Source organism: Chthonomonas sp., assembly GCF_035294505.1.
In the GTDB taxonomy this organism is placed as follows: Bacteria; Armatimonadota; Chthonomonadetes; order Chthonomonadales; family Chthonomonadaceae; genus Chthonomonas.
Window position 1 is genome coordinate 1 of record NZ_DATGKU010000038.1, and the last position, 57,671, is coordinate 57,671.

The 57,671-nt window shown below is 57.4% G+C and carries 37 protein-coding genes (1 of these 37 running past the window's edge); 23 read left to right on the forward strand and 14 right to left on the reverse strand.

The window, feature by feature from the left end:
• Positions 1 to 305 precede the first annotated feature (305 nt).
• Both VKV18_RS01425 and VKV18_RS01430 read right to left on the reverse strand, forming a co-directional pair.
• On the reverse strand, positions 306 to 2,783 hold the full coding sequence (locus tag VKV18_RS01425) for a choice-of-anchor tandem repeat GloVer-containing protein (RefSeq protein ID WP_324202444.1): 2,478 nt from the start codon (positions 2,781 to 2,783) through the stop codon (positions 306 to 308).
• A 1,369-nt stretch (positions 2,784 to 4,152) separates the two neighbouring features.
• Positions 4,153 to 5,805 (reverse strand): GNAT family N-acetyltransferase, encoded by a 1,653-nt coding sequence (locus VKV18_RS01430; RefSeq protein WP_324202445.1) that lies wholly within the window; start codon positions 5,803 to 5,805, stop codon positions 4,153 to 4,155.
• A 714-nt stretch (positions 5,806 to 6,519) separates the two neighbouring features.
• Between VKV18_RS01430 and VKV18_RS01435 the strand changes: the two genes are divergently transcribed.
• The 5 genes from VKV18_RS01435 (at position 6,520) to VKV18_RS01455 (ending at position 20,897) form a co-directional block, all read left to right on the forward strand.
• A complete protein-coding gene (locus VKV18_RS01435; protein WP_324202446.1) occupies positions 6,520 to 7,437 on the forward strand; it encodes an aldo/keto reductase in 918 nt (305 codons plus the stop codon).
• A gap of 12 nt (positions 7,438 to 7,449) precedes the next feature.
• Entirely contained in the window at positions 7,450 to 7,881 is a 432-nt protein-coding gene (locus VKV18_RS01440) for a gluconate 2-dehydrogenase subunit 3 family protein (RefSeq protein ID WP_324202447.1), read from the forward strand.
• Positions 7,882 to 7,981: 100 nt separating this feature from the next.
• Positions 7,982 to 13,075 (forward strand): DEAD/DEAH box helicase, encoded by a 5,094-nt coding sequence (locus tag VKV18_RS01445; protein WP_324202448.1) that lies wholly within the window; start codon positions 7,982 to 7,984, stop codon positions 13,073 to 13,075.
• Positions 13,076 to 13,111: 36 nt separating this feature from the next.
• Complete coding sequence (locus VKV18_RS01450) at positions 13,112 to 16,021, forward strand: helicase-related protein (protein WP_324202449.1); 2,910 nt, start codon at positions 13,112 to 13,114, stop codon at positions 16,019 to 16,021.
• 838 nt (positions 16,022 to 16,859) lie between these two features.
• Positions 16,860 to 20,897 (forward strand): Eco57I restriction-modification methylase domain-containing protein, encoded by a 4,038-nt coding sequence (locus VKV18_RS01455; RefSeq protein ID WP_324202450.1) that lies wholly within the window; start codon positions 16,860 to 16,862, stop codon positions 20,895 to 20,897.
• Positions 20,898 to 21,407: 510 nt separating this feature from the next.
• Here the strand turns inward: VKV18_RS01455 and VKV18_RS01460 are convergent.
• Positions 21,408 to 21,812, reverse strand: a complete 405-nt coding sequence (locus VKV18_RS01460; RefSeq protein ID WP_324202451.1) for an endonuclease domain-containing protein — start codon at positions 21,810 to 21,812, stop codon at positions 21,408 to 21,410.
• A gap of 956 nt (positions 21,813 to 22,768) precedes the next feature.
• Here VKV18_RS01460 and VKV18_RS01465 point away from each other — a divergent pair.
• The 3 genes from VKV18_RS01465 to VKV18_RS01475 are packed head-to-tail and all read left to right on the forward strand — an operon-like array spanning position 22,769 to position 26,080.
• A complete protein-coding gene (locus VKV18_RS01465) occupies positions 22,769 to 23,818 on the forward strand; it encodes a substrate-binding domain-containing protein (protein ID WP_324202452.1) in 1,050 nt (349 codons plus the stop codon).
• A 9-nt stretch (positions 23,819 to 23,827) separates the two neighbouring features.
• Complete coding sequence (locus tag VKV18_RS01470) at positions 23,828 to 24,889, forward strand: ABC transporter permease (RefSeq protein ID WP_324202453.1); 1,062 nt, start codon at positions 23,828 to 23,830, stop codon at positions 24,887 to 24,889.
• Between the two features lie 24 nt (positions 24,890 to 24,913).
• The gene (locus VKV18_RS01475; protein ID WP_324202454.1) at positions 24,914 to 26,080 is read left to right on the forward strand and encodes a Gfo/Idh/MocA family protein; all 1,167 of its coding nucleotides are present in this window, start codon (positions 24,914 to 24,916) and stop codon (positions 26,078 to 26,080) included.
• Between the two features lie 124 nt (positions 26,081 to 26,204).
• Here the strand turns inward: VKV18_RS01475 and VKV18_RS01480 are convergent, their stop codons facing one another.
• Positions 26,205 to 26,453, reverse strand: a complete 249-nt coding sequence (locus VKV18_RS01480; RefSeq protein WP_324202455.1) for a hypothetical protein — start codon at positions 26,451 to 26,453, stop codon at positions 26,205 to 26,207.
• Positions 26,454 to 27,474: 1,021 nt separating this feature from the next.
• On the opposite strand from VKV18_RS01480, the gene lspA reads away from it, so the two are divergent.
• From lspA to VKV18_RS01495, 3 genes are read left to right on the forward strand one after another with little or no spacing between them, the layout of a single operon-like run.
• On the forward strand, positions 27,475 to 28,083 hold the full coding sequence (lspA, locus tag VKV18_RS01485) for a signal peptidase II (protein ID WP_324202520.1): 609 nt from the start codon (positions 27,475 to 27,477) through the stop codon (positions 28,081 to 28,083).
• Positions 28,084 to 28,088: 5 nt separating this feature from the next.
• Positions 28,089 to 29,051: a prolipoprotein diacylglyceryl transferase gene (gene lgt, locus VKV18_RS01490; RefSeq protein ID WP_324202456.1), complete on the forward strand. Its 963-nt coding sequence runs from the start codon at positions 28,089 to 28,091 to the stop codon at positions 29,049 to 29,051.
• Positions 29,048 to 29,788, forward strand: a complete 741-nt coding sequence (locus tag VKV18_RS01495) for a gamma-glutamyl-gamma-aminobutyrate hydrolase family protein (protein ID WP_324202457.1) — start codon at positions 29,048 to 29,050, stop codon at positions 29,786 to 29,788. The genes lgt and VKV18_RS01495 overlap by 4 nt, the downstream gene beginning before the upstream one ends.
• A 666-nt stretch (positions 29,789 to 30,454) precedes the next feature.
• On the opposite strand, the gene VKV18_RS01500 is transcribed toward VKV18_RS01495, so the two are convergent.
• Positions 30,455 to 31,630, reverse strand: coding sequence for a Spy/CpxP family protein refolding chaperone (locus VKV18_RS01500; RefSeq protein ID WP_324202458.1), 1,176 nt, complete (start codon positions 31,628 to 31,630; stop codon positions 30,455 to 30,457).
• A 1,009-nt stretch (positions 31,631 to 32,639) separates the two neighbouring features.
• Here VKV18_RS01500 and VKV18_RS01505 point away from each other — a divergent pair.
• Together VKV18_RS01505 and VKV18_RS01510 are read left to right on the forward strand one after the other, a co-directional pair.
• Complete coding sequence (locus VKV18_RS01505; protein ID WP_324202459.1) at positions 32,640 to 33,845, forward strand: amidohydrolase; 1,206 nt, start codon at positions 32,640 to 32,642, stop codon at positions 33,843 to 33,845.
• Between the two features lie 16 nt (positions 33,846 to 33,861).
• Complete coding sequence (locus tag VKV18_RS01510; RefSeq protein ID WP_324202460.1) at positions 33,862 to 34,617, forward strand: RibD family protein; 756 nt, start codon at positions 33,862 to 33,864, stop codon at positions 34,615 to 34,617.
• 35 nt (positions 34,618 to 34,652) lie between these two features.
• Here the strand turns inward: VKV18_RS01510 and VKV18_RS01515 are convergent, their stop codons facing one another.
• Entirely contained in the window at positions 34,653 to 35,417 is a 765-nt protein-coding gene (locus tag VKV18_RS01515; protein ID WP_324202461.1) for a M55 family metallopeptidase, read from the reverse strand.
• A gap of 161 nt (positions 35,418 to 35,578) precedes the next feature.
• Here VKV18_RS01515 and VKV18_RS01520 point away from each other — a divergent pair, with 161 nt between their 5' ends.
• From VKV18_RS01520 to VKV18_RS01535, 4 genes are read left to right on the forward strand one after another with little or no spacing between them, the layout of a single operon-like run.
• Positions 35,579 to 35,875 (forward strand): Dabb family protein, encoded by a 297-nt coding sequence (locus VKV18_RS01520; protein ID WP_324202462.1) that lies wholly within the window; start codon positions 35,579 to 35,581, stop codon positions 35,873 to 35,875.
• Positions 35,876 to 35,903: 28 nt separating this feature from the next.
• Complete coding sequence (locus tag VKV18_RS01525; RefSeq protein WP_324202463.1) at positions 35,904 to 36,728, forward strand: class II aldolase/adducin family protein; 825 nt, start codon at positions 35,904 to 35,906, stop codon at positions 36,726 to 36,728.
• A 15-nt stretch (positions 36,729 to 36,743) separates the two neighbouring features.
• Positions 36,744 to 37,880, forward strand: a complete 1,137-nt coding sequence (locus VKV18_RS01530) for an LptF/LptG family permease (RefSeq protein WP_324202464.1) — start codon at positions 36,744 to 36,746, stop codon at positions 37,878 to 37,880.
• A 17-nt stretch (positions 37,881 to 37,897) separates the two neighbouring features.
• On the forward strand, positions 37,898 to 40,321 hold the full coding sequence (locus VKV18_RS01535) for an alpha-L-rhamnosidase C-terminal domain-containing protein (RefSeq protein WP_324202465.1): 2,424 nt from the start codon (positions 37,898 to 37,900) through the stop codon (positions 40,319 to 40,321).
• 14 nt (positions 40,322 to 40,335) lie between these two features.
• On the opposite strand, the gene VKV18_RS01540 is transcribed toward VKV18_RS01535, so the two are convergent.
• From VKV18_RS01540 to VKV18_RS01570, 7 genes are all read right to left on the reverse strand, one after another.
• Positions 40,336 to 41,193 carry an NAD(P)-dependent oxidoreductase gene (locus VKV18_RS01540; protein WP_324202521.1) on the reverse strand — a complete coding sequence of 286 codons (858 nt, stop codon included), beginning with the start codon at positions 41,191 to 41,193 and terminating at the stop codon, positions 40,336 to 40,338.
• Between the two features lie 264 nt (positions 41,194 to 41,457).
• Complete coding sequence (locus tag VKV18_RS01545; RefSeq protein WP_324202466.1) at positions 41,458 to 42,930, reverse strand: hypothetical protein; 1,473 nt, start codon at positions 42,928 to 42,930, stop codon at positions 41,458 to 41,460.
• Between the two features lie 15 nt (positions 42,931 to 42,945).
• Positions 42,946 to 43,557, reverse strand: coding sequence for a hypothetical protein (locus VKV18_RS01550; RefSeq protein ID WP_324202467.1), 612 nt, complete (start codon positions 43,555 to 43,557; stop codon positions 42,946 to 42,948).
• A gap of 16 nt (positions 43,558 to 43,573) precedes the next feature.
• Positions 43,574 to 45,022 (reverse strand): PrsW family glutamic-type intramembrane protease, encoded by a 1,449-nt coding sequence (locus VKV18_RS01555; protein WP_324202468.1) that lies wholly within the window; start codon positions 45,020 to 45,022, stop codon positions 43,574 to 43,576.
• Between the two features lie 4 nt (positions 45,023 to 45,026).
• Complete coding sequence (locus tag VKV18_RS01560; protein ID WP_324202469.1) at positions 45,027 to 46,142, reverse strand: PP2C family serine/threonine-protein phosphatase; 1,116 nt, start codon at positions 46,140 to 46,142, stop codon at positions 45,027 to 45,029.
• A 6-nt stretch (positions 46,143 to 46,148) separates the two neighbouring features.
• Positions 46,149 to 46,862, reverse strand: coding sequence for a hypothetical protein (locus VKV18_RS01565; protein ID WP_324202470.1), 714 nt, complete (start codon positions 46,860 to 46,862; stop codon positions 46,149 to 46,151).
• 15 nt (positions 46,863 to 46,877) lie between these two features.
• A complete protein-coding gene (locus VKV18_RS01570; protein ID WP_324202471.1) occupies positions 46,878 to 48,185 on the reverse strand; it encodes a protein kinase domain-containing protein in 1,308 nt (435 codons plus the stop codon).
• A gap of 424 nt (positions 48,186 to 48,609) precedes the next feature.
• Between VKV18_RS01570 and VKV18_RS01575 the strand changes: the two genes are divergently transcribed.
• Genes VKV18_RS01575 through VKV18_RS01595 form a run of 5 tightly spaced genes read left to right on the forward strand, consistent with a single transcriptional unit; the run spans position 48,610 to position 54,329 of the window.
• Complete coding sequence (locus VKV18_RS01575; RefSeq protein ID WP_324202472.1) at positions 48,610 to 50,682, forward strand: DUF5693 family protein; 2,073 nt, start codon at positions 48,610 to 48,612, stop codon at positions 50,680 to 50,682.
• Between the two features lie 5 nt (positions 50,683 to 50,687).
• On the forward strand, positions 50,688 to 51,797 hold the full coding sequence (gene csaB / locus VKV18_RS01580) for a polysaccharide pyruvyl transferase CsaB (RefSeq protein WP_324202473.1): 1,110 nt from the start codon (positions 50,688 to 50,690) through the stop codon (positions 51,795 to 51,797).
• 52 nt (positions 51,798 to 51,849) lie between these two features.
• A complete protein-coding gene (locus VKV18_RS01585; RefSeq protein WP_324202474.1) occupies positions 51,850 to 53,277 on the forward strand; it encodes a sulfatase in 1,428 nt (475 codons plus the stop codon).
• A 16-nt stretch (positions 53,278 to 53,293) separates the two neighbouring features.
• Positions 53,294 to 53,668 carry a hypothetical protein gene (locus tag VKV18_RS01590; RefSeq protein ID WP_324202475.1) on the forward strand — a complete coding sequence of 125 codons (375 nt, stop codon included), beginning with the start codon at positions 53,294 to 53,296 and terminating at the stop codon, positions 53,666 to 53,668.
• Positions 53,646 to 54,329 (forward strand): hypothetical protein, encoded by a 684-nt coding sequence (locus tag VKV18_RS01595; protein WP_324202476.1) that lies wholly within the window; start codon positions 53,646 to 53,648, stop codon positions 54,327 to 54,329. Before VKV18_RS01590 ends, VKV18_RS01595 begins: the two co-directional genes overlap by 23 nt.
• 18 nt (positions 54,330 to 54,347) lie before the next feature.
• On the opposite strand, the gene VKV18_RS01600 is transcribed toward VKV18_RS01595, so the two are convergent.
• Positions 54,348 to 56,423 carry an ATP-dependent DNA helicase gene (locus VKV18_RS01600; RefSeq protein WP_324202477.1) on the reverse strand — a complete coding sequence of 692 codons (2,076 nt, stop codon included), beginning with the start codon at positions 56,421 to 56,423 and terminating at the stop codon, positions 54,348 to 54,350.
• Between the two features lie 557 nt (positions 56,424 to 56,980).
• Between VKV18_RS01600 and VKV18_RS01605 the strand changes: the two genes are divergently transcribed.
• A protein-coding gene (locus VKV18_RS01605) for a hypothetical protein (protein WP_324202478.1) crosses the window boundary here: on the forward strand, positions 56,981 to 57,671 show its 5' end (the start). Its footprint extends 1,205 nt past the window's final position; 691 of the gene's 1,896 nt are visible here — the first part of the coding sequence; it begins with the start codon at positions 56,981 to 56,983; its stop codon lies off the right edge, out of view.

Genomic DNA, 57,671 nt, shown 5'->3' on the forward strand with positions numbered 1-57,671 from the left:
GGGGGTGGGGCTGTAGGGGTAATCACAAGGGTTACCCACTCATCACGGGACTCGGTTCTAGAGCCAGTCTGCAAAGCAAGCCAACCTCGTTCGCTCCCTATCCCGACCTTTCCCCCGATTCGGGAGGTGCTAGCGCACGGCACAGCAGCGGCCAGAGAAAGAGGCAAGTAAGTCAATCTTTCTGGCCGCAAAGGCGCCGTCCGCGAGGACGCCCACCGCGAGGTGCCCCTCCCACAAAAAAACTGCCTCCCTTCATCTTGGATGAAGGAAGGCAGCATAGACACAACTACACACCAAACATCAAACTACGGTACGGTTACACGGAAACTTCCCCCAAAACTACCCCCGCCATAGCTCCCGTGCACCTGCAACAAACCCAAACCGGAGACTGCCGTAGACGGAAACACCAGCGTCGCCGATACACTCCCCCCGGCAGAGAGCGTGCCTAATGACATCGGCAACGAACTGCTCGTGTTGAACTTCTGCCTCGTGCTGTCCGTTAGAACCGAGGAACTCACCGTCAAGTTGGTAGCCGTCGCCCCTCCGGTGTTGGTTATTGTGAAGGTAACCACCACGTTGTTGTTGCTGTCTCGAGCGATGGAACTGACTTGCAGGTGGATTTGCACCGTCCCGATGAGCAAGACAAGGGGTGGGGTGGTGTTGTGGATGTTGGGGTCTTGTACCTGCACGGTGGCAACTCCCGGTGTGGTGAGGAGGTTAGGGGGGATAGTGGCCTGGATTTGGGTGCCATCGGAGGAGACGGAGGTAGGAGTGAGGGAGGTGGTACCGTTCCAGAGGAGGGTATCGTTTTGTGCGAAGCCGTTTCCGAGGAGGGTGAGGGTGAGGTTGTTGGAGCCTGCGGGTGCGTTGTTTGGGTTGAGGAAGAGGGCTTGTGGGCCGATACGAAAGACGACGCCATTCCCATTGGCGCCTCCTCCTGCAGCTGTCCCATACAAATCTCCATCGCTACCCTGAATGATATTGTTGAAACCGGCGCCGTCGGAGTTGTCTCCATTGTTGTCCTTTGCCGAAAAGGTATGGAGCACCTGGAAGTTGGAGCCGTCGGGGTTGACCCTAAACAGCACGCCCTGTCCATTGGCGCCTCCTCCATTGGTCGTCCCATACAAAGCGCCATCCATGCCCTGACTGACACCGGCAAAGGGTAAGGCGCCGTCGGAGTTGTCTCTATGATTGTCTAGTGCCGAGAAGTTATGGAGCACCTGAAAGTTGGAGCCGTTTATGTTGAGCTTGAATACGACGCCATTCCCATTGGCACCTCCGAGTTCGGTCGTCCCATACAAAGCGCCATCCATGCCCTGACTGACACCGGCAAAGGGTAAGGCGCCGTCGGAGTTGGCGAAATTGCTGTCTACTGCCGAGAAGGTATGGATCACCTGGTAGTTGGAGCCATCGGGGTTGACCTTGAACACTACGCCAGTCGCATTGGCGCCTCCACCTACAGTCGTCCCATAGAACGCTCCATCCCTGCCTTGAATGATTTCGTTGGCCAGGGCGCCGTCGGAGTTTTCGCCACGGTTGTTTTCTGCCGAGAACGCATGGAGCACCTGGAAGTTGGAGCCATCTGTGTTGACCTTGAACACCATGCCACTATTACTGGCGTCTCCATGTCTAGTCCCATACAAATCTCCGTCACTGCCCTGAATGATATTATTGAAACCGACGCCTCCACTGCTATTATTGAAGTCATGGAGCACCTGGAAGTTGGAGCCGTCGGGGTTGACCTTGTACACCACGCCAAACCCATTGGCGCCTCCTATTCCAGTTATCCCGTACAGAGCGCCATCCCTGCCCTGAGTAACACTACCGGGTTCGGCGCCATCGGAGTTTATGCTGGGAAAGACTACTGCCGAGAAGTTATGGATCACCTGGAAGTTGGAGCCATCAGGGTTGACCCTAAACACCACGCCTAACCCATTGGCGCCTCCTCTTTCGGCCGTCCCATACAACGCTCCATCCCTGCCTTGAATGACATTGGCACTGGGCTGGACGCCGTCCGAGTTGATTAGAAAGGCGTGTAATGCCGAGAAGGTATGCACCAACACGACCGGTTCTACATCCTGGGCCTGTGCCCCCACAAAACCGCTTCCATACACCATCACGCCACACAACAAACCTACACGCCACACAGAACCGAGACCTCCGCGTAACCGCAGACGCCATAACATCCCTATCCCGCCCAACAACAACAAAATCCACATACTCCCTGCCTCCGGAGTCGTCGCATGACCCCCTACCGTCACACTGAACGGCTGGCTCACCGAACCCGCAACCCCACCATCCATGAAGTCTAGCTCGTATGTCCCCGTATACATCGTCCCAGAAACCGCGTTGGAGGGCACCGTCACATCAAACAAGTCCCCCGTCCAACTCGAACCAACCGTGCCGGCAGGGGTCAACGACGGTGGGGCGTTGAGGAAGTTATCGGTGAAGTCGTTGGCATTGGGGTCGGAGTAGGTGGTGTTGTCTCCGGTGAGGTCAATGGAGTTGTTGGGGTCGGTGTTGGTGAGGGTAGCAAAGAAGGAGAAGTTGCTCCCCGGTGCCACCGTAGGGTTGGGGGTTTGGAGGGTGAAGTTGAGTTGGGCGCTGGCCGTTTGCAGGCCGGCAAGCAAGCACCCTCCTACCAACAAGACGAGCAGCCTGAGCAAGAGAGTGCTCCCGAAGGTGGAGGGAGCAGACTTTGTATGCCGGCATCGGGGAGGGATGCTGTTTTCTCTCCGCTTGATCGGCAGGTTCTGTAGCCTTACACTGTGTTGGTGCTTCATGAGGAAGCCTCCTTTTTGGAAGTTGTAGAAAGGCGGAAAGTGCCTTTCCAGTTCCCATTATAACCGCCGATCATTAGCCCATCATTAGCTCAATCATTAGCTCAAGTTGGAAAATGAGATTAGATGGGAGTTTATTTGTGGGAAGTGTGTTTAAATCGGTCATAATTTTTTTGCGGGGAAGGGTCTCGGCGCTCATGTCACCTCGAAGCGAAGCGGAGAGGTCTTCTTATTTCATTCGCACTGGAGGGGAAAGGCGTAGGCCTTGAAGGGCTGGTGACACGACTGTCGTTTGTCGTTTCGAGCCGAAGGCGAGATAAACACCTGTCATTTCGAGCCGATACTACAACTGTCATTTCGAGCCGAAGGCGAGAAATCTTGCGTTTCCATCCCCACCCGTTCTAAGGGAAAGGGGTGGGCTGCAGAATGCCGATGCCCAAGCCCCCTTCTCATCCCCCCGCACGCGGGGGGAAGCTAACCCTCCCTCCCCCTGTAGGGGGAGGGGGAGGGCGTCGGCCTTGAGGGTTGGGGAGGGGCTGTAGAAACTGCCGGCTTCACGGTTCTAGAGGCAATTTGTGAAGTAAGCTGGCCTCGTTCGCCCCCTATCCCCGCCTTTCCCCCGATTCGGGAGAAAGGGGGCGGTTATGGTTAGTTTCCGAAGGGAAAGTTATCAAAGGAAACCGCGAGTAAGCTTATTGGTCTCCCCTCTCCCTGATAAGGGGCAGGGGTAGGGGGTAGGGGCTTGAAGAGCTGGCGATACGACTGTCGTTTGTCGTTTCGAGCCGAAGACGAGATAAACACCTGTCATTTCGAGCCGATACTACAACTGTCATTTCGAGCCGAAGGCGAGAAATCTTGCGTTTCCATCCCCAGCGGTGCTAAGGGATAGGAGTGGGGCTGTAGAGACTGCCAATTGCTTCGGTTCTAGAGATAGTTTGTACAGCAAGTCTGTCTTGCTCGCCCCCTATCCCCTCCTTTCCCCCGATTCGGGAGGTGCTAGCGCACGGCGATGCAGCGGCCAGGAAGATAAGCGATTAAGACAACCTTCCAGGCCGCTGAGTTGCCCACCGCGAGGTGCCCCTCTCCCAAATTGGGGGAGGGGCGGGGGGGTGGGGGCTGGAGAAGCAGACAGCAACGCAGCGGCCAGAGAGACAGACAGTGAAGAAAGCGCTTCTGGCCGCTGTGACGCCCACCGCGAGGTGCCCCTCTCCCCAATGGGGAGAGGGGGAGGGCGCCCTGCCCCAGAAAATCGCAAGATTTGCTGGGGACCCCAGTGTCGGCCTTGAGGGGCGGGGGGTGTCGGCCTTGAGCGCAGCACCGTCGCTCTTAAAGAAGCCGGTTAGCCCGGAAACCATCGTGTCTGAGGCGGAGATCAACCAACCTCCAGGCTGGGACGTCGCACGCCCGTCGTGTGGAAAGCCACATACTTGAGCACGTTGATCAGAGGAATGATCTTTTCCCAGTCGCACTCGCCCATGAGAGCGATCTGAATCCAGTTACGACGCTGGAGATATTCGCTGTTGTAGTTAAGTAGAAAGCCTTTTTCTTCCACACGACAACCTAGCTCCACAGACGAAATGTCCGGTGGCAGTACCACCGTTACCACCGCAGGAGCAGCCACGGAATCGGGGGCGAGGAGCTGAAACCCTGCTTCGCGTAGACGCCGGCGCAATTCGGCCCCCATTTTGGCTATCTGGGCAAACCGCCGTTCCCACTCGGCGTCCCAAATGGCCGCGCGCAGGGCGTATAGGAGGTTCGAGTTGAAAGTAAATGGGACGCCGTTTTGTACGGCGTAGTAACCAAGGTCGAGATATCGCGGCAGACTATCGGGTGCAGGGCGTAATTCGTGGTGATGGAACACCATGCACAAGCCTGGGTAGCTGCCCATGCCCTTGCCACTGGTTCCTGTAGCGAGGTACACCCCGTTCAAGTCTACATACACCGTACCTAAGGAGCTGATGCAGTCCATGCACAGTTTCAGACCTAGCTTGGCACACAAAGCTTTCAAAGCCTCCAAGTCGTTGAGAACGCCTGTGGAGGTCTCACAATGGACAGCCCAGACCCATATTAGGCTGGAGGTGTTTTCGATTCGGTGCCGAACCGCGCTGAGATTGAAGGGTGCGCCCCAGGGCGCCTCGTATACCTCGAAATCGAGCCCCCATCGCCGGGCATGGTCTACCAAGCGGGTTCCAAATTCGCCATTGTTCAACACGAGGCCGCGGCCACCTTCCAGAAACAGTTGCCCGCCGACGGCGTCATTGGCTAACGTGCCGGAGCCCATCAGAATCTGGCATTCCGCTGCTCTGGTTAATCCACACAGACGCTCCTTCGTGGTGTAAAAATCGTTTATGAAAACCGGGCTGCGATGTGACGTGGGTAACTGCTCAAAAGCACGGCGCACCTCGGGACGAACCGCCACCGGACCCGGCAGGAAATTCACCGGTGGAGTATGGAACGAGCGGGTCGGAGCACCACGCAGAAACTCGCCGGCCCGCGCCTCGAATGTTTCCAGAGAAATATACATGGGCTGGAACAAAGCCTCGCCCGAGCCTACCAACGGCCCGAAAGGGACGAAACCGAGGTGCTGATAGAGCTTCTGCTGTCGGGTAGTGCCGGAGATGATGGCCAGATCGTAGCTCTTTTCGATGCCATGCTGCCAGAGGAGCGCCAGCAAACCGGTCAGGATTTGGCCACCGCGCATCCCGCGATATTTCTTCTCGATGGCTAGCAGGCGCACCTCGCAGATATGCCTGCCCGGAGGCAGGTAACTGTCCAGATTGGGCAGCTTCTGGTCAAGGGAGAACGGGCGTTTGCCCCGCACTGCCAGCATCCCAACGAGTTCCCGATCACACAGGCAAATGAGATAGGTGTTCTCGCTGTGAAACTTATCCACCAATCTTTGGGAGGGCGAACGCTCGTGTTGAGGAATCTCCTCAACGAAAGTCTTGTAGTTGAGCCTATGAATGGCTTCGAACTCCCAATCCTCAGAAGCGAATTTGAAAACCAGAGACTGGCGTTCTTTCATAGACACACCTCGTGCTTGTCGAAATTACTAAATCAGCTACTGTGTGCTGAAGTAGCTGATCTCTATCTGCCTAGGAGACACCCGTGTAAGACACTATAAGTTGATGGCTAAGCCCTAGCCCGAATACAGCAGGCTAGATTCGCGTCAAGGCCAATGCCCTTCCCCTCAGCAAAAGCGCTGCCTACCAACAAGACGCATAGAGGAAAAACCGACTGAGAACAACGATTCGCCTTCTCTACACAATCACGAACAAGCCCGATGCAACCGGCGTTTGCTGGGCTACCACAAGTACAGCACACCCAACAGACTGGCCATACTGCCGACGGCGTTGGCTGCCTGAAGCATCTTAAGTAAGAGGGCTTATTTTGCCGAAGGCATAAGCTTCCCATGTATCGTAAGCCTCATACAAACAGTATAGCCCATAAGAACAAATTAAAAAATGAGGTGCTTCCGGCGACTAAAGCTGGCGGTTTCCACGCACACATTTTGCAAGTTACGGCGGAAAGACCTTGCCCTTTGTGGCTATGGATGAGGGCCGCGTTCCACCTGCGTAAAGTTTGTCTCAGGAAGTATGGAGAGCCTAAACGCCGGAAGAGGGACAGAGAAGGAGGGATGCAAGCCCCTATATTAATAGGCCTCTTAGATACGCAAGCAGGGAAATGCGTGGCGACGGCGAATAGTATCAAAAAAACACCCCCGTTTGGAGATGAACCTATGTCCCTGGCAAAAAGAACGTTGGGCCGTACCGGCCTACAGGTTACGGTGTTGGGCTATGGAGCCATGGAGATACGCGGCCCGCGCATCTGGGGCGGGCGCCCCGTGACCGAACAGCAGGCCGAGACCATCTTAAATGCCGTCCTCGATGAGGGCATCAACTTCATTGATACCGCAAACGACTACGGGCGCAGTGAGGAGTTCATCGGCAAATACCTCTCTAAACGGCGCAGCGAGTTCTACATCGCCACCAAGTGCGGCTGTAAAGTAACTTATCGCGATGAGAACACCGACGATACGCCCCATGAGTGGACCCGTGAAAACCTGTTTCGAGGCCTACACGAAAGCCTTCAACGCCTTAAAACCGACTACATAGACATCATGCAGCTGCATAACCCCACCGTGGAGCAGTGCCAGCAGGGCGACCTTGTCAGCGTTTTAAAAGAGATGCAGCAGCAGGGCAAAGTGCGCTGGATCGGGTGCTCCTCCACGTTGCCCCACATTCTCACCTACATGGAGTGGAACGTTTTTGACGTTTTTCAGATTCCCTACTCGGCTTTAGAGCGTGCCCATGAGAATGTCATTACGGAGGCCGCGCAAAAGGGGGCCGGCATCATCGATCGCGGGGGGGTGGCGCGCGGAGAGCCTGGCGCCGGTTTGGGCAACCCCGACCGATGGAAAATCTTCGAGGCCGCCAAACTCGACGAGCTGCGCGCGGAAGGCGAATCGCGAACGGCCTTTCTGCTTCGGTTTCTGCTGGCGCACCCCCATATCCACACCACCATCGTCGGAACCCTCAACCCAGACCATCTGCGAGAGAACGTGGCCGTTGCCGAAAAAGGCCCCCTGCCGCCCGATGTCTACGAGGAGGCCAAACGGCGCCTCGACGCCGTGGGCGAGCGGCCCAAGTGGCCGTAGGAGGGAAGAGCGATGACAAACGATGCAGCGCCCCTCTTTAACGCGCTTCAGTGGCAAACCCTCTGCGCCTTGGCCGATACGGTTATTCCTGCCGACGACTACCCAAGCGCCACCGAGGCCGGGGTGGATCACTACCTAAGAAGAATCTTCTCCACCGATCTCAAGGGGCAGCTGGCCACCTATCGGCTCTGCCTCGATCTGCTGAATGAGGAGGCCGACATGCTTCATGGGGCCTCCTTCCCCAACCTTTCAGCCGAACAACGCGAGGATGTCCTCACGCGCCTCGAAAGGGGCCGGCACGCTCTCACCTGGCCCCTTCACCCCGCCCATTTCCTTCATCGCCTCTATCACCTCGTGGCCGAAGGCTACTACAGCGACCCAGGCAACGGAGGCAACCGCGAGGCCATCTCCTGGAAAATGATCGGCTTTGAAGTGACGGCCTAGTTCTCCCAACCGCTTGGAAGGAATCGTTCAAAAAAAGAAGGATTTTCGGCAAACAGGCACAAATTTATACAACACTTTTTTTCGTAGCACGAGGGCGCCGATGAACATCTTTGAACTGCACCAACAGGTTATCGAAGACTACCGCAGCTTTATCCACTCCTACGTCAACATCGCGGATCAGCGTATTCGGGATTTCGTGGATAAGCAACTTCTGGAAGAGAACCACCTGTGGCCCGACTACCTCCTGCAGTTGAGTCCCTCCTATGCGCGCGGGCACTCGGTAAAAGAGTTGGTGCAACAAGGCATCCTCCATCCAGAGATGGCCGCCATCTTTTGCCGCTCGGATGGTCAACCCTTCTCTCTCTACCGGCACCAAGAGGAGGCCGTTCGTAAAGCCCTCAACCGGGAAAGCTTTGTGGTTACTAGTGGCACCGGTTCCGGTAAAAGCCTTACCTACTTCCTGCCCATCTTTCACCATCTCCTCACAAACCCCACGTCGGAGGGGGTTGTCGCCCTCGTGGTCTACCCGATGAACGCCCTGGTCAACTCGCAGTACAACGCCCTTAAAGAGTTTGAAGAGCAGTATCAGAAGCGCTACGGAACCCGCTTTCCCGTTCACTTCGCGAAATACACCGGAGAAACCGGCGCCGCCGAGCGCGACAAACTACGCCACGAACCACCCCAAATTCTTCTCACAAACTATGTAATGGCCGAACTGATGCTGCTGCGTCCCGAAGACGAAAAGTTTTTCAACAGAGACCGCAAAGCCCTCAAGTTTCTCGTGTTTGATGAACTGCACACCTATCGAGGACGACGCGGTGCCGACGTAGCCCTGCTCATCCGCCGCCTTCGGGAACGCGGTGCCGAAAACGATCTGCTCTACATCGGGACTTCTGCAACGATGGTCGCCCATCCCGACGTCTCCCGGCAGGAACGCCGTCAAACGGTGGCCGACTTCGCTACCCGATTCTTCGGCTACCCCTTCACGGCCGAACAGGTCATCGAAGAGACGCTGGAGCGAATCACCCTCGGCGACCAGCCTACCGCCGACGAGCTAAAGCAAGCGGTACAGAACCCACTGCCTACCGACATCGAGGCCCTGCGTCGCCACCCCCTTGCCCGTTGGGCCGAGTTCTTCTTTGGAGTCGCGCCGGAAGAGCCTGATCCGGATAGGCCGGAAGAGACAACGACCGGCTACCGATTGCGGCGTCAAACGCCGCGCACCCTCACCGAAGGTGCCAAGCAGCTTGCCGAGTGCACCGGAGAGACCGAGGCCATTTGCCGCGAAAAGCTTCAGGAGCTGTTTGTTCTCGGCAGCTCACACCAATCGCCGGCATCGAGGCTCTTCGCCTTTAAACTGCATCAGTTCATCAGCCAAAGCAGCCCCGTTTTGGCCACCATCGGGCCGCCCGACAAGCGCGCCCTCTCTCTCGTGGGCATCTATCAGGATAGGCTAAAACGCCTCTACTTTCCCCTGCGCTTCTGCCGTCACTGCGGCCAAGAGTACTATCAGGTCTATCGAATCGACAATCGGGTTTTCCCCGACATAGATTTTGACGATACCGACCCGCAGACCGGCTATCTCATGTTAGCCCGCCCCGGTGAGGAGGACTGGAAAGTTGACTATATTCCGGAAGAGTGGTACGACGCAAACGGCAAGCTGAGACCCACTTGGAAAAAGCGTGTTCCTACCCCCGTGTGGGTGTCTGCGGACGGCTCGATCTACCCGAGCGAAGAGCCGGACACCGTGAAAATGTGGTGGCAATCCCAGCGCTTTACGCTCTGTTTGAACTGCGGTGAGTTCTATACCTATCGCGAGAAAGAGTACAGCAAGCTCGCCATTCTTTCGAGTGAGGGACGCTCCAGCGCCACCACCGTGCTCGCCACCTCCCTGTTGCGTCGTGCGCGCGCCAGCGCTCTCATGCAAGATAAGCTGTTGACCTTCACCGACAGCCGACAAGATGCCTCCCTGCAAGCAGGCCATTTTAACGATTTTGTGCACCTCGCCGTGCTGCGTGCTGCCTTGGTTCAGGCGCTTAAGCAGTACCAAACCCTCACTTTCGATACGGTGGCCTCCCGTGTTTTAGAATGTAGTGGGCTAACCCTACGCGACGTCGCCAAAAATGCCAACCTGGTCGCAACTTCCGATCAGGGCCGCGACGCCTGGCGCACCTTCCAAGACCTCACCGAATATCGTCTCTATGAAGACCTGCGCCGGGGCTGGCGCGTGCTGCAGCCAAACCTCGAACAGCTCGGCCTCTTGCAAATAAACTACAAAGGTCTCGAATCTCTTGCAAACCAAACCGATATCTGGCCTTCGCACCTGGCCATTGCCGGTAAAACCCCCGAAGAGCGCCTCGAAGTGCTTCGCATTCTCCTCGACCACTTTCGCCGTAAGCGTGCCATCTGCGTGAAGGTATTTGAGGAGAATTTTCAGCAGCAGCTACGCCGCAGGGCAGACCAGCAACTTAACGAGTTCTGGGGCCTAGACCCTGACATCAACGAGCTGCGACCGGGGACATCCCTCGTCCTCGATCCGAAAACGGCAACTGTCGCCTTTAGGAGCGGCTCGCTCTCCGCCTTCAGCCGTTTTGGCCGCTTTCTCCAACGCCAATGGAGGCTAACCCCTCAAGAGTACCAAAAGCATATCCGGGCCGTGGTAGAGGTGCTCCTCAACTACGGCTTCCTCAGAAAAAAGGATTCGGAAGCCCTTCAGCTAGATGCCAGCGCGCTGCTGTGGCAACTTGCCGATGGCACCCCGCCCCCTCCCGACCCGCTCTACTCTCGAAGAGGTACCCGCGGCTACGTCGCACGCGACCCCAAAGCAAACACCTACTTCCAACAGTTCTATAGCGAGGCCGGCTCCTTCCTGGCCGCGCTGGAGGCACGAGAACACACCGCGCAGGTGGTGCAAAAAGGAGAACGGGAGCTGCGCGAACGCCGCTTCCGATGGGACCGCGACCGCGCCGATCTCGACCCTCAACTCGGACGACGCCTGCCCTATCTGGTCTGCTCCCCTACCATGGAGCTGGGCATTGATATTGCCGACCTCGATATGGTGCACATGCGCAATGTGCCTCCCACGCCCGCCAACTACGCCCAGCGCAGCGGGCGCGCAAGCCGACAAGGCCAGCCCGGCCTCATCGTTACCTTCGCCTCCTGGAACTCCCCGCACGACCAGTACTTCTTCCATCATCGCGATCAGATGGTCTCCGGAAGCGTGCGCCCACCAACCCTCGACCTCACCAACGAAACCCTGGTGCGCGCCCATCTGCACGCCATGTGGCTCGCCCATGTGCGCCTCTCCTTAGGCGATTCCATCGAACAGGTGATTGATACCGAGCAGAGTGGGTTGCCTTTGCGAGAGAACGTTCAGGCGCAAATTCACCTCGGGCCTCAAATGCGAGGCCTGCTGCTTCGGCAAATGCAGGCCGTCCTGCAGTTCGATGAAAACCTCCTCAATCAAACCACCTGGTACAACACAGATTGGCTGGAACAGGTCATTCAGCAGGCGCCCCAAGAGTTCGATAAGGCCTTCGACCGATGGCGCGAACTCTATCAGATAGCCGACGATCAGTTGCGTAGAGCGACAGAATCCCTCTGTAAAGCGCGCAACCGCGATGACCGCAGCGAAGCGGAAAGAAAACAACAGGAGGCGCTTCGCCAACGCGACCTGTTGCTGCAGCAAGGGGTCAGTAACGAAGAGAGTGACTTCTACCCCTATCGGTACCTGGCTACCGAGGGGTTTTTGGCCGGCTATAACTTCCCAAGATTGCCCATCCGTGTTTGGGTGCCGCGCGGCGAAGGAGAGTTTATTGCACGCCCACGCGCACTGGCCATTACCGAGCTGGCACCCGGCAACATCCTCTACCATGAAGGCGGCAAATGGGAGATAACCGCCCTCCATGTGCCGCTAAACGGACTGGCCAGCCGAAGACAAACGCAGCGATTTTGTAGGCGATGCGCCTACTTCTGCGAAACCGATAAAGACCGGTGCCCCAGCTGCGACGCCCTGTTTGATGGTGGCAATAGCCGAGTTATCTCCTTCCTGGAAATGCCCAACGTGAAAAGTCGCCGTATAGACCGCATCACCTCGGAAGAAGAACAGCGCTACGGCCGAGGCTATCGCAACGATATCTATTACCAGTTCGCACCCGAATACCACGCCGACAGCCAAACCGCCTCTGATCGCACCGTGCGCTTGCAGCAGGCCGACGTGGTCGTCGCTTCCGAAGACTACTTTCAACTGCTCTACGCCCCCACGGCCGCCGTCCTTAACCTCAATCGCGGCCCCCGTAAACAGACTACCGAGGGCTTCCGCATCAATTTGAGGACGGGAGAGTTTAAGCAGGAAGACCCCGAAAGCCCCACCATATCGGAAGAAACCGATGTTCAACGCCTTCATCTGGCAGTGAAAGATACCATGAACATTCTGCTTATTCGCCCCAAAACGCCTCTTGAGCTGCCGAAAATGGTAACCCTGCTCTACGCCCTAAAGGCAGGAATAGAACAGGCCTTCCAACTGGAAGAGTCGGAGCTGGACGCTCATCTCATTGGAGGGTCACAATCCCCCCACCTGCTCTTCATCGAAACCTCTGAGGGCGGCAGCGGCGTGCTGCAAAACCTCATCACCCAAAACGACGCCTTCGCCGAAGTCGCCCGCCAGGCCAGCCTCCGATGTCACTTCTCCGAAGAACAGGAAGACCTCAAGCCCGATTGTGTTGCTGCCTGCTACGAGTGCCTCCTAAGCTTCTATAACCAACGGTATGCCAGCAGATTAGACCGCCATCTTGTTCGCGAACTGCTGCACTCTCTGAAGCAGGCCCAGGTGCTTCCGCGCTTTCATCGGCGAGACTACGCCGCCCATTTTCAATATCTCTATAACCTTACCGACTCCCGCTCCGATCTGGAAAGGCGGTTCCTAAAGGCCCTCCAAGCCGGCAACCATCGCCTACCGGATAAGGCGCAGGAGACTATTCCCGCCGTGCCGTGCACCGCCGACTTCTTCTACCAGCCCAATATCTGCATCTTTTGCGACGGCAGCGTGCACGACCAGCCCCAAAACCGCGCCAACGACCAAGCCATTCGCAATCAACTTCTTGAAATGGGCTATCGCGTTATCGTGATTCGTTACGACGAACCGCTCGAAACCCAGATAGACCGTTACCCCGACGTGTTCGGGAAACGTCGCTAAACAAACGGCTTCTCTTTCCGGAAAAGGAGGTTACTTATGCAGCCTGGCTCCATTGTTCAGTGCCGCCAACGGGAATGGGTGCTGCTTCCCGCCGATAACGAGGATGTCTATCTGCTACGTCCACTTACCGGCACGATAGACGATGCGGTGGCGGTGCATAAAGCGCTGTCGGAGCGTGTGGCCTCTCGGCTGGCGCACGAGCGTGTGAGGCCTGCGCGATTCCCCGTGCCAACAAGTAAAGACCTCAACCCAAACGCCAACGCCACCAACTCCTGGCTTCTCTATCAGGCCGCACGACTGCTTCTGCGCGAGGGTGCCACCCCCTTCCGCTCCTTAGGGCGCATCTCCGTTCGCCCCCGCAACTACCAGTTTGTTCCTCTGCTGATGGCCCTAAGGCTGAAACCGGTGCGCATGCTCATCGCCGACGACGTGGGTGTAGGAAAAACCATCGAGGCCATCCTCATCGCCCGCGAGCTGTTTGACCGCGGCGAAATTCGGCGAATTTGCGTGCTCTGCCCGCCTTATCTCTGCGATCAGTGGCAAAAAGAGTTGGAGGAAAAGTTTAACCTCGATGCTGTGGTGGTTCGCTCCGGAACGTTGGGCCGGCTCGAAAGCCGCCTCCCCACCGAACGACTTATCTACGAGTACTACCCCATTCAGGTGATCAGCATAGACTTTATTAAACAGCGGCAATATTGCGACCAGTTCGTGCAGCACAGCCCCGAATTCATTATTGTGGATGAGGCCCACGGGGCTGCCCAGTCCACCAGCACAAACCAACAGCAGCGTCACGAGCTGTTGAAAAAACTGGCGCAAAAACCCAACCAACACCTCATCCTGCTGACGGCGACCCCCCATAGCGGCATCGCCGAAGCGTTTCGCTCGCTGCTAAGCCTGCTGAACCCCGCCTTCAGCGATTACGATGTCGCCAACCTCACCGGCCCACAGCGCATTGAGTTGGCCAAACACCTTGTGCAGCGCACACGAAAAGATATAGAACAGACGTGGAACGAGACGCATAGCTTCCCCACACGCCTTCGCGAGGAGACCGCTTACCAGCTATCACCCGAATATAGAACCCTTTTTGAAAAGACCTATGCCTTCTGCAAAGAGTTGGTTCAAACCGGCGCCACCATGGCCCAACACAAACAGCGCGTGCGCTACTGGGGCGCCTTGGCCCTGCTGCGCTGCGTGATGTCCAGCCCTCAAGCGGCCATCGCTACCATCGAACAGCGCCTTAATAACCCCACCCAGCTGCCGGAAGACGATGCCCTCCTTCCCCAAGCCTATGAGGTCTATATCTACGAATCGAGCGATGATGTAACCAACGACGAACAGCCCACCCCGCCCGTTGAGGCCACCGAGCAGACCTTAGCCGATTCGGAGCGCCGAAAACTGCTGGAACTGAAACGGCTCGCCCAAGCGCTTCACCGCGACCTTAACAAAGACACCAAGCTTCATAAGTGCCTTAACATTGTGGAACAGTTGCTGAGACAGGGCTATGCCCCCATCATCTGGTGCCGATATGTGGCCACGGCGGAATATGTGGCCGAGATGTTGCAGCAAGCGCTGGCCAAAACCCTCCCCACCGCGCACGTGCTCTGCATTACCGGCCGCCAAAACGATGAGGAGCGCCGTGCCCTGATTGACGATGTGGTGGTAGAAAAACCCCACCTCCTTGTGGCAACCGATTGCCTTTCGGAAGGCATCAACCTGCAGGAAAAGTATAACGCGGTGCTGCACTACGACCTTCCCTGGAACCCAAACCGCCTCGAACAACGGGAAGGCCGCGTAGACCGTTATGGCCAGCCTTCGCAAACCGTGAAGGCCATCTCCTACTACGGCCAAGATAACCCCATTGATGGCGTGGTGCTGGAGGTGCTGCTGCGCAAGGCCGATGAAATCTACCGCACTCTCGGCACCCATGTGCCTGTGCCTATGGAGACCGAAACCGTGATGGAGGCTGTGCTTAAAGCGCTTTTCATGCGCAGCTCCCCCGCCTCCTCCCAGCTCACGCTTGACCTCGACCTTTTGGCCAGCGTGCCTCAGGTAGGTTATCTTCAAAAGGCTTGGCAGGAACGCGCCGACAACGAAAGAGTGTCGCGCACACGTTTTGCCCAACATGCGCTTCGGCCTGAGGAGGTTGAACGGGAGTTACAGGCTGCCGATGCCGTTTTGGGCGACCCCGACACCGTGCGAAAGTTTGTGCTAAATGCCGCCCAACAGCTGGGGCTGCCGATACAGCCCGTGCCCAACACAGACATCTATCGTATTCCCCTTGGCGCCGCCGAGGAAACGCATGTGCCTAAAACCGTGCGCGATGTTATTCGGGCTTTCCAGGCCAACCATGCCAAAGAGGACACCTGGCGCATCAGCTTCGTTTCGCCCACGCCTAAAGGCGCGGAGTATGTGGGGCGTAACCACCCGCTTGTGACCGAGATGGCGCGCTATCTGTTTGAACGGGCCATCTCCTCCTCAAGCGCCTCGCCGGCAGGGCGCATAGGGGTTATTCGTACTGATGCGGTAGACCGCCTCACTACCCTTCTCCTACTGCGCGTGCGCTACCTCATGAAAGTTCCCCAAGGCCCCGAACAGCTGGCCGAAGAGGTGCGGGTGATGGGCTATACCGGTGCTATCCAGCGCGAAGGCATTGGGCTGCAGTGGCTAACGACCGAACAGGCTCTGCAGTTGCTGGAACAGGCACAACCGAAGGCAAACATTTCGCTGGAGGAGAAAAAAGAGCTGGCGGACTTCGTGCTAGAGACCATACCCGCGGTTTTACAGGCGCTGCAACCCCAACTGCAGCAGCGTGCCGAGGAGCTAACGGCAGCGCACAAGCGCATTCGTCAACCGCTCGATCTGCCGGTTCGTGGGTTAGCCCTCACCCCCCAACAACCGCCCGATCTGCTAGGGCTGTTTATTCTTCAGCCCTATGTGGCGCATTAAGCCAATCTTTCAGGGAGAAAGGGGGCTAGACAGCAGGTTTTCAAAAGAAAGGTTATCACAGAAAACCACCAATGAACTTGCCGTTCTCCGCTCTCCCAAATTGGGGGAGGGGGGTGGGGGCTTGTAGGGATGGGCTTGCAGAGCTGGCGAGATAAACAACTGTCATTTCGAGCCAAAGGCGAGAAATCTTGAATTTCCATTCCCACCGGTTCTGATGGGTAGGAGTGGGTAGGGCTGACAATCTCGCGGCTCTAGAGGCAGTTAACCAAGCAAGCCTGCCTTGTTCACCCCCTATCCCGGCCTTTCCCCCGATTCGGGAGAAAGGGGGCGGTTGTGGTTAGTTTCCGAAGGGAAGGTTATCATAGAAAACTGCTAGTAAGCTTACTGGTCTCCCCTCTCCCTGTAGGGGGAGGGGTAGGGGGTGGGGCTTGAAGAGCCGGCGATACGCCTGTCCTTTCGATCCGAAGACGAGATCAACAACTGTCATTTCGAGCCGATGCTACACCTGTCCTTTCGATCCGAAGACGAGATCAACAACTGTCATTTCGAGCCGATGCTACACCTGTCATTTCGAGCCGAAGGCGAGAAATCTTAAGTTTCCATTCCTACCGGTTCTGAGAGATGGGGCTGTAGAGACTGCCGACGCCACAGCCCCCCTCTCATCCCCCCGCACGCGGGGGGAAGCTAGCCCTCCTGCGCCCTGTAGGGGGAGGGGAAGGGCGCCCTGCCCCAGAAAATCGCAAGATTTTCTGGGGACCCCAGCGTCGGCCTTGAGGGGATTGAAGGTGGGGCTGCTGACCCGCAAAACAACAACACGTAGGTAAAGGAGGTTCCAACTGTGACAATCGCACCGAAAAAAACGCATCTCGATGAGCAACAGGTAAGCGCCGGAAAACAGGTCAGTGCGGTGCGCCTCGAAGGAGGTCTCTTTAACCCAGACCTCCTCGAACAGATTCGCCAAGAGACCCTAAAGGGGCAGCAGCCCGCCGACTTCGGCCTGCCTCCAAACAGGCGCATCACCGATGAGGCCTCCCGAATCTATGCGGATGCCACGACCTATTGGAAGGTCTTTAAAAAACGTCTTGACGACCTTCCCCCCGACGACCCGGCAACTAGCCTCACCCGCAATAACTGGATGATTCCCTTCCTGCAACTGCTAGGATACGAACTTGTGTATACCCCGCAAGCCCGCCAAATAGATGGAGAGAGCTTCGCCATCTCGCACGAAACCCAGCACCACACGCCGGTGCACATTGTAGGGGCCGGCCAACCCCTCGATGCCAAGCCCTCGCGCGGAGGTCGCTCGCCCCATGCCCTCGTGCAAGAGTACCTTAACCATAGCGAGGCCTTGTGGGGCCTGGTTACCAACGGACGCCGCCTGCGCCTGCTGCGCAACATCTCCGCCGTGCAACGCCAAGCCTACCTGGAATTCGACCTCCAAGCCATCTTCGAGGAAGAGCGCTTCAGCGATTTTCTGCTGCTCTATCGCCTTATGCACTTCAGTCGCCTGCCCCAACAGTCAGATGCCCCCACCAAATGCCTTCTGGAAACCTACTACCAGACAAGCCTGGAACAGGGTGGGCGTGTGCGCGAAAAGCTGCGCACAGGCGTGGAACAGTGCCTCCTTAAGCTGACCAATGGCATGCTGAGGCAGCCGCAAAGCCAGGCCCTGCGGGCGAAACTTCAGCAGCAAAGCCTTACCCCAAACGAACTTTATCGCGACCTGCTGCGCCTCGTCTACCGATTCCTCTTTCTGCTGGTGGCCGAAGACCGAGGGCTTGTTAGCGACCTGCCGCTCTATCGTCGGCACTACGGCATGGCGCGATTTCGCCGCCTGGTGGATAGGCCCACCGCCTACACGGAAGATACCGACCTGTGGTGCTCCCTGCAAGCGCTTTGGATCGCCTTCACCGATCAGCAGCTTGCCGCCATGCTGGGCGCGCCCCCCCTGAACGGCGGCCTGTTTCAAGAGCTTGAAATCGACTCGGCCTGCATCTCCAATCGAGACCTGCTCGAGGCCCTGTGGCACCTGATCTACTATGAGGACGACCAAACACACACCGTCTACCGCGTCAACTACGGCGCCCTGGATGTGGAAGAGCTTGGCTCGGTTTACGAAAGCCTGCTCGACCTGCATCCCGAAATCTCCTCCGGCGACCCACCGGAGTTCTCTTTCAGCCAAGGGCAAGAACGCAAGTCTACCGGCTCTTACTACACCCCGCATGTGCTGGTGCAAGAGCTGGTGCGCTCCGCTCTGGAACCGGTGCTAAAAGACCGCCTCCAACGCGCCGACACGCCCCAGCAAAAAGAGCAGGCCCTGCTGAACCTGCGTGTTGTAGACCCCGCGTGCGGTTCGGGCCACTTTCTGCTGGCCGCCGCGCGCTTCCTCGGCAAAGAGCTGGCACGCATCCGAACCGGCGAGCAGGAGCCAAACCCCGAAGCCCAACACCGGGCCGTGCGCGATGTTATTGCACGCTGCATCTACGGGGTAGATAAAAACCCACTGGCCGTTGACCTGTGCCGCGTCGCCCTCTGGCTCGAATCGCTTACCGGCAAAAACCCCCTAAACTTCCTCGATCATCATATCCGCTGCGGCGATTCGCTGGTGGGCGTGTTCGACCTCGACGTGCTGAAAGAGGGCATCCCCGATGAGGCCTTCGAGCGCGCCAAGAACGACGTTCCTTCCGACGACCCCATCGTGGTGAAGTCGCTGAAAAGCCAGAACCGATCGGCCCGAAAAGGGCAGTTCACCCTGCCTTTTCATAGCGACCCCACGCCCCTAGCGGTCTCCGCCCTCGCCCAACAGGCCGGCCGGCTCACCCAGATGCAGGAAGATACGCTGGAGCAGGTTCATGCAAAGGAGGATAGCTTCCATCAGCTTCACAGCAGCGCGGCATGGCTCTACCTGCAGGAGGCCTGCAACCTCTACACCGCCGCCTTCTTCCAAACGCTTAACCGCGAAAACCCGGCCCCCATCACTACCGAAAGCCTCAATCGCCACCTCCAACACCAACCCGTTGACGGCCGTGTGGTGGGGCTGGCAAGGGAGCTGGCCCAAAAACACAGCTTTTTCCACTGGCCGCTCGAATTTCCGGACGTAATGCAGGAACATGGCGGCTTCGATGTGGTGCTGGGCAACCCGCCTTGGGAGCGCATTAAACTGCAGGATGAGGAGTTCTTTGCCGGCCGCGCCCCCGAAATCGCCAACGCCCAAAATGCCGCCCGGCGAAAGCCGATGATCCAGAGCCTGGCCACACAAAACCCCGCGCTCTATAGGGAATACGGCCAAGCCCTGCACGATGCCGATGTCTACGGCCGTTGGCTGCGCAGCTCCGGCCGTTTCCCCCTCACGGCCACCGGCGACATTAACCTCTACGCCCTCTTCGCCGAGCTGGCCACGGCGCTCGTGCACCCTCAAGGCCGCGCCGGCCTCATTGTGCCCACCAACATTGCAACTGACGCCACCTATCAAAACTTTTTCAAAACTATGGTGGGTCAACGGCAGCTCGTGAGCCTTCTGGATTTTGAGAACAAAGGCCTATTCCCCGGTGTTCACGATAGTTATAAGTTCAGCCTGCTTACCCTCGCCGGCCCCAACGTCGCCAAAAGCTCCACCTTCGCCTTCTTTTGCCACAGCGTGGAGGAGGCGCGCGACCCGGAAAAGCGCCTTCGCCTTACCCCCGCCGATATAGAAAGGCTGAACCCCAACACGCGCACCTGCCCCGTTTTGCGCACTGCCCGTGACGCCGAGCTGTTGAAGGCCCTCTACCGGCGTGTGCCGGTTCTATGGCGCGAAAAGCCCCTCGAATCCAACCCCTGGCAGCTGGATATCATGAGCATGTTTCATATGTCCAACGACTCGCATCTCTTCCTCTCCCAGGCCGAGCCGCAGGCCCTGCCGCTCTACGAGGCCAAGTTGTTCCATCAGTTCGACCATCGCTGGGCCACCTACACTGCGCAGGACGAGATGGAGAAGGACAAGAGGGATACGAGGGACGTAATGGATGCGGAAAAGGCCGACCCGGGCTTTCGCATCGTGCCGCGCTACCATGTGCCGCAGCACGAGGTGAAGGCCAAGCTGGACGCGCACGGCTGGAGCCGGCGCTGGCTGCTGGCGGTGAGAAATGTAACCAATACCACGAACGAGCGAACGGTGATCGCAGGCCTGCTTCCCTATGCGGGGGTAGGCAATAATACGCATGTTTTTCTGCTCGGCGAAACCGGCCTACAGCCCGCCGGCTTCGCCACGGCTTTGGGGCACCGTCCGTGGCCCGCGGCGCAACGCGCGGCCTGGCTGCTGGCCACGCTTAACAGCTTCGTGCTGGACTACATCGCGCGGTGCAAGGTGGGAGGAAGCAATTTAAGCCATTTTTACATTAAGCAGCTTGCCGTGCCTTCGCCCGAAACCTTTCTCGGCTCTACGCCTTTTTATGAGGGCCGTGGGCGCGAGCCGCTGAGGCGCTCTTGGGGCGACTGGGTGGCGGAGCGCGTGCTGGAGCTGGTCTATACCACCTACGATCTTGCCCCCTTTGCCGAAGACCTTTTGGGGCGTGAGCCGGAAGGGCCTTTCCCTTGGGACGAGGAGCGGCGGTTCGAGATTCGGTGCGAACTGGATGCCGCTTTCTTCCATCTCTATCTGCCCTGTGAAAGGGACGGTGGGTGGAGGTGGGCGCCGGAGGGGCAGGACGGCGCTGTTTCGGATGAAGAGGTGGAGGCGTTGCAAAAGCACTTTCCCACCCCGCGAGATGCCGTGGCCTACATTCTCGATCAGTTCCCCATCGTCCGAACAAAGGATGAGAAGCGTTACGGCCACTATCGCACCAAAGAGCGCATTCTTGACTATTACGACGCGATGCGTACGACGATGGCATGGTAGGGGCAGGCGTTGTGCCTACAGCCCCACCCCCTCTAGGGGTGGGAGGGCTGGCTTCCCCCCGCGTGCGGGGGGATGAGGGGGGCTTTGGCCGTCGGCAGTCTCATCAGCCCCTCCCCTCGACCTCAGAACCGGTGGGAATGGAAATTCAAGATTTCTCGCCTTCGGCTCGAAATGACAGTTGTTCATCTCGTCTGTGGCTCTTCAAGCCCCCACCCCCACTCCCCTCCCCCTATCAGGGAGAGGGGCACCTCGCGGTGGGCAACTCAAGGCCGACGCCCTTCCCCTCAGCGGCCAGCCCAGTTTCCGTAATCGTCTCTTTTCTCTGGCCGCTGCATCGCCGTGCGCTAGCACCTCCCGAATCGGGGGAAAGGAGGGGATAGGGGGCGAGCAAGATAAGCTTGCTATGCAATTTGCCTCTAGAACCGAAGCAATGGCAGTTTCTACAGCCTCACCCCAACCCTCTCCCTGTAGGGAGAGGGGAGACCAGTAAGCTAGCGATACAATAAAACTTTAATCTTCTTCCTCTTTTCCAAACTTGAGCCTCGCCACAGCAGCCTCGCTGATTTGGCGGATCACTTCGTGCGGATACTTTAATACAAACTCGTTTGAATAGCGTATAAGGTGATAGCCCAAGGCCTGTAGGTAGCGTGTTCGTGCGTGATCGCGCTCCCGCTGATGTGCATGAATACCTCCATCTAGCTCGATGATCAGTTTGATGCGAGGTGCACAAAAGTCAGCAATGTATCTCCCTATGGGGTGCTGACGCCGAAAATAGAGGCCTTGAACGCGACGACCACGCAACAGGTTCCAAAGTTGCCGTTCCGCAGGCGTCAACTCCTTACGTAACTGCTTGGCAACTTGTTGTATCTGTGGGCTAACTTGCCGGACTCGTTTGAAGTTAGTAGGTTTCATCATTAATTCTAATTCATAAATAGAACATGTTTCTCACATTTTCCTCCCCTCTTAGTAGGGAGAAAGGAAGGGATAGGGGGCGCACAAGGCTGGCTTGCTGGTAAGCCCCCACCCCCCGCCCCTCCCCCAATTTGGGAGAGGGGAGACCAATAAGCTTACTCGCGGTTTCCTTTGATAGGCTGTCTTTTGAAAAACTGGCAAGATAGCCCCCTTTCTCCCTAATAGGGGGAAAGGCCGGGATAGGGGGCGAGCAAAGTCGGCTTACTCCCACGAATTGGCTCTAGAACCGTGAGATTATCAGCCCTCACCCCTACAAGCCCCCACCCCCCGACCCTCCCCCAATTTGGGAGAGGGGAGACCAGTAAGTTCATTGGCGGTTTTCTGTGATAGGCTGTTTGCTGGAAACTAACCACAATCGCCCCCTTTCTCCCGAATCGGGGGAAAGGCCGGGATAGGGGGCGAGTAATGTCGGCTTGCTTTGTTAACAGCCTCTAGAACCGTGAGCTTGTCAGCCCTCACCCCACCCCTCAGAACCGGTGGGAATGGAAACTTAAGATTTCTCGCCTTCGGCTCGAAATGACAGGTGTGTATCTCGTCTTCGGCTCGAAAGGATAGGCGTATCGCCGGCTCTTCAAGCCCTCACCCCACCCCTCAGAACCGGTGGGAATGCAAACGCAAGATTTCTCGCCTTCGGCTCGAAATGACAGGTGTGTATCTCGAAATGACAGGTGTTTGTCTCACGAGAAATGACAGTGGTATCATCGGCTCTTCAAGCCCCTCCCCTCTCTAGGGGTGGGAGGGCTAGCTTCCCCCCGCGTGCGGGGGGATGAGAGGGGGGCTTTGGCATCGGCTTTCTACAGCCCCACCCCTACCCCCATAAGCAAACGAAATGGTTCCCTCTACGGGTATTATAAAGCCGTTCGGGAAGAGATTTTCTTTGCAACGAGAAGAGAGAACCTATGACGCGCTCCTCTGTTCGACGTTTTCAAGCCATCGCTTGGCTTGTGTTCGCCTTAGGGCTGGCCGGGTGCAGAAACCCCGCCGCCGTTTCTTCGCGCACCTCCGGCGCGACCAACGAGGCTTCTCCCGCCGCCTCCGCGCATTACACCCTCAACCTGCCGGAGCCGCCGGAGCCGGCCGTCGCTATTCCCTCCGGCCCCGCCAAACGCCCCTATCGCATCGCGGTCAGTCTGCTTACCCGCGATGATGACTTCTACATTACCCTTGAAAAGGGCCTCCGAGAAGAGGCGGCGAAAGAGGGTGTGCAGCTTACGGTGGAATCGGGCGATAAAGACCTGAACAAACAGATTAACCAGGTGCAGAACTTCGTAGCCCAAAAGTACGATGCCATTATCCTCTGCCCGGTGGATAGCCAAGGCGTTATCTCCGCGGTAGCCCTCGCCAACAATGCGCATATCCCCGTTTTCACGGCCGACATCACCAGCAATGGCGGCAAGATCGTCTCCTACATCGCCTCGGATAACGTGCAGGGCGGGAGGCTTGTTGGAGAGTATGCCGCGAAGAACCTGTTGCATGGCAAAGGCGAGGTGGCCATCCTCGATCTCTCTACGGTGACTTCGGTTCAAGACCGAGTAAGAGGCTTTAAACAGGCCATCGCCCAGTATCCGGGAATCAAGATTGTAGCCGACCAGGACGTCCCCGGCGCCAAACGCGAAAACGCGCTGCCGGTGGCCACCGATGTCCTCACAGCCCATCCGCATATCAATCTGATCTTCGGCATCAACGACCCGGTGGCCCTTGGCGCGCTTTCCGCCCTGCAGCAGCTTAACAACAAAACGGTGATGGTGGTGGGTTTCGACGCCGGCCCGGAAGCGCAAAACTATATCGCCTCCGGCAGCCAATTGAAAGCCGAGGCCATACAGTACCCGCACCTCATCGGCAAAACCGCCATAGATGCGGTTGTTAAAGTGCTTAACGGGGGAACGGTGCCTCCCAAAATCGCTATTCCTACCGGCCTTGTAACCCAGGCCAGCTTCATCAAAAAATAGGCCATCGCCATGCAGCCCATCTCTGTCCCTAAGTCGCGTGAAGAGCAGACCTCCTCCTCGCTAACCTGGAAGCTCGCCTTTTTTGGTGTGAACCCAGGTGTTATGCTGGGCTTTGTGCTGCTGGTTGTGGCCCTTTGGGCCACAACGCCCAGCTTTCGCCAGGTTTCTACCCTTCAAAATTTGCTGCAGCAGGTCTCCCTCAACGTCATCATCTCGGTGGGCATGACGTTTGTCATCATCACGGCGGGCATAGACCTCTCGGTAGGCTCTGTGCAGGGGCTGGTGGGCACCGTGACCGCTTTGGTGCTTATGGCCCCGCCCCTCGTCGCGCGTTTCGGCAGCGGGGTGATGGTGCTGGCCGTTTTGGCCGGAACCGTTGCCGGCATCCTCATCGGGCTGCTTAACGGCCTCCTCGTCGCCTACCTCAACATCCAGCCCTTCATCGCCACGTTGGCCACCATGTGGATATTGCGGGGCCTGGCCGAAGTGCTTACCAACGGCTCCCCGGTTGGCACGGCCATGCCCGGCACCCCGCTGGCCTCGTTGCGCAACAACATCTTGGAACATCAGTTCACCATGCTCGGCATGGGCTATGTGGGGCCGCTCCCCCTTTCCGCTTTGGTCGCGCTGATCACGGTCGTCATCGGGCATATCATTCTCAGCAAAACCCGTTTTGGACGACAGGTCTATGCGCTGGGTGGGAACCCGGAGGCCACTCGGCTCTCCGGCATCAACGTGAAACGGATCCTGCTGATCGTCTATCTGCTGTCTGGACTTCTGTCCGGCATTGCGGCCATCTTACTGATGTCCAAACTGGTAAGCGGTCAACCCACCGCCGGTTCGGGCTTTGAGCTTTACAGTATCGCGGCGGTGGTGCTGGGCGGCACAAGCCTGTTTGGCGGGCAAGGCTCCGTTATTGGAAGCGTCATCGGGGCGCTCATCATCGGCATCATCGGCATGGGCCTCGATCTTCATGGCGTCAGCTCGTTTTGGCAACAGGTCGTTATGGGGGTTCTTATTCTGCTGGCGGTGCTTCTCGACCAGGTGACGCGCAAAACGTCGTATCGCTAATCCGCCTTTAAGGGAGGGGTGCTTATGGGTTTAAGTATTGGAGTTGTAGGTTTAGGCAGTTTTGGCAGCTTATTTGCCGAACTGTTCTGCTGCCATCCGGCGGTTTCGCGGGTGGCCCTCTGCGATCGCGAACCCGACCGCATCGCTCGGCTTGCCAAACAGCCTCTTTTTCAAAAGAAGTTTCGTTCTGAGGACGGCTTCACAAGCCTGGAGGCGCTTTGTAACAGCGACGTAGATGCCGTTGCGATCTTCACGCAGCACTGGCTTCACGCCCCACAGGCCATTTTCGCTATGGAGCGGGGAAAACACGTCTACAGTGCCGTGCCGATCATCTCCCTCCCCTACGGCGATGAGATATTGGAGTGGTGCGAACGTCTTATCGCCACCTGTCGCCGAACGGGCATGAGCTACATGCTTGGGGAGACCACCTACTTTCATCCGGGCGCGATGTTCTGCAGGCGCCAGGCGGCAACGGGAGCGTTCGGCTCGTTTATCTACGCGGAAGGCGAATATCTTCACAGCTTCGATAGCCCCGGCTGCGATCTTCGGGTGGTTATGGCCCATCGCTTGGCAAGCCAGGCCGGCAAGGAGTGGCAGGGGCAGTTAGAGAAATATCGCCAACAAGGCGCCCAAGATAGCCCGATGCACTATCCCACACACTCCACCTCCGGCCCCATCAGCGTAATGCGCGCTCATGCCGTTAAAGTAAGCGCTTGGGGCACGCCCTCCGACGATCCCTACTTCCGCGACGGACTAACCCCCTTTAGCAACGTAACCGCCCTGTTTAAAATGAGCAACGGGGCCACCATGCGCATCTGCGAGCACCGTCACTGCAGCATTCTGCGTGAGACCTTCCGCATCTACGGCACCGATGGCTCCTATGAAAACGGCGTTTGGGTTGCGAAAGAGCGAGCGCGGCCTCTTACGGTGGAGGAGATGCGCGATCCTCTGCCCCCAGAAGTTTGGAACGCCTATATGGCAGGATGTTCCGTGCCCGAAGCCTATTTAGGCCATGAAGGTTCTCACGGCTACCTGGTACATGAGTTTGTATCGGCTTTGGAGGAGGGACGACGGCCTGCCATTCATGCTTGGGAGGCGGTAAGATATACCGTCCCCGGCGTGATGGCCCACAAATCCGCCTTACGCGATGGCGAGGTGCTTGCCGTTCCCGATTGGGGAGACCCGCCTTAATATCCGGCAGCGTGGGCGGCCTGCATCCCCCACCCCCCTCAAGGCCGACACAGGGGTTCCCAGAAAATCGCAAGATTTTCTGGGGCAGGGCGCCCTCCCCCTCAGAGCTTGTGGGAACTGAAACTCAAGATTTCTCGCCTTCGGCTCGAAATGACAGGCGTGGCATCGGCTCGAAATGACAGTTGTTTATCTCGCCTGTGGCACGAAAGGACAGTCGTATCACCGGCTCTTCAGGCCCCACTCCTACAAGCCCCCACCTCCACTCCCCTTCCCCACTTTGGGAGAGGGGCACCTCGCGGTGGGCGTCCTCGCGGACGGCGCCTTTGCGGCCAGCCCAGTTTCCGTAATCGTCTCTTTTCTCTGGCCGCTGCATCGCCGTGCGCTAGCACCTCCCGAATCGGGGGAAAGGACGGGATAGGGGGCGAACGAGATAGACTTGCTTATCAGCCCCCACCCCCCCGCCCCTCCCCCACTTTGGGAGAGGGGAGACCAGTAAGTTTATTGGCAGTTTTCTATGATAATCTTCCCTTCGGAAACTAACCACAATCGCCCCCTTTCTCCCTAATAGGGGGAAAGGACGGGATAGGGGGCGAACAAAGTCGGCTTACTTTGCTGACTTTCTCTGGAACCTCGAGAGTGACAGTCTCACCCATCCCACCCCGCCCCTCAGAACCGGTAAGGATTGAAACGCAAGATTTCTCGCCTTCGGCTCGAAATGACAGTTGTTTATCTCGTCTTCGGCACGAAAGGACAGTCGTATCGCCAGCTCTTCAAGCCCCACTCCTACAAGCCCCCACCCCCCCGCCCCTCAAGGCCGACGCCCTCCCCCTCCCCCTATCAGGGAGAGGGGAGACCAGCAAATGGGGCACGGTCACCGTGCCCCTACAGGCGGTTTCCTTTGATAGGCTGTTTGTTAGAAACTAACCACAATCGCCCCCTTTCTTCCTAATAGGGGGAAAGGCCGGGATAGGGGGCGAGCAAGGCAGGCTTGCTTGGTTAACTGCCTCTAGAACCGCGAGATTGTCAGCCCCTCCCCCTTCCCCTCAGAACCGTTGGGGATGGAAACGCAAGATTTCTCGCCTTCGGCTCGAAATGACAGGCGTGGTATCGGCTCGAAATGACAGTTGTTGATCTCGTCTGTGGCACGAAAGGACAGTCGTACCGCCAGCTCTTCAAGCCCCCACCCCCCGCCCCTCAAGGCCGATACAGGGGTCCCCAGAAAATCGAAAGATTTTCTGGGGTAGGGCACCCTCCCCCTCCCCCAATTTGGGAGAGGGGAGGCCGACAAGATAGGCTTACTCTTGCTCGGTAACCGGTTCGAGAACCCAATCGCTTCGGGAACCTGCCTCCCCTTCTTTACCGTAGTCCAAAAAGGACGTGGTACAATAGTGAGTATGGAAGATAGCGTGCAAAAGGGTGCAGTCGCTCCATTAAGAGAGCAAGTTCAAGAGGAATCCCATCGGGTACGTGCTTTACGACCGGTCTACTTTTACCTTATTGTCTCTGTTGTCTTTTTCAGCGATCAGCTCAGCAAACATTGGGTTCAGACGCATCTGATTCCTGAAGGCCCCTCACGCCCCATTTTCGGCAGCGCGTTTCTGCTGACCCTTACCCATAACACCGGCGGTGCCTGGGGCCTGTTGCCGCGCGGAAACCCGCTCTTCATTGTTTTTGCCGTCGTGGCGGCCATTACCTTGCTCTATGCCTACCATCGCATGCTCCATGTCGATCTGCTGGTAGGCACCTCCTTCGCACTCGCTCTGGGCGGCGCGCTTGGAAATCTCACCGATCGCCTCAGCCTGGGCTATGTTGTGGACTTCTTCGATTTGCGCATCATCCAATGGCCTATCTTCAACATCGCCGATTCGGCAATCACGTTGGGCATTACCCTGCTGATAATCCATTTCCTTGTGTCGCTCTGGAACGATAAGGCCCATCCCCACACGCCTCCTGTTGTTGAACCGGCAGAAGCCTCTTGCTCCGAGCCGATACAGACCGAGTAGACTCTATGCACCCGATACTGTTTCATATTGGCCATTACGCCGTTCACTCCTATGGCGTGCTGATTATGCTGGGGGTGTTGTTGGCCACGCGTTACGCCATGCGCCTGTGTGACTACCGCATGCGCGTTTGCCCCATCGGCTCTCCACGCCGCATTCACCCAGATGTCATCTTCGATGTCGCCTTTTTCGGCGTCATATTCTCCATCATCGGGGCTCGCCTGGTGTTTGTTTTGCTTGATTGGGGCGACTATGCCGCCCATCCATTGGATATCTTTCGCATCTGGATGGGCGGCCTTTCCATCCACGGGGCGATGCTCTTTGCCATTTTTACCCTGCTCTGGATATGCCGAAGTCGCAAGCTCTCATTTTATGCCGTAGCCGACATTGGGGCCACGGCCTGGCCGCTGGGCTATGCCATCGGGCGCATCGGCTGCTTGCTTAACGGATGCTGCTACGGTGCCCCCACCTCCTTGCCTTGGGGCGTTCGCTTTCCCGACGAAGACCACCCCGGTCAGCTTACCCCGCCAAGCCACCCCATTCAGCTCTATGCCACGATCATCAATCTGGGTTTCTTTTGGTGGCTAACCCGCTGGCAAAAGCGTCCGAGGCGTGATGGAGAGCTGTTTTGGGCCTATATTGCCATGTACGGTGCCTACCGGTTCGCCGTGGAGTTCCTTCGTGCCGGTGCCACGTCCACCTATCGCATTCCATCGTTGCACATCACCGATACCCACATCGTAAGCATCCTTATGGTTCTTATCGGGTTGTGGGGTGTGTTCGCCCTGCGACGCCGACGCCCAGCCTACAGCGACACCGAGTTGCCTCCCGATCTCGCTACGGTGCCCTCGCCCGAAGGCTTTCCGCAGGAAAGCGACGGTGCCGACCTAAAGGAGCCGGTAGCCACCGCATCGCAATCGGAAACATCTCCTCCTCTGGTGAAACCCTCTGTCAAGGAGAAGCCCTCATGAGCCGAAAAGTTGTTGGAATTACTTGTGGAGTAGCGGAGGCGACGGGGACTTCGGGTCTCCGTCATGTTCTTAACGATGCCTATGTTCGCGCTATCGAGGAGGCCGGCGGCATTCCGGTGGTGCTTCCCAGTCTCTCCTCGCCTTCACCAGAGGCGTGGATGGGCTATCTTGACGCGATAGATGGCCTGTTGCTGACCGGAGGAGCCGACATAGACCCGGCCCACTACGGGCAAGCTCGCCACGCGAAGCTCGGTGAGGTGCAACCCATGCGCGACGCCACCGAAATTCCGCTTGTTCAGCAGGCCCTAGAACGAGACCTGCCTATCTTGGGCATCTGTCGCGGCATTCAGGTTCTGAACGTGGCCTTGGGAGGAACGCTGTATCAAGACCTACCAAGTGAATCTCCCTCTGAAATTCATCACCGGCAGACCGACTTGGGCTACAAACGCAGCGATTTCAGCCACTCGATCATCATCGAGCCAGATAGCCGCCTGGCTTCCATTGTGGGCTGTAGGGAGATGAAAGTAAACTCGCTGCACCATCAGGCGGTGCGCGACGTGGCACCGGGCCTAAGGGTTGTTGCCCGTGCCCCCGATGGGGTGATTGAGGGACTTGAGTCGGATCGACACCGTTTCGTCCTGGCCGTGCAGTTCCATCCGGAAGAGACGGCCGTTCACGACCACCATTCCAAACGTCTGTTTGAAGCCTTCCTTGCCGCATTGTGCGGTTGTGGTTAGTTTCCAAGGGAAGGTTATCACAGGAAACCGCCTGTAGGGGCACGGTGACCGTGCCCCTTTTGCTCATCTCCCCTCTCCCTGATAGGGGGAGGGGAGTGGGGGTGGGGGCTTGAAGAGCTGGCGATACGCCTGTCCTTTCGTGTCAAAGACGAGATCAACAACTGTCATTTCGAGCCGAAGGCGAGAAATCTTAGGTTTCCATTCCCACCGGTTCTGAGGGGAAGTGGGAGGCGCTGACAATCTCGCGGTTCTAGAGAAAGTCAGCAAACTGAGCTTATCTCGTTCGCCCCCTATCCCCTCCTTTCCCCCGATTCGGGAGAAAGGGGGCGGTCAAGGTTGGTTTCCGAAGGAAAGGTTATCGTAGCAAACCACCGATGAGCTTACTGGTCTCCCCTCTTTCCAATGGGGGAAGGGGGGGCTTGAAGAGCGGGTGAAATAAACACCTGTCATTTCGAGATACACACCTGTCATTTCGAGCCGAAGGCGAGAAATCTTGAGTTTCACTTCCCACCCGTTCTGAGGGGGTGGGGGCTTTGAAAGAAACGGTTCTGGCCTTGAGTTGGCCACCGCGAGGACGCCCACCACAAGGTGCCCCTCTCCCATTCGGGAGAGGGGATGACGAGCCTGCACAGAAAGGACAGTAGAAAGTAAGGTCAATCGGTTAGATTACTGTGGCTGCTGCTGTTGGGCGAGGGCCACATCGTCCAGCGTGTTCGGGTTGAAGTAGAAGGGCTTGCCCAAAAGGCTTTGCCACTGCGCGCGCTGTTCGGGGGTAAGAACGGCAAGCGCCTTATTGCCGTATTCGACGCGCGCCTTATACATCTTGGCTTCGGCCTGCCGGGCCCGATCGGGCAATGTGGCCATGATCTGCTGTAGTTGAGACGGGTCAAAACGGGGCGGCCCTTGAGGGCCAGGAGCAGGCTGTTGCCCCGGCACAGCTCCGTTGGCTTCCGCTGTATTTGTACTCGTGTTTTCGGGTTGGAAGAGGCCCATCAACGTTTGCCGCTGCAGTTGTCGAAAATCGTTGGCGATCTTTTTAATGGCCGTGCGTTGGTCAGGCGTAAGGTTCAGCTTATCGGCCACCTTGTCGTCCGACAGCGCCATCGCGGTTCTCCATTGGAGGTCGAGCTGATGCAGGCGGTTCTTTTGCCAGTCGTTCAGAACGGCCTCAAGCTTGGCATCCTCCTGATCGGTTATTTTGGCTACCGTGGCCTCCATCTGTTGACCCTGCTGTTGGAAGAAGACCCTTCGCTCTTCCGGGGTCATGTCACGAAAGTTCTGCCGGTTCTGCTGGATGTTTTGTCGCCACGCGTCGGCCACCTGAGTGAACGTGTCGCGCTGCACGCCCACGATGAGCTGGTTCAACTGGTTCTGTTGATCGCCGCTGAGCAGCAGCTCATGGCGCACATCGTCACGTCGTAGCAGAAGGGCTTCATTCGAGCGTGTGGGGTCGAGGAACAGCGGCCCTTGTTGAGGCAGCCGGCTCATAACATTTTGAAACATCGCAAAGCCCGCCTGGAACTGCTGCCTGAAGTTACGCCCCTGAAAGTTTCCTCTTTGTCTGCCAAAGCCCTGATAGGGGGCGCCGCCGGCGCCTTGATAGGGGTAGCCTTGGAGGTAGTAGTTTGGATAGTTGTAGTAGCCTCCGAAAGGTACAGCCCACGGCAAGAAGAAACCCGTCGTCGGCGTCCAATAGCCGTTGAAGGGCGCCGGTGTGTACACATAGTTATTTTTATTTCCATTGGGAGGCGGTATGATTTTTTGTGCCTTTACCGCCGATACGCCGAAAGCGATACCGATCCCTAGGAGGGTCGTAATAAGTAGACGCTCCGCTCTTTTCATTTCTGCTCTCCCTCCGCAACTCATAGCAGTTCGTTATAACCTAGGCTAGAAGATGCTTTTCTACTTTATTAGACGACTCGGCGGCAAAAAAGTTTTCTGTAATTGCATGGCCTCTATTCAGGGATAGAAAAAAGCGCCTTATGTCTGCCTTTCTCTTCCTAATTAATCATGGGAGGGGTTGCCCATCGCGTGGTTCTAGAGGCAAATTGCATAGCACGCCCACCTTATTAGGTGCCCCTCCCCCTGCCCCCTGTAGGGGGAGTGGGGGTGAGGGGCTGCAGGCGAGATCAACAACTGTCATTTCGAGCCGATGCCACACCTGTCATTTCGAGCCGAAGGCGAGAAATCTTGCGTTTCAATTTCCACCGTTCTGAGGGGCGGGGTGAGGGCTGACAATCTCACGGTTCTAGAGGCAGTTTGTAGAGCAGGTCGGCTTCGTTCGCCCCCTATCCCGGCCTTTCCCCCGATTCGGGAGAAAGGGGGCGGTTATGGTTAGTGTCCGAAGGAAAGGTTATCATAAGAAACTGCTAATAAACTTACTGGTCTCCCCTCTCCCTGATAGGGGGAGGGGATAGGAGGTGGGGGCTTGAAGAGCCGCAGGCGAGATGAACAACTGTCATTTCGAGCCGATGCCACGCCTGTCATTTCGAGCCGAAGGCGAGAAATCTTGCGTTTCCATTCCCACCGTTCTGAGGGGCGGGGTGAGGGCTGACAATCTCACGGTTCTAGAGCCAATTCGTACAGCAAGGCTATCTTGCTCGCCCCCTATCCCCTCCTTTCCCCCGATTCGGGAGAAAGGGGGCGGTTATGGTTAGTGTCCGAAGGGAAGATTATCATAGAAAACTGCCAATGGGCTTGTTGGTCTCCCCTCTCCCCAATGGGGGGAGGGGAGTGGGGGTGGGGGCTGAGGGATAGGAAGTGGGGCTTAACGGTGCGTTTGCACCTGGTTGGCTCGGCGTGCTTGTGAGGTATTCTATTCCCTGTGTGTTGGCAGTAGGGAGGTCAAGAAATGTTAGAGGCGATACATCGGGCCGTGCAGGAGCAGATCGAAAGGGTGTTGCCGGAGGTAATCCGGCTGCGCCATCATCTCCATCAAAATCCTGAGCTGAGCTATCACGAAAAAGAGACCTCCCGGCTGGTGGCTCAAACGCTGGGGCGCCTCTCTTTGGATGAAGTGCGCGAGGGCGTGGGGGGTTTTGGAGTGATCGGCGCTTTAAGGGGAACGGCTGAAGGGGCTGCTAACGGCCCAACCTTTGCCCTTCGCGCCGATATGGACGCTCTGCCCATTCAAGAAGAGAATGAAACGCCCTATCGCTCTTGCCGTGATGGGGTGATGCACGCCTGCGGCCATGATGGCCATACGGCCACTCTCTTGGGCACGGCGATGGTGCTTTCCGCCCTGCGCCCCCTGCTGCGAGGAGCCGTCCGATTTATTTTTCAACCTGCGGAGGAGGTCGCCGGCGGAGCCGAGAAAATGTGTGCCGATGGCGCGATGGAGGGGGTAGATGCGATCGTCGCCCTCCACGGCTGGCCTGGACTGGAGGTGGGGCAGATCGGGGTGCGCTCCGGCCCCATGATGGCCTCCGCCGATACCTTCGATATCGTTATAGAGGGTCAAGGTGCGCACGCGGCCATGCCGCATAGTGCCGTTGACCCCATCGTTATAGGAGCACAGATCACCCTGGCCCTGCAAACGCTTGCTTCGCGCGAGATCAACCCCATTGAGCCGGTGGTGGTGACCGTCGCCCAGTTTCATGCGGGCACGGCCTACAATGTCATCCCCGGCAAAGCCACCCTGAAGGGAACCGTGCGCTGCCTTAACCCGGAACTTCGCAAAACGATGCCGGAGCGCATCGAGCGGCTGGTGGCCGGCATCTGTCGTGCTTTGCGTGCCAACTATCATTTCAGCTACGATTTCGGCACTCCGGTTACCAACAACCACCCGGCCATCGTGGGTTTGGTGGAGGAGGTCGGGCAGGAGCTGCTAGGCCCGCAAAACGTCATCCCCCTCGAGGCGCCCTCGATGGGAGCGGAAGATTTCGCCATCTATCTGCAGCATGCTCCCGGGGCCATGTTTCGCCTTGGTGTGGGAAAGCAGGTCACTCCCCTGCACACCCCCACCTACGATTTCGGCGATGCCCCCTTGCCCTACGGAATCGGCATGTTTTGCCACCTCGCTATTCGCTATCTTCAAAACGCGCCCATCGGCGCTTAAGGGCTATCGTTAGGCAATGACTTTAGAACGTCTTCTCGATCTCACGGAGTGCCCACCACCGCCCGATCAGCTTTATGTGCATATCGCCTTTCCCTCGCCGCCAGACCATCGCCCTTATGTCTACCTGAACATCGTCTCTACGCTCGACGGCAAGATCGTGGTTGGAAAGCCTCACGGCCCGGCGAAGGGCGTTGGAGGGCCAACCGATCAGCTGCTTTTTCGGCGCCTACAACGCACGGCCAATGCCGTTATCATCGGCAGCGGCACCCTGCGGGCCGGCCCCGTCATCTATCCTCCCAACCTTCCACGCTATGTGGTTACACGCACCGGCGATCTCCCCCTCGAAAATCGTTTTTTTGAGACCACACCGAAGCAAACCTTTGTGATCGCCCCTCAAAGCCTGCCATCCCATGTGCAAACCCACCTGCGGTCGGTGGCGACGCTGCTTCTGTGTGGGGAGGAGGAGGTGAATTTGGCAGAGGCCTTCCGGCGTATGCGGCAGGAACAGAACGTTCGCTATCTGCTTTGTGAGGGCGGTGGCCTGTTGAACGAGGTCTTGCTTCGTGAGGGCTTGGCCGACGAGTTGTTTCTCACCCTCGCGCCCAAACTGAAGGGCGGAGATCACCTACCGACACCGGTCGGCGGTGTGGGTTTTCCTCCCGATTTCTATCTCCGTGCTCACCTGCTTTCCCTTTATAGGGATGGAGATGAGCTTTACCTGCGCTACCGGTTAGAGCACACGCCGGTCTCTTGGCGAACGGAAGGCGCGTAGGGCTTACGTGCCGCTGTAACCTAGCTGGCCAGGCTCTAACCCTCCCCTAAGGCCTTTTGAAATAGGGCGCGCAGATCGTAATTGTAAAACTCTGCGACGTTCACCTGGCCGGTAGACTCCTGCGTTTTTTCCACACGGAGATGGAAGGGCGGGGATAGCTGCAAAGGCGGGAAGGACGCTCTCTTTTTAGAAAGGCGCTCGACAACACGGCGCGACTGCTCTTCGATGGCCTGAAGAACTTCCGTGCGTGGGTGAAGGATGGCGCCCTCTTCGCTGGTAGCCTCCTTAACGACCACCGTGTGGCAGGGCAACAGCGCGCGGGCTTCTTCTGCGGTCCGATCGTCTCCGCTCACAAGCGTTACGGGCACACCCCACAGGCCGGCGATGGCGGCATCAACGGCTATCTCGCCTATCTCTTGGCCGTTGAGCCATAGGCGCATGCCCTCCTCCCAAGTGTGTGCCAACACCGCCGGAGAGGTTCCTGCTTTGGCGTGATAGCCTATAAGGAAGAGGGCGTGAAAGGTGGAGTGAAGTTTGGGAAAACGGGTAGGGCGCGTTCGGCCTGCCACGAGATAGACACCTGCGGGCAGCGCCTCCCAATGCAGGTTGATGCCACGCGCATGGGCATCCTTCACGTAAAACTCGGTGGCGCCCGCCTGGCGGGCCCCTTTGATGGCGGCCAATACCTCTTCGGTCGCCCATAGGCAGGTCGTCGTGTAACTTGGATGGTTGGGCTGCACCTGTTCGGGGCGCACCACCCCGCCGATCCCCTCCAAGTCCACACTAATGTAAATCCGCATTGTGATCCTTCTGTGAAGTTCAGTTTGTGATCTATATTAGCCGTTCTTGCCTTGCTTTGGGAAGAGCCTCGTCGCAGACGCCGATAGAAGGTCGCAAGGACGCGGAGGCGATGAGAAGATGGTAAAATAGAAGAGTCGAACCTTTCAGTGAGGAAGTGAGAGTGATCGAACACCTCGTGCTGTTTCGATGGAAAGAGGGCGTTTCGGAGGCGACGATAGAGGAGGTGATGCGCCGCTTGCAGAAGCTACCCCAGCAGATCGAGGGCATCCTCGAGCTGAACTGCGGGCGCGATTTCTCCGGCAGATCGCAAGGATACACGCACGCGCTTCGCGTGCGCTTTAGAGACCGCAAAGCCCTTGAAACCTACGGGCCGCATCCGGCGCATCAAGAGGTCGTGCAAAAGCTTATTCTGCCGAATGCTGCCGACATCCTCGCGTTCGATTTTCAAATTGAATAATTTAACTTATCATTGAGGACGATGACGTATGCGTATTCCAGAACCTTATCCTTCCTTATCCACTCTCATGACCCTCATCGGAGAGGCCGGACAACGGTTGGCCGAGATCGAAGCCAGCGAAGGCTCGGCCGGCAACATTTCCGTCTATCTCGGCTGGGAACTAGACCCTACGGACGAATTCCCTCTCAGTGAGCCTTTTCCCCTCCCAACAGCCGCCCCGGAGCTGGTAGGCCACGGCTTTTTGGTAACCGGAGCCGGCAGAAGGCTGCGCGAGATCATCCGTAATCCGCACGCTAATCTGGCCTATCTGCGCATTGAGGAGGGAGGGCGGCAGGGGACGCTCTATACGGCGCGGGAGCGTCTGTTTAAAACACCGACCTCCGAACTGAACTCGCATATCGCCGTGCATCGAGACCAGGTTACACGAAACGGCCTGAATTTTCATGCGCTCGTGCACGCCCAACCCTTCCATCTGGTCTACCTAAGCCACATTGCCCGCTATCAGGATTCGCTCTACCTAAGCCGCCATGTTCTACGCTGGCAGCCCGAATCCATCGTCAACATTCCCGATGGCATCGGGTTTTTGCCCTTCATGCTCCCCGGTTCCCCGGAACTGATGCTGGGGAATGTGCGGATGATGCGCGATCACCGCATCGTGGTGTGGGGCAAACATGGAGTGCTGGCCCGCTCCGACGTCTCGGTGAAACGCGCGTGCGACCTTATTGAATATGCCGAAACCGGGGCCCGCTACGAGTACATGAACCTTACCAACCATGGGCTTGCCGATGGTCTCTCCACCCATGAGCTTCGCATGATATGCGATGCCTTCAATGTGGATCAACATATCTTCTGAACAAAGAGAAGCCCTATGCGCATTCTTGCGCGCTACCTGCTACGCGAAATGACGGTGCCCTTCCTCATCGGGCAGGCCACCATCGTTCTGCTGCTCACCGGTTCCGTGCTTTACAACAATGCGCAGGTTTTCCTTCAATTTCAGGTTCCGCTGACCTACATTGTGCGCATCACGCTCTTTTTTATCCCGTTTTTGGTGCATATGACCATGCCGGTGGCCATGGCCGTGGGGGCCTCGCTTGCGGTGAGCCGCCTGAGCCGCGATTCCGAGATCACCGTGTTGCGCTCGGCAGGTATCAGCGTGATGCGCATCTTTACCCCCATTTTCGTCATCGGGTTTGTGGTCTCGGTGGTGGACTTCTATTTTGGAGAGACGGTGGTGCCGGCCTCGATTATCCGCTATCAGGAGGTGGTGGGAGAGCTGATCACCCATCTGAAGTCGCTTACGCCCCTGGCCGGCCAGTCGTTCGTCTCTTCCGATCAGAACTATGTGGTGGGAGTAGGCTCTATGATAGCCCGCAGGGGCTATATCGAGCTGCACGATGTGGAGATCAACGCCAGCGCACGCCTTATCGGCAGTACACAGCCGTTTGTGGCAATCGCCTCTTCGGGGCGCTATCAGAACGGTGTCTGGACGCTCTACCGTCCGCTTATCATCTCTTTCGACCCCGAACACCCCGATCGCCCTCTGCTGAGTTGGCCGCAGGAGGTTCGTTACACCATTCCGGCAGACCCCCAAGCGTTTCAGAACGGCATGGTGTTGCAGATGCCTATGGGGCAGCTGGCCACCTCCTCCATGTTGACTCTGCACCAGCTTGGCCGGCAGATCGCGGCGGAGCGTGCACGGCACATCACCGACTATCGGCTTATTTTGGACTACTACTTTAAACTCTCGGTGCCCTTCTCCTGCCTGGTGATGGCGCTCTGCTGCCCTCCCATCGCCATGCGATTTGGGCGCTCCGGGGGGTTTGGAGGCACGCTGCTCTCCATCTGTCTCGTCTTCGTCTACTGGAACACGCTGCTCCTGTCCCGCATTTTAGGCTCTCCAGGCCCCCAGGGCAGTCCGCCTCTGCTGCCGCCTTTGGTGGCCGCTTGGTCTCAAAACGTGCTGTTCTCCGCCTGGGGCCTGTGGATGATCGTTCGTAGTGAATAGCCTTTAAGGAGGTTTTTATGCCACGTATCTCTCTTTCCGATGACCCCTATACGTCGCTTTATGCCGATAAGGGGTGGCCCGACTTCGGCTCCTGGCCATGCCGATGGATTGCCCTGCCGAACCCTGGCGTACCGCCGTTTGTGGTGGCCTACCGATGCCGCTTTGAACTCAACGAACCGGCAACTCTGCGCTTTCATGTAACCGCCGATGAGCGCTACGACCTGTTTCTGGATGGGGTGCGCATGGGGCGGGGAAGCGAACGAGGCGACGTGTTACACTGGTTCTTTGAGACCTACGAGGAGACCCTCCCTGCGGGGCCTCATGTGTTGGTGGCGCGTGTGTGGACTCTGGGGCAACGAGCGCCCTATGCCCAGATGAGCCTACACCACGGCTTCTTACTCTCCCCTCAAGAGGAACCGTTTTACGACCTTATCGGCACCGGTAGAGCGGTGTGGGAGGGCAAACGGCTGGGGGGCTATACGTTCCTAGACCCGCTGGCGGCCTGGGGGACCGGAGATAACCTGCTCCTAGAGGGCACGGCGTTTTCTTGGGGGTTTGAACGCGGTGAAGGTGATGGGTGGCTACCGGTGGAGGCGCTGGAAGCAGGGGTGGATGCCAAGCGGTACGCAAACGACCATGCCCCGATGCACCTGCTGTTGCCGGCCGCCTTGCCGCCTATGATGGAGAGAGGTTGGGAGCGAGGGCGGGTACGGCATGTATCCGCGGTGCCCTCTCTGCAGACAAGCTCTCTGCCGGTGCGTCAGGCCGATCACCTGGCGGAGGAGGCGATGGCCTGGCAGCAGCTTTGGAGCGCGCAACAACCCCTCACCGTTCCCCCACACACGCGACGCCGTGTGCTTTTCGACCTGGAAGATTATGTGTGCGCCTATCCGGAGGTTGTGGTGAGTGGCGGACGGGGCGCGACCCTGCGTCTCCACTGGCAGGAATCGCTTTTCAACGAGCCGGATGCCAAAACGAAGGGCGATCGCAGCGCCATTGAGGGCAAATATTTCGTAACGCTTTGGCACTTAAAAGAGGGGATTGGCGATACGTTTCTGCCCGATGGGGGGCGTTCGCGCCGTTTCGACACCTTATGGTGGCAGGCAGGCCGCTACCTTGAAATCGCCGTCGAGACAAAGGAGGAGCCTCTGCTGCTGGAGAGCCTTAGGCTTTATGAGACGCGCTATCCGCTGGAGATGGAGAGTCGGTTCTCCTGTTCCGATGCGCGTTTAGAGGAGGTGACGCCGTTGGCGCTGAGGGCGTTGCAGATGTGCTCTCATGAGACCTATATGGATTGCCCCTACTATGAGCAGCTGATGTATGTGGGCGACACGCGCTTAGAGGCTTTGGTAACCTATGTGATTACCAAAGACGACCGTCTGCCCCGCAAGGCGCTTCGGCTTTTCGATGCCAGCCGTCTTCTTAACGGGTTAACGCAGTCGCGCTACCCATCGCGCGTACAGCAGATTATTCCGCCCTTTTCGCTTTGGTGGGTGGCGATGATCTATGACTACGCTTTATGGCGCGGCGATCCGCCCTTCATTCGTTCGCTGCTTCCTGGCGCCCGCGGCGTTATCGAGTATTTTCTCACGCATCGAGGGGCCGATGGCCTGATGCGCGGGCCGCTCGGTTGGAACTTCTTGGACTGGGTGCCAGCTTGGAGGCACGGAACCCCACCGGACGGGCAGTGGGGGGTGAGCGCCTCGTTGAATTGGCAGTTGGTTATGGCGCTTAAGATGATGGAAGCTCTGGAACGCTGGCTGGATGAACCGGAGCTTGCAGCACGCTATAAGCGGCTTGCAGAGGAACTGGCTTGGGCAACGGACAAGCACTTTTGGGACGAAGAGCGCGGTCTTTATGCCGATGATCTGGCGCACACCTCTTTCTCCGAGCATGCGCAGTGCCTCGCTTTGCTGAGCGGACTCCTGCCGCAGGAGCGTCACGCGCGATTAGGAGAAACGCTTCTTCCCGCAGCCTCTGTTCCCGCGACCGAACTTCATCGAACGACCATCTCGTTTACCCATTATCTTTTTGAAGCCTATCGTGTTTTGGGACGACCGGATGCGCTTTTGGAGCGGTTGGCGCTTTGGTTCGACCTCAAAACCATGGGGCTTTGCACCACCATTGAGATGCCCGAGCCGACGCGCTCCGACTGCCATGGTTGGGGAGCGCATCCCCTCTACCACTATTTCACCACGTTGCTCGGCATTCGTCCGGCACGTTTTGGGTTCGACCGCGTGCGCATAGCCCCACAACCGGGGCCGCTGAAATCGCTTGCAGGGGTGCTGGTACATCCCAAGGGGGCTATAGAGGCCGAGTTCAATTTTGCTGAGGGCGCCCTTCGCGGACGTGTGGCGCTGCCTGAAGGGGTCAAAGGCACGCTTGTATGGGGTGGGCGAGAGCTGCCGCTGCTTGCCGGCGTGCAGGATGTGAGGCTTTAAGCGGCTGCCATGCGCTAGGAGCTTTTAACGTAGTGGCGCCAGGAGTGTTTGGGCTGCCAGCCGAGGAGGCATTTCGCCTGACTGCAGTCCACGAGGGAACGGTAGGGGTTTTCGGCGAGGTAGGCCGTTTTATCCTGTTGCCAGGGATGATCGGGGAAAAAGCGGCGAACGGCCTCTTCGGTGGGAATGGGCAGGCCGGTGTCGTCGGCGGTGAGAAGAAAACCGGCATGGAGAAAGCCTTGTGCGGTGAGGGCGAGCAGTCCCGCTTGGCACACGTCGCGCACGTCTACATAAGCAAAAAGCTCGGTGCTATAACTTTGCCAACGCCCCTCTTCGGCCGGAAACCAATGACCGGCATAGTGGTCTTCACGGGTCACAAAGGTGGGACGTAAGCAGGCGGTCACCATGCCGTAGCGCTCGGAGTAGGAGCGGCAGGCCTCTTCACCCAAATGTTTTGAGAGCTGGTAGGGCGTCATAGGGTGATGAGGATGAAAGTCGTCTACGGGCAGGTAGCGCGCCTTGCCGAATCGGCCTACGCAGCCGATAGCATTGATGCTGGAGTAGAACACAACGCGCTCGATTTCAGCTTCGTGCGCCGCGATGAGTACGTTCAAGGTGCCGCGCACATTCACATCCAGCACATCCGCCTCGGCGCCATAGCGGTCGTTGGGGATTGCGGCCAAATGGATGATGGCATCCATGTCCTGCACCGCTTTGCGTAATGCGTAGATGTCACGAATGTCACCGGGGATGTGTTCCCACTCGCGGTGGCGCGCAGAGCGCTGATCGAAAGTTCGCACCTCATGGCCGGCTTCCAACAGGGTGGCCACCTGAGCCTGTCCGATAAAACCTTCGCTACCGGTAACGAGCACGCGCAACGCTGTTCTGTCCTTATAGGCAAATGGTTTGAAACGGTTACCGAACCGAAATCTGTCTTCCATTATACCCGCGCACCGGCTGTTTAGACGATGCGCTTCGCATTTAAGAAAGAAATTTCATGAACTGCCACAGGTGGCACAATTTGAAAAATCTCTCTTTTGCTCTTAAGGGCAGGGGAGGTTCTGCCGAAAATCTGTTTGCGTCCTGCCGGTGGGCGTTGGCCCATCCGTCCATCGGCAGGGCTTCTGCGTTTCGGGCTACTTCCGTTTTGCTTTTTCGAGGCACTCTAGGGCGGCCCCAAAGAAGCCTAGCGCGATACCTATCTCCACAAGCCCAAGCACGATGCGCCCTAACTTCGGTTTCAGGCTACGAAAGAGTTGTATCGCCGACTGCCAAGGCGATGAAGGCTTAGGCAAGGGTTTTAGGGGGAAGTGCCAGGGTAGCGGATTGGGCAGAGGCATTAAAGGGAGATTCTGCGACGGAGAGGAGTCGGAGAAAGCTAGGCGTGTGGCCGTCCATATAACAGGGTAGGCCTTGGCAGGGGAGCCAGCACTCGGCGCTGTGTACACCAGGCCGCTTACCTCGCCATTGTCGTTCACCCCTTGTGCGACGGAGCTTGTGAAGCTATCGGATGAGTTGGGTGGGGTCGGTTGAATCTGTTGGAGATCGGTGAACTGCCATTGCCCTGAATCTACATCGAGATGCCATAGCAGGGCATGTTGCGTTGCGCTTTGGTTCTGAGGGTCGGAATATCCAACTCCGACGACGTAGTTTCCGGCGATTTGAAAGGCCTCGCCATACCATCCGGGCGGTAGGGGAAGCTCGTCGCAGGAGGTCGAGGGCGTGGATAGGGAGGAGATATCGGAGGGCACTCGCCATAGCAAGGGATGGTTGTTGCCTTGGGCATCTACCCCATATCCTACGACGGTGTTTCCGTCTATGGCCTGTGCATAGGAATCGGTGATGTCTAGATACACAGGGATAGCGAGAGAGAGATCGCAATGCCAAAAGGTTGTGTTATCGCTGGCAAGCTGCCATAACATGGCGTGCTGTTTGTTGTCCGCAAGCAGTTGGGCATAGCCCACAATCCTAGAAGAACCGACGACTCCGGTCGCACAGCTGTTTGCGTAGCCTTTCGGGTTGATGAGGAAAGGCCCTTTGTAGTTGTTGGAGCTGTCTTTTTCCCAAAATGCGGCTGAGAAGTGCGTAAGCTCTTGACTCACGGTGCCCACAACCAGCGAAGCATCGCAGTCATAGACATCATAAGTGCCGGATGGCGGTTTCGGAAGCGGATGCTCTTCCCAGTTGCCAGTTTGCACGTTTTTGATCCAAACCGAAAAATGGTTATTCAATGGACCTAAGAGGCTGCCATTTCCCACAATGAGGCAGCCGCCGTGGGCGACTATTGATGGGAGGGGCAGAGATATCCATTCGGATAAAGGGATGTTCTCTGTGGTGACCGGCACGTTATTCAGATGCCATAGCTCCATCGCAACATGGGAGGTGGCAGAGTCTTTAGCCAAAATCACCGCCAAATCGCCGTCGAGCAGGCAATCGGAGAGAATGGGGTTTTGCGAAAGAAGATAGGCATGTTGAGGGGGTGAAGGCGTTCGTGTGATGGGGGCAGCGTTCGCGTGTGATAGGCCGATGATCCATCCCAGGCAAGTAATGAAGATTCGGGTGAGTTTCACGGCGAAGCCATCAGGCCGTTGTAAAGGGGTAGCTCTCATCGTCCGTGTTTCCTTTCAGAGCGTGCGTATGCCGAGCACAAACAGGGTTAGGGCGATGAGGAGGTAGAGGATTCCCTGTAGCTTTTTAGCCTGATAAGGCGTGTTATGCTTTTGGATGGCCTGTATGAGGCCGTAAGTAACGCCGTAGAAAAAAAGCGGGAGCCAAATGCTTTGAATGGAGATGACCGATTGAAGGATGAAAGCAAGGGAGGTAAAGGCGCTGACGACCAGGCTAAGCGCTGCGGCTATGAGCCAAGGCTGTACATTTTCCTCCTCTGCTTTCTCTTGTTGCTTTTTCTCTTTATTCTCACCCTTCAGCGCCAAGGCGAAAGCCCAGCTCTCTACGGCCCAACGGGCTGCTTCCGGTGTCATAGAGCGATTTGTAGTAAGCTTCTGGGTCATTTTATTGATCAGCCCTTCAAGCGCTTGATCGCTTTTAGCGGAGAGCAGCTCTTTGGGCACGTCCTCTTCCAACGCCATCATCAAGGCGTTTACCTCAGGCTTGTGCATTCCGCGGGCGTAGTCGCACAGAAGGGCACGACAACGCCTGCTCTCTTCGTGGATGGCGGTACCGTAGGTGCTTACGATATCGGCCAGTATTTTGCGCACTGAATCGTCGTATGCCATAAGCTCTGTTCCGTTCCTATTGTGAATAGCCGTTGTGTTTCAGTCGCTCCTTATAGATGTAGGAGGTGATGCCCGCACTGATAAGAATGCCCAGCAGGCCAAACGGGGAATCCCAAAGACCGTGGAGCAAGACAACGATGAGGAACGCTTTTAAGAAACGCGGGTCTTTCACGGCCTTTTTAAGACTGCGCCCGCTTTCCCAAAACGCCGCACAGAGAATGCCCGTCCAAAGACAGTGGCCGTATGGGGAGAGCAAATTGCGGAAGATCAGGTTCAACAGCATGGCAACCAACCCTTGCTGCGAAAGATTAGGCAAGATGAGGACCCCGCCAGGTATTTTCTTTTCGAGAAGAGTAAGCGAGTTGTGAATGAAGATGTCAAGCCCATAGCCGGCAGTCTCTGCCACGGCAAAGCCAAAACCGGCGGCCGTTCCAATAATCAGGCCGTCCATGGGTTTATCGTATACGGGGTGTTTCCAGCGCCAAAAGGTAGCGAGCAGTTTGGCCGGCTCTTCCCAAATGCCTGCGAGAAACATAATAGGCGGCATGCCGAGCAACACCTGCGGCAAGATGGTGGCAACCATCCCCAAAGAACCACCGAGCAGAAAGGTGATGAGAAGGGTGTTGATGGAGATGTTGGAGGTGTTGTAGGTTTCAACGATTCGCGTAAGCACCACAATGGGAACCACCAAGCTAAGAGCAATAAGGGCGACAGGTAAGAGATGGAAATTGTCTGTCAGGGCAAAGAGCAGGATAAGCAGCCCCGCGAGGGTTCCCACAACCACTCCGTTACGAGTGGGGGCTGGCATGTTCTGCAGGAAGCCGATTTGTTTATTTTGCTTTTGGGCCAGCTGTTGGTTAATAACTCGCAGATGAAGGTTGCCTAGCTGGAACTCATCGTTTGGGCGCAGAGGTACGGAAGCAACGTTTTTGCCGTTAACCTTCAGCAGATCGCCGGAGGCTCGAATGAGGATGTGGTCATCTACAATATCGAGTTCGATCTGATCGGCCGGGAGCTGGGGGGCGGGCAGCACAAGGCCTGCAGGAGGGGCGCCACCTAGCGTCAGATGGCTATGGGTGAGAGCGAACTCTTGACCCGCGTTTGGGCCGGAGATAATGCGAAGGTACCATCCGCTCTTGAGCGGGACGCTCAAGAGCGGCTTGATCTCGACTGTGGTGTTTCCAAACTGAATTTTTACATCGGGTTCGATTCGCACCGTTTGACCTGGTGCCACCACATAACGGCCTTTTCGTGGCGATTCGGCAATCCAGTCTATGGGAGACAGGTTGGTGATGCCCAGCACGGAGTCGTCGCCTGGCTTTGCGCTGACGCGGGCAACCACCTCGTCGGCCGGGCCGGAGGGAAAGTGAGGAAGGTCGTTTCGTCGGAACTCGGTACCGTATCGCAGTACGAAGTGACGTCCGCCGGGAACAATAAGTTGGCAAGGTTGTTCAGGTAGAGGCATCGTTTCATTCTCCTACAGAGGGTTTTGTAATGGGTTCTCCGTGCTTTGGAGGCATTTTTTTGCCGGTTTTAGGAACGCTTTGGGCAGGCTTAGGCCGCGAGATAGAGGGTGGTATGGAGATGTGTTTTGGCTTGGGAGAAGGCCACCAGTGAAAGATGGCGGCGGTTAACAGGGCACCGATCGCCAAACCGAGGAGAAAGGCCGGCCAGGAAAAGGGCTTTCTTCGCGGCATATCTCTATCGCTGAGCCGAACAAGCGGGTTAGCTGAGGCGATCAGTAATACGGTGATATCATCGCCGCTCCCCTCTCTTGATGTATCGCTTAGCCACGTTTCGAGGTTGGTCTTTACATCCTCATCGCGTCCATTGGCAAGCAGACCGGCCAGATCGGTGGCCGCTTTGAAAAAGCTCTTCTCGTCCACAAAGGAGTTGACATAGCCGTCTGTGGAGAGCATGATCATCATCATGTCGTTTCGACAAGCGTTCAGCGTGGCAAAGCGAAACTCTTGGGCGGCATCCTCCATGCATAGGGAGGTTGTTTCATTGGCGATATGGCGCGCATCCTTAAGAATCGGGCGCGTAACCTGCCCGTCTCGATACACGACGAGTGCATCACCATCGCCTATTTGGAGGAGGGCGATGTGGTAGCCCGAAGCGACGAACGCGAGCAGGGTGGTTCCATAGATCAAAAAAGGATCGGCTTCAAGCGTATCGCGAGGGGTCACTTCCCCTTCGTTTTGTAGAGCCTCTAACTCCGCAGCGGTGATGGGGTGTTCGTAGAAGTGACTTCTTACTTTTTCACGCCATCTTTCCACAATGCGTTCGGCACTTCTTTGCAAGCTTTTGGGGGAGAGAGGGGCAGGGGGTCTGTCGGTTTTAAGGAGTTCGCCCAACACCTCTACGGCGGTCTCAACCGCAAAGCGGGCGCCGATGTCGCTGCGAAAGCTTCTTGCGCTGCCGTGCCCGTCCGCCAAAGCGGCGACGAGCCGTTCTGCGCTCTCGGTTTGGGAAGACCATAGGTGAGCGTCTTGGCAGGGAAGTCCGCGTACCCGATGCAGAGCGCCCTGTACCGACGTGCCTAAGATTTTCCACTCGCATTTTGGTGAAGTGCGTTTGTCCATGGGGTTTTACCAGACCAGGTCGTCATCGGGGGGCGACACGTCATGATCCTTATGATCATCCTGATCATCCAGTGCGTCGCCGTGGTGCAATAGGTTCTTTTCTTCCTCTGGTTTCGGAGAGGATGCGACACGAATGGCCACCGTGGATGCCCAACGGATTTGACGCACTAGAGATTCCGGGTTGTTTGCAAGCAGCGGTTGAAGCTCAGCATGGCCGATGAAATCCTGCAACATGCGGAGGTCGGCATCTTTGCCGATGGCGATGGCCATTCGCACCGCCTTCTTTCCCCACTCCTCGCTCATAAGCTCTTGAAGAGCGGTTTTGTAATCGTCGGTGGCTTGGCCGTCGGAGGCAAGAACGAGGACAGGGGGCAAAGCCCTTTCGGGCATAGGAGGCACCTTTAGCTGCTCGGTGACGAGGCGAAACGCTTTGCCCATATCGGTTACCCCATCGGCGGTGAGGTCGCTCCAAACGAACTGCTCGATGGGCATGGGGTCTTTGATGTGCCAGTCCGCCCCGGTGGAGAAACGGACGGCTCGCACCAACATTTTGGCGTTCGCGTTCTCGGCAGCGGCTTTCTGCATGTGAGGGATGGCTTCGCGAATGGCGTTGTTCAGCGCCGCCATCTTGCCTTGTGCTGCCATAGAGCCGGAGCAGTCAAGAATCCAAATAAAATGCAAAGGGCGCGATGCAACCTCTCCGCCTGGTCGTTGTAACATGGTTTCCTCTCCAGTTTAAGTGATATCGTTGATGAGTTCGGCCTGGCTTTGGCCGAATTGAAGCTTCATGCCGGGAAGCAGGGCGATGCTGCGTTCAGGCTCTACCACCCTCGGCTCTCCGGTGGGAGCAGTAGCCCCCCAGCTGAAGGGAGAGAGGTTTTTGAGGCCAAGGAGCGCAGGGTTTTTGGGGTGTGATACCACGCAGCCAACCGGCTCGGAAAAGTCGTAGAGTCGCTCCTCCTTGATATGATGGGGATAGAGCTTTTTCTCTAGGCTTAACACGACTCGCTTATGGTGAATCTGAAGGTAGAGCAGCGATTCGTGTTCTCTCCGGCATGCCCAGCAGGTCGGGTGCCCTTGAAAGAGGCAGATATTTTCTGCCCCACAATGGGGGCAGTTCCAGAGGGCATCGCGCATGTCACAGAAAGCTCCTTTCCACTCACTTTCTCTGGCCCGCCGATAGGGGTCTGTAAGGCCTGCTGTGAACGTTCGGGTAAAGAGTTCTTTGAGTGCCGAAGGAAGTATTTCCCAAAGAATCAGAGCGTTGTCATGAATCCCCGGAACCGGACGATTGGAAGCGTCGTCAGGGTCGAAAATAAAGAGAGGTTCGTGCCCGTAGAGCCTAATCATCGCCTCGAAATCGAAACAGCGAATCTGCGCCTCCCTCGCCCCGTCTAAGGGGTGGTTGAGCACCAAAAGGGTGAACAGGAGAACGGCAAGGGAGTAGAGATCGGTTTGGATAGAGGGAAGTGCCTCGCCTCGCAGTATCTCCGGTGCCATAAAAAGAGGCGTGCCTATGATTTGAGAAAATTCGTCTAAGCCTTCTGGGGTCACGTTATCGCAGTCGCAGATGAGCGTCTCGCCGGTTTGGGGGTCAAAGGCGATGTTGCCAAAAGAGATATCGCGATAACAGTAGCCTATAGAATGCAGAGTAAGATAGCTGTTGGCTGCGAGATAGCCTACGGTGGCGAGCACATACCAGGAGGGGTCTACCTTTCGGCTGAGCACTTTGCTCGGTGAGACGTAGTTAGGAGGGATCAGAGGCATGAGATAGCCAAACCCCGATCCGTTCGGCAGAGCCACCGTATCGAAAGGCCAGATAAACTGTGAGGAAGGGCTGCCCTCTTCGATGAGACGCTGGATGTTTGCTTTTTGTAGGTCGGTCGCAAACTGCGGGAAATACCACTTCACGGCGTAGGCCTGGTCGTCGAGACGGACCTTGTAGACCTCTCCCTGCGTGCCGCTGCCCAGCAGACCCTCCACGATGCAAGGCGAGCGTGCGAAACAGGCCTTTAATGTCTGCCCTTGTTGTAGAGTTTCCATACCTTGATTTCCTAAAGACCGACTCTACTGGCCGTTTTTTCGTCGGTCGGAATACATCGCCCGATGACACAGGGATTATACAAACAGAACGTGAAATTATCGTGATAAGTCTAGATAGAAAATTAGAATAATTTATATTAAGTAATAGTGGTACAGAGCGGAAAGGGAGCATCCGGTTTGCCTACAGGAGCGGGCGAGAGGCCTAGGGGCGCCCTCATATTGATTTTTTCCTGCCCTTCGTGTAGAATAAGGCCTCAAGGCCGCCGTTTTGAAGGCGAACCGGGGCCGAGAAGAAGCCGTACCGTTGAGAAACACCGGCTCTACCGCGTGGGCAGGGCCTCCTGAACCTGGTGTGCGCCATCATGGCCTCCCCTCGGGCAGGGTGGGCGGCACTCTGCCCCCGAAAAATACCGTAACACTGAACATGAGACGATCACCAATTACCTGGCTGTTTCTGGCCGTTGGTCTGCTTGCCGCCCTCGTTGCCACCTATCGCCGCTTCCACGTGGAGATGGCCAATCGGCGTGTGGCTTTGGGGGTGGAGTATGCAGAGGCCGATCAGCTCGCACGCTTCGCAAATGTCCCGCTTGCTAGCGTTTTGCAGGATTTTAAACGTCAAGGCCTAAGCGCGCTCATCCTCACCGAGGATACGCCCATGTTGCTCGAAACCACCGGCGCCATACGCCCTATCTTCGAGCCGTTGCCGGATGGTCACTCCTATACATTGGCCGTGGTGCGCAGCGAGAGCCTGCTGACACGCATTGGGGCGGCACTGCGTGCTCGGGGGATTGTGGTTACCGACTACCCCTCCCCCCAATCGTTTCCCGAACCGCACGCCGGCATCACTCGGTTCGTTGTAGACCCGCAAGTTGCGCCCCACGCGGCCGCCTTAGAGGCCAACCTGGACTATGCCCATATCCGAACGCTTGGCATTGGGCTGCCTCCGCTCGGGGTTGCGGCTGCCAAACAGGCAGGCTTGCAGATCGTCGCCCGCATCGCCAACTTTCCAGGGGTCTCGAAGGCCACGGCCGCAGCGGTTTTACAGAGCCTTGTGGCCCAAGGGGCCTCGGTGGTGATCTTCAACGGCGATGAGGTGCTGGGCTACCGCGGACAAGAGAAGGCCGTTGCGCCTTTGCTTCGACCGGCTCATGGCATTGTCTACGGCGATATCGAGTTCGGCAAGCAGAAAGGAGTGACCGATCTCACCCAGGCTTTGAAGGGAGACTATGTGCGGGTTCACAGCATTCTGCCGGCCGAGATGGGGCAAATGAGCGATTCGGCCATGGTGGAACGGTTTGGGTTGGCGGTGCGTGAGCGCAACATTCGCCTCTGCTATATCCACCTGCTTACCGATGCCGGCTCGGATGCGGTGGCCCAGAATGCGCTTTATATTAAACGGATCGCGCGACGTATCGAACACGGAGGGGCATGGACGGGCGGAGGTTTTGCTTTTGGCCCGGCACATCCTTTTCAACGGCTGGAGATTCCCGTGGGGCTTTTTGCTCTCATGGGGCTTGGGGTAGGCGCCGGCGTGGCCTGGATGTTGGCGCTGATTGTGCCGCTTTCCAAACGACAGGAGCTGGTCTTGACTATCGGTTGCGCCGTGGTTTTTGGGTTTCTCGCGCTGGTGCATGTTAAAGGACGTCAGCTTACGGCGCTGGCCGCCGGCATCGCTTTTCCGGCCATCGCCTGCCTTAGCTTCTTGCCCGACCCAGAATCGACCGCCCCTACCTATCCCAACGGAGAGTCCCTACGTCGTGCCATCCGCACGCTGTTGCAGGCAAGCCTGCTTACCCTGCCCGGCATCTTGTTGGTGGTTGGCCTGTTGGCTTCGCGCCTCTTCCTTACAAAAACCGATCAGTTCCTCGGCATTAAGGCACAGCATGCCATCCCTATCCTTCTGGTAGCTCTGGTGCTGTTGCAAGGAGGAAAGGCGCGTGCAGGGGAGAGTTGGCCGGTTTGGAGGGAGCGTGCCCTGTTTAAGCTGCGCAGAAATCTCAATGAGCCTGCTCGCTACAGCATTCTGCTATTAACCCTAGTGGCTTTGGCCGTATTGGCCATCATGCTCATTCGTACGGGCAACGATGCGGCCGTGGGGGTAAGCCCGCTGGAGTTGAAGTTTCGTGCCCTGTTAGACCATCTTCTGCCGGTACGTCCGCGCACGAAGGAGTTTCTCATAGGCCATCCGGCCTTCGTGTTGGCCTTTGCTTGGTGGTGGCGAGGGAGAAGGCGATTGGCCTTGCCCACTTTTGTGGTGGGCAGCATCGGGCAGGTCTCTTTCCTCAACACGTTCTGCCACATCCATACCCCGCTCATCGTTTCGGCATGGCGAGGGGGGCTAGGCATTCTGCTGGGAGGCCTCATCGGAGCGGCTCTTTTCTTAGCGGTTGAAGCGCTTTTTCCGCTAAAACCCGCTGAGCCGGAAAAGCGTTCTGAAATGGAGGTTTCCGATGGGCGACCTGCAGAGCCGACAAAAGCCTCTCTTCCTGTTCCCTAAGGGCGATGATGAGGCCGTGGCGATTTGTGCTTTCCGGCTACTATGGTTGCGGCAACGCGGGCGATGAGGCGGTGCTTGCCGGCATTAAGGCAGGGTTCCAACGGCTGGCAGGCGAACGGGTGCAGCTCTTTGTGCTTTCGCAAAACCCGCAGGCCACCGCCGCTCTCCACGGCCTCGACGCCGTGCACCGTATGCAGCTGGCCCCGGTAAAACAGGCGCTACTGCAAAGCGATATGCTGCTCTGCGGGGGCGGCAGCCTTCTGCAGGACGTTACCAGCCTCCGTTCGCTGCTTTACTATCTGTTGGTGATGGCTCTGGCACAACGCCTCCGTAAGCCGGTGATGTTTTTTGCACAGGGTTTGGGGCCGCTTCGCCGCGCCCTCTCGCGCCGGCTTGTACGCGCTGCTGCCGAGCGCGCGGCCTATATCACCGTGCGCGATGAGGAGTCGGCCCAGCTGCTTCGGCAGATCGGCGTACGTAATGCTTCCATCGAAGTCACCGCCGACCCTGCTTTTTGCCTGTCTCCCGATGCCTCTGCAGAGCCGCTTCTCAGAGAATGGGCTTCCTTGAAGAGGCCGCTTATCGGGGTGGCCCTCCGCGCGTGGGGCGCTGCCGGCGAGCAGTCCGCTCGGCCCTATCTGCAACTGCTTTCCGCGTTGGAGGCCGTCTGTGAGGCGCAGCCGATCCTCATTCCCATGCAGCAGCCGCAAGATGTCGCCTTCGCGCGTGCCTTAGTCCATCAAAGCGGCTTTGCCCGTCCGACTCCCCTTCTCGATCAGGCCACAGCGCCTCATCAACTGCTGAGTGCTATCGCCCATACCCAGGTGACTATCGCCATGCGCCTACACGCGCTCATTTTTGCCGTCCGAGCCGCTGTGCCGCCATTTGCCCTGCGTTACGATCAAAAAATCGAAAGTCAGATGCGCCTCTTTGGACTGGAGCAGAACATCGCCCACTGGCACGATTTCGACCCCTACGAGGTGGCCGAAAAGGTGAAAGAGCTATTGGCCCAACAGGCCATCTATCAGGAGAAGCTATCCACCGTGAGCCAGGCTATGGAGGAGCGTGCTCTGCGGAACATGGAGATCGCCTTGAAGGTTATCGGCGCCTGTTAGGCGAATTATATGCTAACCCCCATTGCCCACTTTTCTAGAAGGAGCCTTCGTTATGACAAACGTGATTCTCATCAGTCTGGATACCACACGCGCAGACCATCTTAGCTGCTACGGTTATCATCGAAAAACCAGCCCCCATCTCGATCAGATCGCCGCCGAAGGGGTGCTTTTTACGGATTTCTTTAGCCCGCATATTCCCACCTTCCCCGGCCACACCACCATGATGACCGGCAAAGACATCTATGCCCATCAGGTAACGAGTCAAGCAACGCAGCCTGAACCGGCGGAAGGCGTGCGGATGTTGGCGGAAATCTTACGGGAACAAGGGTTTTTCACGGCAGCGGCCGATAACTTAGGGCGTTGGTTCGCCCGCGGTTTCGAGTATATCGAGCCTTACGGATGGGATACCTCCAATCGCAACGAGCTGCGCAAAGGCGAAGCCGTGCTGGCTGCGGCTCTTCGCGTGCTGACGCGCGCCGCCAATCAAGACAAACCCTTCTTCCTCTTCTTTCACTTCTGGGACCCGCATACCCCTTATCTCCCGCCGGCACCGTTTAGCCGCATGTTCTACGCAGGAGATGAAAAGGCCCCCGATAACCCAAGCATGGATGCGGTTTGGGAGTTTGAGGCCTTCAATCGCTATTTTGCCGAGTGGATGCCGGATGTTACCGACATTGAGTTTCCGAAGGCGCAGTACGACGCCGAGATCGCCTATCTCGATGCCTGCCTAGCCCACCTTATAACCCATCTGGATGCCCTCGGGCTGAGCGAGGATACCTGCCTCGTCATCACGGCCGACCACGGCGAAGAGCTGGATGAACACGGATGCTGGTTCGATCATCACGGCCTGTACGACACAAATGTGCATATTCCGCTGATCCTTCGATGCCCGGGGCTCCTTCCGTCCGGCGTACGAATCGGGGGGCTAACCCAAATGCTCGATCTCGCCCCGACCATTCTCGACATCCTCGGCTTGGGAGACCTCGCCGAGCGCGAGGGCATGATGGGCCGAAGTCTTATTCCCCTCATCCATTCCCCCTCCTCTACCCAACGCGGTACCACCGACTGGATACATATTACCGAGAACACCTGGATGAAAAAACGGGGCATCCGCACCGCAACCTGGAAGCTGATCGTTCCACTGGAAACCCCCGACCTTCACGGCCGCTCCGAGGTCGAACTCTACGATCTAACCAACGACCCCGGCGAGCTAACCAATGTGGCCGAGACCTACCCGGAAGTGACCGAGCAGCTCAAGGCAAAGCTGGAGAGTTGGGTGGCACGCCGTGTGGAGGAGACCGGACTGCCCGATCCCCTGCCCATCCAGCCAATCCCCCTACGACGGATTGGACGCATGGATGCGGCCTTGCCACGCGATAAACGGCTTACCGGGGAAGAGAAGGAGCCAAAGGGCGACGAGAAACAGCCGGAGGGAGATTTCATCGGCTACGAGCGGGAAGAGGCGCAAAAGAACGGCTAAGACGAGGGGGTGAGCGATGCATCCGCGTTTTGCACGACCGAGGAGGCTGCACCAAGGCGTCGAAAAGGTTTTGCTGATGCTCTACCTCGTGCTGCCTCTAACGGCAACCTCTACTCCTGCCGACAAGGCCTCTTGGATTCCGGTGCCCCTTATTACCAAAGCGATGCGCGATGCCGGCGTTGCGCCGGGAGGAGAGGGCGCACAGATGATCCGCACCCTCGCCATCTCGCAAACCGATCCCAACTTCCTTATGATGGGCACCGATGTAGGGGGCATCTATCGCACCCTCGATGGCGGCAAACATTGGCAAGTATGCATGGTCGGCTGGTACGCACGAGGAGGGAACTACTTCGCCATAGACCCTCGAAATGCCGACCGCTGCCACCGGTAAAACCATCTTCGCCGGGCAACCGCTGGTCTACACGCCCATTTCTATCGCAAAGCAGGCCGATCAGTTCCGAAACGATAGGGGCTGGTTTGGCGATAAGGACCACACTTTTGCCAATCTGCCTGTGGGGCGCCATACCTTTGCCGGGGTGCTCTACGACGTATACGACTTTCCTACCTCTCCGGTACCCAACTGCATCATGCTGGGAGGCAACGGAGTGCCGGGCAATTTGCCGGAGGAGGTAAGAGGCATCGCCGTCAATCAAAAGGCCGACGCGCTCTTCTTCTTGCAAACCGCGCGTATTGACCGGCGTCGCAACAGCGATGAGCTTCGGCAGGGCAAGAAGTTTGAGATGGCAGACTATGTGGTGCACTATGCAGACGGGCAAACGGTGAAGATTCCCATCTATTCGGAAATAGATGTGGAGAACTACCGGCAGTCGCAACCCACACCGATTGCCGGTGCCCAGATCGCGTGGGAAGAGCGCTATCCCGATGGCTCCTACGCGGTCGCCTATTCTATGCAGTGGAACAACCCGCGCCCCAATGTGGAGATCCGCTCGATAGATTTGGAGTACGGGCCCGACCGAGTGGGTGTGCCCGTGCTGCTGGCGGTGACGGCGGCCACGGTGCCGGCCTCATCTGAGCAATCTGCTCGGCGATAGCGGAAGAGGGGAGAGCTTTTAAACTCTCCCCTCCTTCCAAAAACGTTCCACGCGAAACCACTTGCTGGCACGCGAGGCAGGCGGCAGATGGCGCACAAATTCGGCTCCGTAGCCGCGTTTAATCAGTCGCGTATCCAGAATGCAGACGATGCCCCGGTCGGAGTGAGAGCGGATTAGCCTGCCAAAACCCTGCTTAAGCTTGATCTGGGCGATGGGCATGGCGAGATCGCGAAACCAGTCGCCCTCTTGCTCGATGATCTCTTTTTGGCGGGCACGCATGATGGGCGAATCGGGCACGGCGAAGGGAAGACGGTCTATGATGACGCAGGAGAGCGCTTCACCGGGGATGTCCACCCCTTCCCAAAACGTCTGTAGCCCTAGGAGGCATCCGTTTTGGCTGTTGCGGAACGCCTCTAGCAACATGCCGGCGGGCATCTCGCCCTGCACGAAGAGGGGGTAGGGCACCAGCAGTCGAAGTCGCTCCTTCACGGCGTCGAGCATGGCGCGGGAGGTGAACAGAAGAAACGCGCGGCCCTCCGTAAGGTTCAAAATTTTCACGATCTCTTCCACGACCTGCTCGACATAGCAGGGAGAGGGTTGGGCGGCCGGTTCAGGAAGGTGTGCGGGAACATAGAGTAACGCCTGCTCTTTATATCGGAAGGGACTGCCCACAATGCGCTCGATGGCGTCTTCTGGAATGCCGAGGCGTTTTCTCAAAAACTCAAACGAGCCGGAGGTGGCCAGCGTCGCCGAGATGAGGGTAACGCTTCCTGTTCGGCGCAGCAGGCGCTCGCTTTGCCACAGCGCCTTGTCCAGCACCTCGGCAATGGAGACAGGGGTACGATGCAGCACCACGCGCGGCAAGGTAGTGCTGCCCTGGGCTTCCCGTGTCTTGGCGGTGCGCACGGTGTCGCCGTAAACCTCTACCCATCGAATATGGTTTTCCTGTTGTTCCGAAAAAAGCAGTTGAAGCTCTTCGCGCGCTCTACCGCAGAGGTGACCAAGCCCTTCGGCCACATCGCGTAGGCTTTCATCTTGACGGGCGATATCCAGCAGCTCCCCTTCCAAAGCCCGCAGGCTATTCATCAGCAGGGCTGCCAATTCGCCCGCTTGATGTAGTTTCTGCTCGTCCAACCCCTCTTCCAAAAGACACTCCGAGCGTTTGCTCTGTGCGAACAGGTTGAAGAGGTCGGCATTCATCTGCTCCAGCGCCTGCAGGCGGGTTCTATCTATGTCGAGGTCGTTTCGATAGCCGATGCGTTCAAGGAGATTCGGCAGTCGCCGTGCGCTATATTCAATGCCGAAAGTTTTGGTGGCCACGTCCTCTAAGTGGTGGGCTTCATCCAGAACCACATGGTGGTAGTCCGGCAGAATGCCGGCCTCCGGCTCGGTGTAGCGAAGCGCGAGGTCGCTCAGGAACAGGGCATGGTTCACCACGATGATCTCGCTTTCGGCGGCCTCGTGGCGCATGCGATAGTAGAAACACTCCTCATAGAAACGGCACTCCTGGCCGCGGCAGGTATCTACGTTGCTGGCGATCTCGTTCCAGGCAGAGAAGTGGAAGGGAAGGTCGCTTACATCGCCGCTGCAGCCCGGTCGGCTCTGCCAGCGTTCCACCTCTTTAAAGAGCGGATCGCCGAGGAGAAACAGGTTGTGCCTTGCGTTCTCTAGTTCGAGCTTGCACAGGTAGTTACCGCGTCCCTTCATGAGGGTGGCACGAACCCGCCCTTTGGCTTCGGGGAAAAGGCTAAGTGCCAGAGGGATATCCTTTCGAATGAGCTGTGTTTGCAGCCCGATGGTGTGTGTGCTAATAACCGTGGTGCGTCCCTTCAGGGCTTCGCGTACGGCCGGAATAAGATAGGCGAGGGTTTTGCCAACGCCGGTGCCCGCCTCTACCAAACAGACCTTACCCTCCTCCATAGCCTGCTCTATGGCGGTAGCCACTTCGAGCTGTTCGGCTCGAAACTCGTAGCTCTTCAAGTGGCGGGCGAGAGGCCCTTTGGGGCCAAAGAGCTTTTCTAACGAGATGGTTGCGGTCAACCTGTGCTCTCGCCGCCCCTTTCTATTGCCCTCCGACGTTTTCTCTTCCGACACTTCACCCTCTCCAAATAACAGTCTCTATCATTATACTGCGCTGCAGCAACAGGAAGAAGGAAATTTATAGGGGGTTAGCGGGAAACCCGTTGGCAGAGCAAGCGTGCTGTGAAATGGCGTTCGCCTCTTCTTGCCCCCTTAAATCCACTACGGCTCGTCCGCAAAGCGGTCGGTGGTACGCCTGTTTTGTGTGGGAGGTACACGTAGGGGCGGGTTTCAAACCCGCCCCTACATATTTCTTTCTCAGGCCGGTTTTGAGCCTATTTCAACCCAAGTGATACGGAAACGTACGTCAAAAAAAGAGCTGTTTGAATATGTAGTCGCAAACCATCACTGTTAGCAAGGCTTATTTGGTTGAAGCAAGACAAAGTCTTCCCTAACCGGCTTCGGCCGCACCGCATAGTCTTCTCCCTTAAATGGATGTTAGCGTTCTGCATCGTTCGATTATTCAGACCGTCCTATCCCTACCTGGTGGAAAGTTTGAACCCGCCTAACGTATTTCAAAAAAGAGGCACTTCCTTATGCCATAATGGAGAGAAGGTGCAGGCGCGGCGATAATGAAAGAGTTTCAACGGAATAGGGTTCGGGTTGCTGCCGGCATGCTAAGCGCACTCGGCTTAATAGGCGCCCTCTACTTCGTCTATCGCTGGGCCGAGCCTTCCCCACGCGACCTTTTTGCCCCACGCCCACAAACCAACTCCGGTCCGGCACTTCTGCTGAAAAATGTGCCCTTCGTGGCCGTCTTGGATGGAGTGGTCAACTGGTCGCTGCATGCCGACCGAGTAGAGGTGTATGCGCTGCCGGGAGTCTCGCTTAACGGAGGGGTTCAAAATGCCACCATTATTGGCATTCGTGATGGCAAGCTTTACCCGGTCAACGCCGCGACCTCTCAAACGCCCTCCTTAGTACCCACACATCCTCCGGCAACGACCCCGCTGGTGCCTTCCAAACCTCCTGTGGCCTCTTTTTCCGCCGATCAAGGGAGTTACTCCACGTTTGTGGATAATGCCGCTCTGCCTATTGGGCTGCAGACACACTACTATGTGCGCTGGCAGTTTCGCCTAGAGGGGCATGTGCAGATAAAAATGCAACGAGGCGAGCAGCTTACGGCGCCCGCCATAACCCTTTTTCAACTGGTGCCGCGCCCGTTCGGCAATCCAAAACTGCTGGCTTTCTGCCATCATGGGGCGACCTTGCTCTACAAGAATGCGCAGGTAAAGGTCGCCCAACTGCGCTTCGACCCACAAA

Excerpts from the sequence above, each read along its gene's own strand:
- VKV18_RS01425 (WP_324202444.1), bottom strand. The coding sequence starts at position 2,783 with ATGAAGCACCAACACAGTGTAAGGCTACAGAACCTGCCGATCAAGCGG.
- VKV18_RS01430 (WP_324202445.1), bottom strand. The coding sequence starts at position 5,805 with ATGAAAGAACGCCAGTCTCTGGTTTTCAAATTCGCTTCTGAGGATTGG.
- VKV18_RS01435 (WP_324202446.1), top strand. The coding sequence starts at position 6,520 with ATGTCCCTGGCAAAAAGAACGTTGGGCCGTACCGGCCTACAGGTTACG.
- VKV18_RS01440 (WP_324202447.1), top strand. The coding sequence starts at position 7,450 with ATGACAAACGATGCAGCGCCCCTCTTTAACGCGCTTCAGTGGCAAACC.
- VKV18_RS01445 (WP_324202448.1), top strand. The coding sequence starts at position 7,982 with ATGAACATCTTTGAACTGCACCAACAGGTTATCGAAGACTACCGCAGC.
- VKV18_RS01450 (WP_324202449.1), top strand. The coding sequence starts at position 13,112 with ATGCAGCCTGGCTCCATTGTTCAGTGCCGCCAACGGGAATGGGTGCTG.
- VKV18_RS01460 (WP_324202451.1), bottom strand. The coding sequence starts at position 21,812 with ATGATGAAACCTACTAACTTCAAACGAGTCCGGCAAGTTAGCCCACAG.
- VKV18_RS01465 (WP_324202452.1), top strand. The coding sequence starts at position 22,769 with ATGACGCGCTCCTCTGTTCGACGTTTTCAAGCCATCGCTTGGCTTGTG.
- VKV18_RS01470 (WP_324202453.1), top strand. The coding sequence starts at position 23,828 with ATGCAGCCCATCTCTGTCCCTAAGTCGCGTGAAGAGCAGACCTCCTCC.
- VKV18_RS01475 (WP_324202454.1), top strand. The coding sequence starts at position 24,914 with ATGGGTTTAAGTATTGGAGTTGTAGGTTTAGGCAGTTTTGGCAGCTTA.
- VKV18_RS01480 (WP_324202455.1), bottom strand. The coding sequence starts at position 26,453 with ATGCAGCGGCCAGAGAAAAGAGACGATTACGGAAACTGGGCTGGCCGC.
- lspA (WP_324202520.1), top strand. The coding sequence starts at position 27,475 with ATGGAAGATAGCGTGCAAAAGGGTGCAGTCGCTCCATTAAGAGAGCAA.
- lgt (WP_324202456.1), top strand. The coding sequence starts at position 28,089 with ATGCACCCGATACTGTTTCATATTGGCCATTACGCCGTTCACTCCTAT.
- VKV18_RS01495 (WP_324202457.1), top strand. The coding sequence starts at position 29,048 with ATGAGCCGAAAAGTTGTTGGAATTACTTGTGGAGTAGCGGAGGCGACG.
- VKV18_RS01500 (WP_324202458.1), bottom strand. The coding sequence starts at position 31,630 with ATGAAAAGAGCGGAGCGTCTACTTATTACGACCCTCCTAGGGATCGGT.
- VKV18_RS01505 (WP_324202459.1), top strand. The coding sequence starts at position 32,640 with ATGTTAGAGGCGATACATCGGGCCGTGCAGGAGCAGATCGAAAGGGTG.
- VKV18_RS01510 (WP_324202460.1), top strand. The coding sequence starts at position 33,862 with ATGACTTTAGAACGTCTTCTCGATCTCACGGAGTGCCCACCACCGCCC.
- VKV18_RS01515 (WP_324202461.1), bottom strand. The coding sequence starts at position 35,417 with ATGCGGATTTACATTAGTGTGGACTTGGAGGGGATCGGCGGGGTGGTG.
- VKV18_RS01525 (WP_324202463.1), top strand. The coding sequence starts at position 35,904 with ATGCGTATTCCAGAACCTTATCCTTCCTTATCCACTCTCATGACCCTC.
- VKV18_RS01530 (WP_324202464.1), top strand. The coding sequence starts at position 36,744 with ATGCGCATTCTTGCGCGCTACCTGCTACGCGAAATGACGGTGCCCTTC.
- VKV18_RS01535 (WP_324202465.1), top strand. The coding sequence starts at position 37,898 with ATGCCACGTATCTCTCTTTCCGATGACCCCTATACGTCGCTTTATGCC.
- VKV18_RS01545 (WP_324202466.1), bottom strand. The coding sequence starts at position 42,930 with ATGAGAGCTACCCCTTTACAACGGCCTGATGGCTTCGCCGTGAAACTC.
- VKV18_RS01550 (WP_324202467.1), bottom strand. The coding sequence starts at position 43,557 with ATGGCATACGACGATTCAGTGCGCAAAATACTGGCCGATATCGTAAGC.
- VKV18_RS01555 (WP_324202468.1), bottom strand. The coding sequence starts at position 45,022 with ATGCCTCTACCTGAACAACCTTGCCAACTTATTGTTCCCGGCGGACGT.
- VKV18_RS01560 (WP_324202469.1), bottom strand. The coding sequence starts at position 46,142 with ATGGACAAACGCACTTCACCAAAATGCGAGTGGAAAATCTTAGGCACG.
- VKV18_RS01565 (WP_324202470.1), bottom strand. The coding sequence starts at position 46,862 with ATGTTACAACGACCAGGCGGAGAGGTTGCATCGCGCCCTTTGCATTTT.
- VKV18_RS01570 (WP_324202471.1), bottom strand. The coding sequence starts at position 48,185 with ATGGAAACTCTACAACAAGGGCAGACATTAAAGGCCTGTTTCGCACGC.
- VKV18_RS01575 (WP_324202472.1), top strand. The coding sequence starts at position 48,610 with ATGAGACGATCACCAATTACCTGGCTGTTTCTGGCCGTTGGTCTGCTT.
- csaB (WP_324202473.1), top strand. The coding sequence starts at position 50,688 with ATGATGAGGCCGTGGCGATTTGTGCTTTCCGGCTACTATGGTTGCGGC.
- VKV18_RS01585 (WP_324202474.1), top strand. The coding sequence starts at position 51,850 with ATGACAAACGTGATTCTCATCAGTCTGGATACCACACGCGCAGACCAT.
- VKV18_RS01590 (WP_324202475.1), top strand. The coding sequence starts at position 53,294 with ATGCATCCGCGTTTTGCACGACCGAGGAGGCTGCACCAAGGCGTCGAA.
- VKV18_RS01595 (WP_324202476.1), top strand. The coding sequence starts at position 53,646 with ATGCCGACCGCTGCCACCGGTAAAACCATCTTCGCCGGGCAACCGCTG.